The 57,671-nt window shown below is 32.3% G+C and carries 49 protein-coding genes, 1 tRNA gene, 3 pseudogenes and 1 other annotated feature (1 of these 54 running past the window's edge); of the genes and pseudogenes, 47 read left to right on the top strand and 6 right to left on the bottom strand.

The window, feature by feature from the left end; all coding sequences use genetic code 11:
• The 22 genes and pseudogenes from glsA to M915_RS07635 form a co-directional block, all read left to right on the top strand.
• On the top strand, positions 1–541 hold the 3' portion of the coding sequence (gene glsA, locus M915_RS05250; RefSeq protein ID WP_036730183.1) for a glutaminase A. It extends 383 nt beyond the left edge of the window; only the last 541 of its 924 coding nucleotides appear in the window; its start codon lies beyond the left edge, outside the window; its stop codon occupies positions 539–541.
• 15 nt (positions 542–556) lie between these two features.
• Positions 557–1,970 (top strand): annotated as a pseudogene (locus M915_RS05245) (alanine/glycine:cation symporter family protein).
• A gap of 189 nt (positions 1,971–2,159) precedes the next feature.
• Complete coding sequence (locus M915_RS05240; RefSeq protein WP_036730181.1) at positions 2,160–2,861, top strand: ABC transporter ATP-binding protein; 702 nt, start codon at positions 2,160–2,162, stop codon at positions 2,859–2,861.
• Positions 2,862–2,870: 9 nt separating this feature from the next.
• A complete protein-coding gene (locus tag M915_RS05235; protein WP_036730179.1) occupies positions 2,871–6,905 on the top strand; it encodes an FtsX-like permease family protein in 4,035 nt (1,344 codons plus the stop codon).
• A gap of 88 nt (positions 6,906–6,993) precedes the next feature.
• A complete protein-coding gene (locus M915_RS05230) occupies positions 6,994–8,373 on the top strand; it encodes an aminotransferase class I/II-fold pyridoxal phosphate-dependent enzyme (protein ID WP_036730177.1) in 1,380 nt (459 codons plus the stop codon).
• Positions 8,370–8,981 carry a dTMP kinase gene (gene tmk, locus M915_RS05225; protein WP_036730174.1) on the top strand — a complete coding sequence of 204 codons (612 nt, stop codon included), beginning with the start codon at positions 8,370–8,372 and terminating at the stop codon, positions 8,979–8,981. Before M915_RS05230 ends, tmk begins: the two co-directional genes overlap by 4 nt.
• Positions 8,982–8,984: 3 nt before the next feature.
• Entirely contained in the window at positions 8,985–9,311 is a 327-nt protein-coding gene (locus M915_RS05220) for a cyclic-di-AMP receptor (protein ID WP_036730172.1), read from the top strand.
• Positions 9,312–9,319: 8 nt separating this feature from the next.
• Positions 9,320–9,604 (top strand): cyclic-di-AMP receptor, encoded by a 285-nt coding sequence (locus M915_RS05215; RefSeq protein WP_009221415.1) that lies wholly within the window; start codon positions 9,320–9,322, stop codon positions 9,602–9,604.
• Positions 9,604–10,548, top strand: a complete 945-nt coding sequence (locus tag M915_RS05210; RefSeq protein WP_036730170.1) for a DNA polymerase III subunit — start codon at positions 9,604–9,606, stop codon at positions 10,546–10,548. Before M915_RS05215 ends, M915_RS05210 begins: the two co-directional genes overlap by 1 nt.
• Positions 10,548–11,441 (top strand): annotated as a pseudogene (locus tag M915_RS05205) (PSP1 domain-containing protein). The gene M915_RS05210 and the pseudogene M915_RS05205 overlap by 1 nt, the downstream one beginning before the upstream one ends.
• 37 nt (positions 11,442–11,478) lie before the next feature.
• Positions 11,479–13,584, top strand: coding sequence for an alpha/beta hydrolase (locus M915_RS05200; RefSeq protein ID WP_036730168.1), 2,106 nt, complete (start codon positions 11,479–11,481; stop codon positions 13,582–13,584).
• Between the two features lie 65 nt (positions 13,585–13,649).
• Complete coding sequence (locus M915_RS05195; RefSeq protein ID WP_235043767.1) at positions 13,650–13,919, top strand: hypothetical protein; 270 nt, start codon at positions 13,650–13,652, stop codon at positions 13,917–13,919.
• A 232-nt stretch (positions 13,920–14,151) separates the two neighbouring features.
• Positions 14,152–15,528: a bifunctional UDP-N-acetylglucosamine diphosphorylase/glucosamine-1-phosphate N-acetyltransferase GlmU gene (glmU, locus tag M915_RS05190; protein WP_036730166.1), complete on the top strand. Its 1,377-nt coding sequence runs from the start codon at positions 14,152–14,154 to the stop codon at positions 15,526–15,528.
• Positions 15,529–15,545: 17 nt separating this feature from the next.
• On the top strand, positions 15,546–16,502 hold the full coding sequence (locus M915_RS05185) for a ribose-phosphate diphosphokinase (protein WP_036730164.1): 957 nt from the start codon (positions 15,546–15,548) through the stop codon (positions 16,500–16,502).
• Between the two features lie 4 nt (positions 16,503–16,506).
• Positions 16,507–17,079 (top strand): aminoacyl-tRNA hydrolase, encoded by a 573-nt coding sequence (gene pth / locus M915_RS05180; RefSeq protein ID WP_036730692.1) that lies wholly within the window; start codon positions 16,507–16,509, stop codon positions 17,077–17,079.
• 51 nt (positions 17,080–17,130) lie between these two features.
• The gene (gene mfd, locus M915_RS05175) at positions 17,131–20,616 is read left to right on the top strand and encodes a transcription-repair coupling factor (protein WP_036730162.1); all 3,486 of its coding nucleotides are present in this window, start codon (positions 17,131–17,133) and stop codon (positions 20,614–20,616) included.
• 46 nt (positions 20,617–20,662) lie between these two features.
• A complete protein-coding gene (locus M915_RS05170; protein WP_162799490.1) occupies positions 20,663–21,769 on the top strand; it encodes a peptidylprolyl isomerase in 1,107 nt (368 codons plus the stop codon).
• A 138-nt stretch (positions 21,770–21,907) separates the two neighbouring features.
• Positions 21,908–22,706: pseudogene (locus tag M915_RS05165) on the top strand (DUF4368 domain-containing protein); the annotation flags it as partial.
• Between the two features lie 56 nt (positions 22,707–22,762).
• The gene (locus M915_RS05160) at positions 22,763–23,191 is read left to right on the top strand and encodes a VOC family protein (protein WP_009221404.1); all 429 of its coding nucleotides are present in this window, start codon (positions 22,763–22,765) and stop codon (positions 23,189–23,191) included.
• 21 nt (positions 23,192–23,212) lie between these two features.
• Complete coding sequence (locus tag M915_RS05155; protein WP_009221403.1) at positions 23,213–23,533, top strand: TfoX/Sxy family protein; 321 nt, start codon at positions 23,213–23,215, stop codon at positions 23,531–23,533.
• A gap of 217 nt (positions 23,534–23,750) precedes the next feature.
• Entirely contained in the window at positions 23,751–24,443 is a 693-nt protein-coding gene (locus tag M915_RS05150) for a flavodoxin family protein (RefSeq protein ID WP_036730160.1), read from the top strand.
• Positions 24,444–24,624: 181 nt separating this feature from the next.
• Positions 24,625–24,738 carry a transposon-encoded TnpW family protein gene (locus M915_RS07635; protein WP_081689748.1) on the top strand — a complete coding sequence of 38 codons (114 nt, stop codon included), beginning with the start codon at positions 24,625–24,627 and terminating at the stop codon, positions 24,736–24,738.
• A gap of 181 nt (positions 24,739–24,919) precedes the next feature.
• Here the strand turns inward: M915_RS07635 and M915_RS05140 are convergent, their stop codons facing one another.
• From M915_RS05140 to M915_RS05130, 3 genes are read right to left on the bottom strand one after another with little or no spacing between them, the layout of a single operon-like run.
• Complete coding sequence (locus M915_RS05140) at positions 24,920–26,275, bottom strand: ABC transporter permease (protein ID WP_036730158.1); 1,356 nt, start codon at positions 26,273–26,275, stop codon at positions 24,920–24,922.
• Positions 26,275–28,374, bottom strand: coding sequence for a COG1361 S-layer family protein (locus M915_RS05135; protein WP_036730156.1), 2,100 nt, complete (start codon positions 28,372–28,374; stop codon positions 26,275–26,277). The genes M915_RS05140 and M915_RS05135 overlap by 1 nt, the downstream gene beginning before the upstream one ends.
• A 17-nt stretch (positions 28,375–28,391) precedes the next feature.
• Positions 28,392–29,132, bottom strand: a complete 741-nt coding sequence (locus M915_RS05130) for an ABC transporter ATP-binding protein (RefSeq protein ID WP_009221400.1) — start codon at positions 29,130–29,132, stop codon at positions 28,392–28,394.
• Positions 29,133–29,631: 499 nt separating this feature from the next.
• Between M915_RS05130 and M915_RS05125 the strand changes: the two genes are divergently transcribed.
• The 8 genes from M915_RS05125 to M915_RS05090 all read left to right on the top strand — a co-directional run bounded on the left by M915_RS05125 (position 29,632) and on the right by M915_RS05090 (position 36,006).
• On the top strand, positions 29,632–30,492 hold the full coding sequence (locus M915_RS05125) for a CPBP family intramembrane glutamic endopeptidase (RefSeq protein ID WP_009221399.1): 861 nt from the start codon (positions 29,632–29,634) through the stop codon (positions 30,490–30,492).
• Positions 30,493–30,909: 417 nt separating this feature from the next.
• Positions 30,910–31,040: a sequence feature (ribosomal protein L10 leader region), on the top strand.
• An 11-nt stretch (positions 31,041–31,051) separates the two neighbouring features.
• Positions 31,052–31,591: a 50S ribosomal protein L10 gene (gene rplJ / locus M915_RS05120; RefSeq protein WP_009221398.1), complete on the top strand. Its 540-nt coding sequence runs from the start codon at positions 31,052–31,054 to the stop codon at positions 31,589–31,591.
• A 32-nt stretch (positions 31,592–31,623) separates the two neighbouring features.
• Positions 31,624–32,007, top strand: coding sequence for a 50S ribosomal protein L7/L12 (rplL, locus tag M915_RS05115; RefSeq protein WP_009221397.1), 384 nt, complete (start codon positions 31,624–31,626; stop codon positions 32,005–32,007).
• 104 nt (positions 32,008–32,111) lie between these two features.
• On the top strand, positions 32,112–33,368 hold the full coding sequence (gene murA, locus M915_RS05110) for a UDP-N-acetylglucosamine 1-carboxyvinyltransferase (protein WP_036730154.1): 1,257 nt from the start codon (positions 32,112–32,114) through the stop codon (positions 33,366–33,368).
• A 471-nt stretch (positions 33,369–33,839) separates the two neighbouring features.
• Positions 33,840–34,403 (top strand): TetR/AcrR family transcriptional regulator, encoded by a 564-nt coding sequence (locus M915_RS05105; RefSeq protein ID WP_009221395.1) that lies wholly within the window; start codon positions 33,840–33,842, stop codon positions 34,401–34,403.
• A gap of 77 nt (positions 34,404–34,480) precedes the next feature.
• On the top strand, positions 34,481–35,146 hold the full coding sequence (locus tag M915_RS05100) for a hypothetical protein (protein WP_036730152.1): 666 nt from the start codon (positions 34,481–34,483) through the stop codon (positions 35,144–35,146).
• Entirely contained in the window at positions 35,143–35,484 is a 342-nt protein-coding gene (locus M915_RS05095) for a DUF2871 domain-containing protein (protein WP_235043766.1), read from the top strand. The genes M915_RS05100 and M915_RS05095 overlap by 4 nt, the downstream gene beginning before the upstream one ends.
• A 75-nt stretch (positions 35,485–35,559) precedes the next feature.
• Positions 35,560–36,006, top strand: coding sequence for a hypothetical protein (locus M915_RS05090; protein WP_009221392.1), 447 nt, complete (start codon positions 35,560–35,562; stop codon positions 36,004–36,006).
• A gap of 72 nt (positions 36,007–36,078) precedes the next feature.
• On the opposite strand, the gene rd is transcribed toward M915_RS05090, so the two are convergent.
• Positions 36,079–36,243, bottom strand: coding sequence for a rubredoxin (gene rd / locus M915_RS05085; RefSeq protein WP_036730150.1), 165 nt, complete (start codon positions 36,241–36,243; stop codon positions 36,079–36,081).
• 176 nt (positions 36,244–36,419) lie between these two features.
• Between rd and M915_RS05080 the strand changes: the two genes are divergently transcribed.
• The 4 genes from M915_RS05080 to M915_RS05065 all read left to right on the top strand — a co-directional run bounded on the left by M915_RS05080 (position 36,420) and on the right by M915_RS05065 (position 40,867).
• Positions 36,420–36,818: an ATP-binding protein gene (locus M915_RS05080; RefSeq protein WP_009221390.1), complete on the top strand. Its 399-nt coding sequence runs from the start codon at positions 36,420–36,422 to the stop codon at positions 36,816–36,818.
• A gap of 150 nt (positions 36,819–36,968) precedes the next feature.
• Positions 36,969–38,798 (top strand): translational GTPase TypA, encoded by a 1,830-nt coding sequence (gene typA, locus M915_RS05075; protein ID WP_036730148.1) that lies wholly within the window; start codon positions 36,969–36,971, stop codon positions 38,796–38,798.
• Between the two features lie 10 nt (positions 38,799–38,808).
• Positions 38,809–40,284, top strand: coding sequence for a cardiolipin synthase (gene cls / locus M915_RS05070; RefSeq protein ID WP_051259802.1), 1,476 nt, complete (start codon positions 38,809–38,811; stop codon positions 40,282–40,284).
• A gap of 1 nt (position 40,285) precedes the next feature.
• The gene (locus M915_RS05065; protein WP_009221387.1) at positions 40,286–40,867 is read left to right on the top strand and encodes a M48 family metallopeptidase; all 582 of its coding nucleotides are present in this window, start codon (positions 40,286–40,288) and stop codon (positions 40,865–40,867) included.
• 318 nt (positions 40,868–41,185) lie between these two features.
• Here M915_RS05065 and M915_RS05060 read toward each other — a convergent pair.
• Together M915_RS05060 and M915_RS05055 are read right to left on the bottom strand one after the other, a co-directional pair.
• Positions 41,186–41,261, bottom strand: a tRNA-Lys gene (locus tag M915_RS05060).
• 70 nt (positions 41,262–41,331) lie between these two features.
• On the bottom strand, positions 41,332–42,000 hold the full coding sequence (locus M915_RS05055; protein ID WP_036730674.1) for a GntR family transcriptional regulator: 669 nt from the start codon (positions 41,998–42,000) through the stop codon (positions 41,332–41,334).
• A 148-nt stretch (positions 42,001–42,148) separates the two neighbouring features.
• On the opposite strand from M915_RS05055, the gene M915_RS05050 reads away from it, so the two are divergent.
• The 13 genes from M915_RS05050 to M915_RS07310 form a co-directional block, all read left to right on the top strand.
• On the top strand, positions 42,149–43,468 hold the full coding sequence (locus tag M915_RS05050; RefSeq protein WP_036730145.1) for an aspartate kinase: 1,320 nt from the start codon (positions 42,149–42,151) through the stop codon (positions 43,466–43,468).
• Between the two features lie 89 nt (positions 43,469–43,557).
• Positions 43,558–44,127 (top strand): glycerol-3-phosphate responsive antiterminator, encoded by a 570-nt coding sequence (locus M915_RS05045; RefSeq protein WP_036730143.1) that lies wholly within the window; start codon positions 43,558–43,560, stop codon positions 44,125–44,127.
• 135 nt (positions 44,128–44,262) lie between these two features.
• On the top strand, positions 44,263–44,919 hold the full coding sequence (locus M915_RS05040) for an MgtC/SapB family protein (protein ID WP_036730141.1): 657 nt from the start codon (positions 44,263–44,265) through the stop codon (positions 44,917–44,919).
• A gap of 8 nt (positions 44,920–44,927) precedes the next feature.
• Positions 44,928–45,638, top strand: a complete 711-nt coding sequence (locus M915_RS05035) for a glycerophosphodiester phosphodiesterase (protein ID WP_036730139.1) — start codon at positions 44,928–44,930, stop codon at positions 45,636–45,638.
• A 47-nt stretch (positions 45,639–45,685) separates the two neighbouring features.
• Positions 45,686–46,741 (top strand): C4-dicarboxylate TRAP transporter substrate-binding protein, encoded by a 1,056-nt coding sequence (locus tag M915_RS05030; protein WP_036730137.1) that lies wholly within the window; start codon positions 45,686–45,688, stop codon positions 46,739–46,741.
• Positions 46,742–46,795: 54 nt separating this feature from the next.
• Complete coding sequence (locus tag M915_RS05025) at positions 46,796–47,266, top strand: TRAP transporter small permease (protein WP_036730135.1); 471 nt, start codon at positions 46,796–46,798, stop codon at positions 47,264–47,266.
• Positions 47,263–48,561 (top strand): TRAP transporter large permease, encoded by a 1,299-nt coding sequence (locus M915_RS05020; RefSeq protein WP_009221379.1) that lies wholly within the window; start codon positions 47,263–47,265, stop codon positions 48,559–48,561. Before M915_RS05025 ends, M915_RS05020 begins: the two co-directional genes overlap by 4 nt.
• Positions 48,558–49,352 carry an HAD-IIA family hydrolase gene (locus M915_RS05015; RefSeq protein ID WP_036730134.1) on the top strand — a complete coding sequence of 265 codons (795 nt, stop codon included), beginning with the start codon at positions 48,558–48,560 and terminating at the stop codon, positions 49,350–49,352. The genes M915_RS05020 and M915_RS05015 overlap by 4 nt, the downstream gene beginning before the upstream one ends.
• A complete protein-coding gene (gene glpK, locus M915_RS05010; RefSeq protein ID WP_009221377.1) occupies positions 49,352–50,839 on the top strand; it encodes a glycerol kinase GlpK in 1,488 nt (495 codons plus the stop codon). The genes M915_RS05015 and glpK overlap by 1 nt, the downstream gene beginning before the upstream one ends.
• Positions 50,840–50,915: 76 nt before the next feature.
• The gene (locus M915_RS05005) at positions 50,916–52,343 is read left to right on the top strand and encodes an NAD(P)/FAD-dependent oxidoreductase (RefSeq protein ID WP_036730132.1); all 1,428 of its coding nucleotides are present in this window, start codon (positions 50,916–50,918) and stop codon (positions 52,341–52,343) included.
• A 9-nt stretch (positions 52,344–52,352) separates the two neighbouring features.
• Positions 52,353–53,615 (top strand): NAD(P)/FAD-dependent oxidoreductase, encoded by a 1,263-nt coding sequence (locus M915_RS05000; protein ID WP_036730130.1) that lies wholly within the window; start codon positions 52,353–52,355, stop codon positions 53,613–53,615.
• A complete protein-coding gene (locus M915_RS04995) occupies positions 53,612–53,980 on the top strand; it encodes a DUF1667 domain-containing protein (protein ID WP_009221374.1) in 369 nt (122 codons plus the stop codon). Before M915_RS05000 ends, M915_RS04995 begins: the two co-directional genes overlap by 4 nt.
• 695 nt (positions 53,981–54,675) lie before the next feature.
• The coding region (locus M915_RS07310) for an Ig-like domain-containing protein (protein WP_235043765.1) at positions 54,676–57,671 on the top strand (2,996 nt) is incomplete at its 3' end.

The raw sequence follows: 57,671 nt of genomic DNA, 5'->3' as shown, positions 1-57,671 counted from the left end.
TGTGGACGAGAGATTTAATAGAGTTGTTGAAAAAGTAAAGATTTTAAGTAATAGCGATGAAGTGACATTTTTAGAGACTGTATATAATTCTGAAATGCAGACTACGGATATAAATCGTTCGATAGCATATTATCTAAAGAGTAAAAATATCTTTTCAGAAGATACGGAAGATGTGCTTGATCTGTATATCAGAAATTGTTCTATAGGAATAAATATAGAAGGGCTTGCAACTATTGCTGCAGTTCTTGCTAATGGTGGAATGTCATTAGATGGAAAGACACAGCTTATATCAAAAAAGGTTGTTAAAATTACATTGGCACTTATGGCTGCTTGCGGGATGTATGAAGAAAGCGGAAAGTATCTTATGGAAGTAGGATTTCCGTCAAAGAGTGGAGTTAGCGGAGGAATAATAGGAATAGTTCCGGGGAAATGCGGAATTTGCACATATTCTCCAAGGCTTGACGGATCCGGCAACAGTGTAAGAGGTAAGAAAATATTGGAAGAATTATCAAATTCTTTGGATTTAAATATATTTATATGATTAATAGGAGGAAATATGGAATTTTTAAGTAACATCATAGGAAAATTAAATGGAGTGTTATATTATCCTATATTAATAATTTTGCTTTTAGTAATAGGTTTATATTTTACAGTTAAAACCGGACTTATCCAGTTTAAGTATTTAGGTGAAACATTTAAGGTAGTAATGGAAAAACCGAATAAAGAAGGTTCTGTATCATCATTCCAAGCTCTAATGGTATCAACAGCATCAAGAGTAGGTACAGGTAATATTGTCGGAGTTTCAACAGCATTATGTCTAGGTGGATATGGTGCAGTTTTCTGGATGTGGGTTATAGCTATAATAGGCGGAGCATCTGCATTCGTTGAATCTACTCTTGCCCAAATTTATAAGAGACAAGACAGTGAAGGAAATTACTATGGGGGACCTGCATATTATATTGAAACAGCATTAAAGAACAAAGCTCTTGCAATAATTTTCTCAGTTAGTTTAATTGCAACATATGCTCTTGGTTTTAATATGTTGGCGGCTTTCAATTTACAAACAAGCTTTAGCAGTTATTCATTCTATGATGCAAATATTACACCAAAAATTATAGGCGGAGTTTTAGCTCTTATAACAGCATATTGTATTTTTGGCGGCGGAAAGAGAATAATTAAATTTACATCTGTATTAGTTCCTGTGATGGGTGTTGTTTATATCGCAGCGTCAATTATAATGATAATTTTAAATATAGGAAATATGCCTATGGTATTCGGAAAAATCTTTAGCGATGCATTTGACTTTAAGGCTATATTTAGCGGTATAGCAGGTTCATCAATGATGTATGGTATTAAAAGAGGACTATATTCAAATGAAGCAGGTATAGGTTCTGCACCGAACGCTGCGGCATCAGCAGATGTATCTCACCCTGTAAAACAAGGTCTTGTACAAATGCTTTCAGTATTTTATAGATACAATATTAATTTGTTCTGCAACAGCATTTATGGGATTGAGTTCAGGAATTGAACCGAATGCGGAAATGAGCGGTGCTCCATATATTCAAAATGCATTAGCAACAAGATTTGGCGGTATGGGATTCTATTTCATAACATTTGCATTAATTCTATTTGCATTTACAACATTAATTGGTAATTTATACTATGTAGATAACAACTTAGCGTATATTAACGGAAAAGTTCCAAGCAAGACATTTATGACAATCTATAGAATAGTAGCAGTTCTAATTATATTTGTAGGAGCTACTCAAGAAGCCGGATTCCTATGGGATTTAGGGGACTTGTTAATGGGTATTATGGCATTAATCAACTTACCTTCAATTTTGATGTTGGGCGGAGTTACAATTAAGGCATTAAAAGACTATGCATCACAAAAATCACAAGGTAAAAATCCTGTGTTTGTAGCTAAAAATATTGGAGTAGATGAAAAAGAAGCTCCTTGCTGGAAATAATTAAAAATTAAATATAAAAACAAAAACTTGCGAGAAAAATAAACTCTCGCAAGTTTTTGTTTTTATATAAATTTAATTAAACATAAAATTTACAAATTGTAATAATTATGTATTTTAAATGATACATAATTAAACATAAGATAAAAAATGTGATATAATTATTAAATAAATAGAGTTTTGGAGGACGAAATGGCATTTATAGAAGTTAAGAATTTATATAAGAGATACACTATGGGTGAAACTGTAATTTTAGCAAATAATGACATCAGTTTTGAAATTGAAAAAGGTGAATTTGCATTAATTTTAGGTCCATCAGGAGCCGGAAAGTCCACTTTGTTAAATATTTTAGGCGGAATGGATACTCCGTCGGAGGGAAGTATTAAGGTTGATGATAAAGAAATTTCCAATATGAATAAGAGAGAGTTGACAACATATAGACGATATGACATGGGATTTGTTTTTCAATTTTATAATTTAATTCCAAATTTAACTGCTCTTGAAAATGTTGAACTTGCAAATCAAATTGTAAAAAACGCAAGAAATTCTAAAGAAGTTTTAGAATCAGTAGGACTCGGAGATAGAATAAATAATTTTCCATCACAGCTTTCAGGCGGAGAACAACAAAGAGTAGCTATTGCAAGAGCAATATCAAAAAATCCAAAGATTTTATTATGCGATGAACCTACCGGAGCGCTTGATTATAGAACCGGTAAACAAGTTTTGAGAATTTTACAAAATTTAAGTAGAGATATGGGAACAACTGTTGTTGTTATAACTCACAATAAAGCGATAGCTCCTATTGCAAATAGGGTTATAGAAATATCGGATGCAAAAGTGAGAAGCATAAGTTTAAACGACAGTCCGTGTAGTATTGATGAAATAGAGTGGTAGGTGGATGTTGTGAATCTTTTGAATAAAGACACTCTCAGAGAAATCGTGAGGACTTTTTCAAGGTATCTTTCTATAATAATTATAGTTGCACTTGGAGTGTTTGTATTTGTGGGTCTTATTGTAACAGGCTCCATAATGAGATACACAATAGATAAAGTGGTTGATAGGCAAAATATAGAAGATATTTTGATAAAATCTCCTCTTGGATTTGAAGATGAGGATATAAAAATTATTGAATCACAAGATGATATATCAGAACTTGAATATGGATATGATACAGATCTTTCGGTAAAGGGAAAAAATTTACTGATTAATGTTTCAAGTATGCCATATAAAATTGACATGCCCATAATTGTGAAAGGAAGAGTTGTAAATGGAAATAGAGAGATTATTTTAAATGAAAAATTGGAGGAAAAAGGTATTTCAATAGGAGATACCATCCATTTTCAGCGTGAAATTAATAAATTCAGTATGGAAGATGATAAAAAACCGTATTTGAAAGATTATGATTATGTTGTAACAGGTTTTTTTAAAAGCGCAAATTATGCTTCAAATCAAGATTCGAAAGGACAGTCAAACAGAGGTCTTGGAGATATAAAGGGACTTGCATATATCAATTCTGATGAATTTGATATTGATGTAACTACTGCAAAAATAAAATTTAAGGACACTGTAGGACTTTTAACAAGTTCAAATAAGTATAAAAAAGCAGTTGAAAGCCATAGAAATTCTTTGGAGATAGATTTTAAATACAGACCGGATAATAGGCTTGAAGATTTAAAGTCTGACATATCTGATGAAATTTTTAAGGGAGAAGATAAAATAGCCGATGCTAAAGAAAAATTATCTGATGCCAAGACTAAGCTTGAGGATGGAAGAAAAAAATTAGAAGAAGGAAAGAGCGAATATAAAAAAGGCAGAGCAGAATTTGATTCCGAGACATCTAAAGCTAAGGATAAACTTGATGATGCAAAGAATAAGCTTTATAAATCCGAGCAGGATATAAAAAAAGGTGAAACGGAACTTGCGGAAGGATATGACAAACTTGTAGAAGGAAAGAATGAACTTGATGACGCAAAACGTGAGATAGCTGACGGAGAAGAAAAATATATAAGCGGAAAAGCTGAATATGATGAGGGACTTGGTAAGCTTAAAGCAAGTGAAACTCAGCTGATTGAAGGAGAACAACAGCTCATTGAAGGAAGAAAAAAACTTGATGATGGTTGGAAAAAAATAGAAGAGTCAAAATTAAAGCTTGAAGAAGGAAAGAAAGAGTTATCTGAAAATGAAAAAAAATTAATTTATGCGGAAAAGGAACTTAATGACGGAATTAAAAAATTAGCAGATTCCGTTGGATTAAATACTACCGATTTATCACAAATCAGAGAAAAGATATATTCTTTAGATGCAGCTCTTGGACAGGCTAAACAGGTAGTAGACGGATATAATCAAGTCATTACTGGAATAAGTACTGCGCAGGAAAATATTACAACTTTGAATGCACAGAAGGTTCAGATAGAAGAGGGAATTGCGCAAATTGTTCTTGCATTAGAAGATCCTTCGTTGACAGAAGAACAAAAGGCGGAGTTAAATGCAAAAAAAGCCGTACTTGAGCAAAATTTAGCACAAGTTATTGCCGGTATAGAAACGGCGACTCAAATGTTGACATCATTAGAAGGTAAGAAGGTCGAGCTTGAAGCGGCTATAAGTAAAATAAATGCTCAATTACCTGCAGGAACAGATATATTAAAAGATTATGATACTCTTAAAGCTCAAATCGGACTTGCAAAAGCGGGAATTTTAAAGATAGAAGAAAGTAAGGGAAAACTTGAAACAGCTAAGATTAAGCTTGAGGCAGGTAAAGAGAAATTAGCTGAGGGAGAAAAACAACTTTTTTCAGGAATTGAACAGGCTAATAAAGGAGAACAGGAATACTTTGAAAATAAAAATAAGCTTGAAGACGGAAAGAGAAAATATATAGAAGGTAAGCAAAAACTTGATGATGCTAAGGTAAAACTTGATGATGCCAAAATAAAGCTTGAAGATGGCAAAAAAGAGTATGAAGACGGTAAGAAAAAATATGATGAAAATTACGCTAAGTATATAGAGGGGAAATCCGATCTTGAAAATGGAAGAGAAAGATTTAAAGACGGTAAGAAAGATTACGAAGAAGGATTAAAGAATTATAATGATGAGATAAAGAAGGGACAAGATAAATTAAATAATGCAAAATCTAAGTTATATAAATCTGAAGTGGATTTAAAAAAAGGTGAGCGTGAGTTTATAGATAAATCAAAAGAGGCAGATGAAAAAATATTTGACGGAGAGAAAAAAATATCAGATGCGAAGAGGATTTTGAAAATTTTAAAAAGACCGAGCTATTCTATAACTCCAAGAACTTCAAACTTTGATTTGAATATGTATCTTGATTTTTCACGAAGAGTAGATAAATTATCATATATATTTCCTGTATTTTTCTTTCTGATTTCAATGCTTGTATCATTTAATACGATGACGAGAATGGTAGAGGATAACAGAACCATAATCGGAACATATAAAGCACTTGGCTACACAGAAAGAGAGATATCTAAAAAATTTTTCAACTACGGAGCATCAGCTTCAATACTTGGCGGAAGTATAGGAGCAGTACTTGGCAGTTATATACTTCCTATGATTATTGGAGGCGCTTATTATGCAGGTAGTGTTTTTGAAAATGAGATAATTTATAAAATATATCCTTTCAGAATTTTGTTATCTATTATAACGGGACTTTTGTTTACAGCGGTTGCAGCGAAAATTTCTGTAAATGCAAGCCTTAGAGAAAATACGGCAAGTCTTTTAAGAGTTAAGCCGCCAAAAAACGGAAATAGAATTTTGTTTGAAAGATTAACTTTTATTTGGTCAAAACTTGATTTTCTACAAAAAGTAACGGCACGAAATTTATTCAGATATAAAAAGAGAATGGTAATGACCATAATTGGAATTATGGGTTGTACTGCACTTCTTGTACTTGGTTTTGGAATAAAAGGTTCTGTAAGAGGAATTGCAAATATTCAATTTGATGAGGTTTTAAAATATAATCTTTCAGTGATCTATGATAGAGATATAGATGAAAATTCGTATGATGAATATAGAAGATTTGTAGATAAAAATAACATAGAAAGCGGACAGTTTTATCAGGAGAATTTAAAAATTGAATATAAGGGAACAAATCAGGCAGTGTTACTTACAGTTCCAAGCTCCGATAAAGTGTATGATAAGTATTTTTCCATTAGAGATAGAGTGACTAAAGAGCCGATTGAATTATCTGATAACGGAGTAGTAGTAAGTGAAAAATTTGCAAAAATATTTAATCTTAAGGTAGGAGATATTTTAAAATTAAATGATGATGAAGATAGAGAATATAAAATGATGGTTTCGGGAATATGTGAGATGTATACCGGACATTATATCTTTATGAATATTGAATATTATGAAAAAATATTTGGAAGAGAATATGCGCCTAACTCAGATCTGATGAATTTAAAGATGAATAATGATGAGATTGATAAGTTAAGCTCTGAATTTTCAAGTTATAAATCTGTAATATCGGTTATGGATTTAAGTGTAGTTAAAAATTTGATGGACAGATTTATGTATTCAATATCTAAAGTTGAGGTTGTAATTACAGTTGCATCCAGTCTGCTTGCCATGGTGGTTTTATATAATCTTACAAATATTAACATAGAAGAGAGATTAAGAGAAATTTCAACAATAAAGGTACTTGGATTTTATGCAAGAGAAACTACTCAATATATATATAGAGAAACATGGATACTTACAGTTATCGGCATAGTAATAGGTCTTTTTGTAGGAAAAGCTCTTCACTATGGAGTATTGCAAGTAGTACCGCCGGATCAAGCTATGTTATCGCCCAAGTTATTAGTATCAAGCTATATAATAGCATCTATGATTACTGTAATAGTAAGTATATTGATTATGGTGATTTTCCATGAAAAATTGAAAAATATTGATATGATAGAATCTTTAAAATCTAATGAATAAGCTCTTTATATAGAGCTTATTTTATTATTATTGAGTATAAAACTATGTTATAATTATGCATAAACAAAAATATAAGGAGGTAGGATGTTTGGAAAGACATATCTTTAATGTTGTTCAAAGAATGAAAGACAAAGTTGTTTTTTCTATGCCGGGCCATAAATCAAAAGATATTTTTGACTTTGATTATAAAAATGATATAACAGAAACTGTTGGTACTGATAATTTACTTAATCCAAACGGATGTATATTAAAATCACAACAAGAAATTGCTGAAATTTACGGTGTCAAGAGAACTTATTATGTTGAGAACGGTTCTACGGGAGCTCTTCATATTGCTATTTCAGCTGTTACTAATCCTAATGACCATGTTCTCATACAGAGAAATTGTCATAAGTCCGTATATAATTCTCTTGTAATAAACGATTTAGTTCCAAGTTATGTATATGCAAATTATAATAATAAATATAATTTAATTACGGGGATTGATCCTGAAGATATTAGAAGGCAGTTAGAGAAAGACCCGATGATAAAAGCAGTTGTATTAGTTAGTCCGAATTATTTTGGAGTGTGTTTGAAATTAAAAGAGATTGCAGATATAGTACATAAGTTTAATGCTTATCTGATAGTTGATGAGGCTCACGGCTCTCATATGGCATTTTCGGAAAAATTAAGAGAGTATTCGGCAATAAATTGCGGAGCCGATATAATTGTTCATTCAACCCATAAAACAATTCCAAGTCTAACACAAACGGCACTGCTTCATGTAAATAATGATGAAATTTCCCACAGAAAAATAATTAATAGAATGAATTTGGTATCAAGTACGTCACCTTCATACTTACTGATGCAATCTTCTGAATTTGCGGTTAGTTATATGCAAGAACATGGAGCGAAAAGACTTGCTGAAAATAGTAAATTTATTAAAAAAATGAAAGAGAATTTAAAGGGACAGGTTAAATTTTTTGACGGAGATAAGAATGATGATACAATAGCTTGTGTTGATGACAGTAAGATACTAATGAGAATAGATGGATATACAGGTTTTGACGTTGTTAAAAAATTATTTATGAGTTATAATATTAGATTAGAGATGGGTGATTTATATTATGTTCTTGCACTGAGCAGCGTAGTCGATGAAAAAGATGATTTTAAGGTACTTGAGAGTGCGTTAAAAAATTTATACAAGAATATTGATGAAATTTGCGAAGTGAAAAGTATAAACATAATAAAGCCCGGATTGATTACAACTCCAAGAAAAGCATATTACAGTGCGAGTGAAGAAGTAGATATAAAAGATGCAATAGGAAGAGTCAGCGCATCTATTATAGCGGCATATCCGCCGGGAATTCCGGTAGTCTCTTATGGAGAGTTGATTACTGAAAAAATAGTTGAAGAAATACTAAACTATGAAAATGTCGGTATAGAAGTTGTTGGAATTGCTGACAATAAGGTTGAGGTTATATTATGAGAGGAATTTTTGTGACATTTGAAGGACCTGATGGTTGCGGAAAAAGTACAATAGCAAATTTAGTATATGAAAAATTAAAAGCTGAATATGATGTTGTAAAGACAAGAGAACCGGGTGGTACAAAAATATCTGAAAAAATAAGAAATATAATATTAGACAATGAAAATATTGAAATGACATCAAGGACAGAAGCACTTTTATATGCAGCTTCTCGTGCGCAGCATGTTGAAGAAAAAATACTTCCGGCGTTAAAAAATGGAAGCATAGTTTTATGTGAGAGGTTTGTACTTTCATCTATTGCATATCAAGGCTTTGGAAGAGGACTTGGTAGAGAAAGTATAGAAAATATAAATAAGTTTGCTACAGGAGAAGTTGAACCTGATGTGATATTCTTGTTTGATACCGGAAATATAAGTTCTGAGAATAGAAAGCTTGAGTTTGGAGGAGACAGAATTGAAATTTGTGGCAATGAATTCCACAGTAGAGTTAAAGAGGCTTATAGAGAACTTGCAAGAGAGAAAAAATATTGTGTTATTGATGCTACAAGAGGCATAGAGGAAGTTTTAAATGATTGTTTAGATATTCTATATAAAAAATTGGAGGGATGATTTATGAAACTTGTAATAGCGATAGTACAGGATGTAGATGCGGATCATCTTATAGAGGAACTTACTAAAAACAACTTTAGAGTTACTAAAATGAGTACAACAGGCGGATTTTTAAAAAGCGGTAACACCACACTTTTAATAGGCGTAGATGATAATGAAGTTGAAGCACTTTTAAAATTAATAACCAACAATTGTAAGACAAGAGAAGTTACAAAGACAATTCAAACAATAAATATACCGGGTCAAGCTATGATTCCTGTTCCTATACAAGTAAGAGTAGGCGGAGCGACAGCATTCGTATTAAATGTGGAAGAATTTAAGAGATATTAGGTGATACTATGAAAATGATTATTGCGATAGTTCAAGATAAATTTATAAATGATTTAATGGATAGATTTTTAGATGACGGAATTTATGTAACAAAAGTTTCTTCAACTGGAGGTTTTTTTAAAAGTGGAAATACTACTTTATTACTTGGAGCAGAAGAATCTGAAATTCCTCATATAGACAGTATATTTAGAGAAGTTACAAAAACCGAAGAACTTCATAATGAGTATGGAGATTTCAAAATAAGCGGAGCTACGATTTTTATAGTTAATGTAGAAGAAAGCTTGAGAATATAATGCTGATAGATTTTGTTGGAAATTCAAAGGTATTGCAGGAACTTGAGCAGAATATTATAAATAGAGATATTTCACATGCATATCTATTTCTCGGTAGTGAGGGTGTAGGTAAATACACTGCAGCCAAAGCTTTTGCAAAAAAAATATTATGTGGAGAGGACACGATAAGCTGTAAAAAAATATTCGATTTCAGTCATCCTGATTTGAGAATTATTAGAAGCGAGGATACTATAAATAAAGAGGATATTGAAAGGCTTATTTCAGATGCGGCAAAAATGCCGTATGAATCAGAAAACAAAGTATTTATAGTTGATGGATTTGATGAGTTTACAATAGGGGCACAAAATGCTCTATTAAAGACACTGGAAGAACCTCAATACTATTTAAAGATAATACTCATAGCAAAAAACATTAATAAGATATTACCAACTATAATATCGAGAACAAGGATTATTAAATTTAAAGATGTTTCAAATGAAGAGATAGAAAAATTTTTAATAAATAAAGAGGGGATAGACGAAAAAAATGCTCGTCTTTTCTCAAGAATATCCGTTGGCTCTGTAAAGAGGGCAATCAGGTATTCAAATGATCCAAAATTTTTGGCACTTAGAGATAAGAGTATAGAAACACTGGATAGAATTATAAATTTAAAAGCATTTCCATTTAGAGAATATAGTTTTTTCAAAGAAAATGAAAAAGAGATTAAAGAGATATTTAATATTTTTATAATCTTTTTAAGAGATATAGCACTTTTAAAACAAGGTATTGATGCCGGATATGTCATAAATATTGATAAACTTATATTTTTGAATAAACAGACAATATCATCTTCCGATGCAATCAGCATGGTTGATGAAATTATAAATACGTCAAGACTTTTAAGCAGCAATACGAATTTTGAATTGACTATTGAAAAGATGCTTATAAAAATAGGAGGAATTTGATGATAGATGTTGTAGGGGTCAGGTTTAAAAAAACCGGAAAAATTTATTACTTTGATCCCAATTCAACCGGAGCCGAAATATCAGACTATGTAATAGTTGAAACTATTAGAGGTTTGGAATATGGCAAAGTAGTTGTATCTAAACAAATTGATGAGAGTGAGATATTTTCTGAACTTAAACCTGTAATTAGAATTGCAACTATTGAAGATGAAAGTAAGAATATTGACAATAGAAATAAAGCCAAAGAGGCACTTATAATCTGTGAGCAGCAATGTCAAAAACATAATCTCGATATGCACCTTACAGGATGTGAATACACATTTGACAATTCAAAGTTGTTATTTTATTTTACAGCCGATGGAAGAATTGATTTCAGAGATTTGGTTAAGGACTTAGCTTCTGTATTTAGAACGAGAATAGAACTTAGACAAATTGGAGTAAGAGATGAAGCAAAAACTGTTGGAGGACTTGGATGTTGCGGAAGAGCATGTTGTTGTTCCGCATTTTTATCAGAATTTACACCGGTGTCTATAAAAATGGCAAAAGATTAAAATCTTTCGTTAAATCCTACGAAAATATCGGGAGTATGCGGAAGACTTATGTGCTGTCTTAAATATGAACAAGACGGATATGAGTGTATTTTAAGGAAAATTCCAAGAGTGGGAGAAATTGTTGAAACTGATAGAGGAAAAGGCACAGTTGTTTCGTCCTATACTATTCAGGAATTAGTGAAGGTAATATTTACTGATGGAGACAGCTCTGAATATGCTCTTTACGGAATGGATGATGTTAAAAGAACAAGAAAATTCAATAAAGATTTTGAGACTTATTCGTCAAATCTATATGAAGAAGAGGCTAAACCTGAAGAATTAAAAGAACTTGAAAGGGAGTGATGGTGAAAGGTGGGATATCTCACTTTTCACTTTTTTTATGAAAATAGATAATATAGTAATAAAAATTTATTCTAAGTTTAAGAATCTTTTACTGAATAAATTTGGTAATACCGAAAAAGCAAATATATTTATAAAATTTATGATAGCGGGAATTTTAAGTTCACAGTTTTATTATTATATAGCAGATCACGGTTTTTCTAATATACTGACATTTTGTTTACTGACTGTAGGATTTTATATAGTTATATCCGTTTTGGTTCCTATTATAAAAATTGCAGTTACTATATTTAAGAGAATGGGAACGAAAAACATAATACTATTTAGCTTATTATATGCAGTTTTATATTTTGTTATAGATGAATTAAGTTATGATGCATTTTTAGATGATTGGCATATATATATGTTTCCGTTAATAATTGCGGCAGTAATTTTTATTTTATTTAAATCATTTATAGCAGTGGTTTTAAATAAAAAAAAGCTTCCAATTTTACTGCTTGTACCGTCAATTGTACTTATAGGATTTTCGGTATTTACATTGTTGTTTTTTAATAAATCTTCGACTGATTCGGCTATGAAAATAGCAGAAACGGGGACAAAAAAACTTGATGGGAATATAAATTATTCCGCAGCATCATATGAATATGGTCAGGACCTTAAAGATACAGTATCACTTATGAAATATGTAAATTATAGCGGAACAACTAAAAAGATAAGGGACAAATATTTTGGTAGAAGTCTTGGAGCAGTTCCTATTAAGGGAAAGGTTTGGTATCCGGAAAATAAGGAAAATTCTCCGGTGCTTTTTATAACTCATGGGAATCATAGATTTACAGAGCAAAATTATTTAGGTTATGATTATCTCGGAAAGTATCTTGCAAGAAGAGGTATTATAGTAGTATCAGTTGATATGAATATGCTAAACGGATTTTTAAAATATGGAGTTGGCAAAGAAAATGATGCAAGAGCAATATTATTGCTTGAAAATATTAAATATATATTAAAGGAAAATAAAGATTCAAAATCAGAGCATTATAATTTGATTGATGAAAGTCAAGTTGCAATAGCAGGACATTCGCGTGGTGGAGAAGCGGTTGTGGCGGCACAAAATTTTAATGTTCTTGAGTATAATCCGGATAACGGAGATAAACTTGACTATAATTTTAATATAAAGGCTGTTGCGTCAATAGCACCGACTGAAGGACAGTACAATCCGTCAAATAAGGATCTTGCAATGAAAGATGTAAATTTTTTTACAATTCATGGAAGTCACGACAAAGATGTGGAAGGCTTTGACGGTATGGTGTTATACAATAATGTAAAATTTTCAGAAGGTTCAAATAATTTTAAATCTGCGGTATATGTAGGATATGCAAATCATGGGCAATTTAATGAAAAATGGGGAAGCGCCGATGCAGATCCTCCATATAGTTTATTTGTAAATACGCCTGCATTGATTTCGGAAGAAAGCCAGCAGGAAATAATCTGTGAATATATGTATTCATTTTTAGCAAATAGTTTTGGTTTTATAAACGATAGAGGTCTATTTAAGAATCCGTATAAATATGCGATGCCTAAAACATTTTACTATTCAAGGTATTCAGACGATACTTTTGAAAGCATATGTGATTTTGAAGAAGATTATGACCTTACAACTTTTAAATACGGAACTTCAAAATTTAACGGTTTCAACTCACTGTATGAATCTGATAAGAAAATAGGAAACAGCAGTTCCGATACATGTTTAAATTTGAGGTATAGCGGTTCAGGGGACTATGAACTCTTATTTGACAAAGCACCAAAAGTTAAAAAGTATCTTCAAGTTGATATTGCAAACGAAGAAAAACTTGAACTTTATAATAAGGTGAATTTTAAAATTAGATTAACGGATAAATACGGTAATGAGTCTGAAGTAAATATTTCAGACTATATCACGTTATATCCTAAGGTGAAGGTTGAAAAGTCAAAGCTTCAGTTTATTTCAAATGAATACGATTATAACGGATCTTATCAGACATTAAGAATTCCAATTTCTGATTTTAAGACGAAATCCAAAATAAATTTAAATGAGATTAGATATTTGAATTTTATATTTAAAGGAGAAAGCGGAAAAATAAGCATAGATAATATCGGCTTTTCTGATTAAAAAGTTTATCATAGTTTAAAGTGATGTTCTTAGGGTATGAATAAATCAGATAGGAGAAGATGGTTATGAGAACATTACTTATAAATCAATTTGACTTTCAAACAGACGATACGGAGCATAAAGTATTTTTTATGATAGGAAATATGGATACTGTTAGAGAATTATTGCTTGATAATTTTAACAGTTTGGAGTCAAAATATTACGGAAAGGGAATGCTGAAATATAATGGGCTTAGGCTATATATAACGATAAAAGAAATTCCTGAAGTTATAAAGATGTTAGTCGGCTTAGGTGTGAATATATATGGCATATATGAGTTGTATGAGCCAAAGTAGGGGTTAAGGCATAAATAGATAAGTATATGTAAATAAATGTGGTGTAAATTTTAATAATAAATAAAAAACAAGATTTTTGTATTTTGAAATCTTGTTTTTTTATTTTTAATTGTAAAATTAATTTAAAAATAATATTGTTTGAAAAGTAATAACTTTAATATTTGTATTGAGATAAATTTGTATGATGGTTATAATATAAAGTAAGAAGATAAGAAGAGGTGTGGTTAAATTAATGAAAGTTTCTGTTATCCTTGCAGCAGGTGAGGGGACAAGAATGAAGTCTAAATTGCCCAAGGTACTACACAAAATTTTGGGGGTTCCAATGCTTGGATATGTAATAAACAGTGCAAAAGAATCAAATGTAGAAAAAATAAGTGTAATAGTTGGGCATGGGAAAGAGAAAATAAGAGAGTGTTTTGATGAAAGAGATATAGTATTTAGAACTCAGCCGGTGGGAGATGAATTTCCGTATGGAACGGGATATGCAGTGATGCAGGCTCTTGATGATTTTGATGATGAAGATACTGTATTGATTTTAAACGGAGATACTCCTTTAATAAAGTCTGAAACCTTGGATGGATTGTTACAATATCATGAGCAAGGTAATTTTTCGTGTACAATTTTAACGGCAGAACTTGAAAATCCGTTTGGATATGGACGAATTGTAAGAGATGATGCTGCTAAAATTTATAAAATTGTAGAGCAAAAAGATGCGAGTGAAAAAGAAAAACTGATTCGTGAAATAAATTCGGGAATATTTGCATTTAATGGTGGAGATTTAAAAGAGGCAATAAAAACTTTAGACACAAATAATTCTCAAGGAGAGTTATATCTTACAGATGTAGTATCTGCAATATTTAATTCTCACAAGAGAATAGGCGGATATAAGTTAAAAGATAATTGTGAAATACTTGGAGTAAATTCAAGAGACGGACTTGCCGTATGTACAGATATAATGAAGAAGAGAATAAATAAACAGTATATGCTTGATGGTGTTACAATGATAGATTCAAATTCAGTAATAATAGAACCTACTGTCAATATCGGAAGAGATACTGTAATTTATCCGGGAGCTGTACTTCAAGGAAATACCACTATAGGAGAAAATTGTACCATATATGGAAATACAAGAATAGTTGATTCGGTAATATCTGACAATGTAGTTATAGATAATGCTTTAATAGAAAGTTCGAGTGTAGGAGAGAATACTACAGTTGGACCGTTTGCACATTTAAGACCTAATGCAAATATTGGTTCAAATGCAAGAATCGGAAATTTTGTAGAGGTTAAAAATTCAAAATTCGGCAATGGCTCAAAGGCAGGACATCTTGCATATATAGGAGATGCGGATGTGGGTGAAAAGGTAAATATAGGCTGTGGAGTAGTATTTGTAAACTATGACGGAAAGAATAAACATAGAACTATAGTAGGAGACAATGGATTTATAGGTTCAAATGCAAATTTAGTCGCACCTGTAATTGTTGAAGATTATGGATATGTTGCAGCAGGTTCGACTATAACAAAAAAAGTATGTGAAGGTCAGCTTGCAGTTGAACGTGCAAAGCAGACTAACATAGATGGTTGGGTAGATAAAAAAGGATTAAAGTAAAAATCAGGAGGAACAAAATGAATTCATGCGGTGGAGAGATTATAGTATTTACAGGTAATTCTAATCATAGTCTTGTAGATAGAATATGTGATGAATTAGGTATTAAAAAAGGTAAGTGTGAAGTAAAAACTTTTTCTGATGGGGAAATTGCTATCGATATAGCTGAAACAGTAAGAGGTAAGGATGTGTATGTAATACAGTCAACTTCCAATCCTGTAAATAATAACCTGATGGAAATATTAATTTTAATCGATGCACTTAAGAGAGCATCAGCGGGTAGAATTAATGCGGTTATTCCATATTATGGATATGCAAGACAAGACAGAAAGACAAAAGCAAGAGAACCTATTACATCAAAACTTGTTGCCGATTTGGTTACTGTTGCAGGTGCTGACAGAGTAGTTGCAATGGATCTTCACGCAGGTCAAATTCAAGGATACTTTAATATTCCGGTTGACCATTTAACAGCAATTCCATATCTTGCAAGATACTTTAAAGATATTGTAAAGAAAGAAGATTTTGTTGTAGTATCTCCTGATCTTGGTGGAGTTACAAGAACAAGAAAATTTGCAAATGAATTAAATTTGCCGATAGCAATTATTGAGAAGAGAAGACCGAAACCGAATGTATCTGAGGTAATGAATATAATAGGAGATATAAAAGGAAAGAATTGTATCTTAGTTGATGATATTGTGGATACTGCAGGAACTATATGTCAAGCTGCGGAAGCATTAAAAAAGAAGGGAGCTAAGAAAGTATATGGTTGTGCCACTCATGGCGTACTTTCAGGCCCGGCTATTGAAAGATTAAGCGGCAGCGTGATGGAAAAGTTCATAATAACAGATACTATTGAGCTTAAAGAAGAACAAAAAGTGGAAAAACTTGAAGTGGTAAGTGTTGCTCCTTTATTTGCAAGTGCAATTAAAAGAATTAACTCAAACACTTCAATAAGTGAAATGTTTGATAACAGGTGATAAATTGTATATAGTAGCAGGTCTTGGAAATCCCGGTAGACAATATGAAAACACAAGACATAATATGGGATTTTTAGCAATAGATGAGCTTGCAAGGAAGCTGAATGTCAATGTAAACAGAATTAAGTTTAAGGGACTTGTAGGAGAGACAAATATAGCAGGCGAAAAAGTATATTTAGTAAAACCGCAGACATACATGAATAACAGCGGTCAGTGTATTTACGAAATATGTAATTTTTACAAGGTAAATCCTAAAAATTTAATAGTAATTGTAGATGATATAGACATAGAATTTTCAAGCTTGAAGATAAAGAAAAAAGGTTCTGCAGGGACACATAACGGACTTAAGTCAATAATATATATGCTCCAAAGTGATGAATTTCCGAGAATTAAAATCGGAGTTGGGAAACAAGGTCAAAATGAGGATTTAGCAGATTTTGTTTTGAGCGGTTTTTCCAAATCAGAACAAGCGGAGATGAATAACACAATAGAAAATGCTGCACAAAGTGTTATTGAAATTATTGAAAATGGCATTGAATCTGCCATGAATAAATATAATAAAAAGATGTCAAAATAAAAAATCGGGGAGAATATCTTCCCGATTTTAAAATTAAAGCGAGGTGATAGAGTGAACTTTTTGATAGACAGTGTAAAGAATATGAGCGGATTTAAGGATATACTGTCATCTATAAAAAACGATATAACTCCAATCGGAGTTTATGGAATAACGGATGGACAAATAGGACATATGGCATTTTCAATACTGAGTGAAATAAAAAAGCCGATTCTTATAATAGCTCCTGATAATTTAAAAGCAAGAAAAATATACGAAGATTTATTAAATCTTGGAATAAAAGACTGTGATTTATATCCTAAAAGAGAAATATTTTTATATGATAGAGATTCAAAGAGCCTTGATAACATAAAAATTAGAATAAGGGCAATGCAAAATCTTACCATGAATAGAAATAGAGTCTTAGTAGCAACAACAGAAGCGCTTAGAGATAAAATTGCAGATAGAGAAGTATTTAAGAAATATATTCTAAAGATAACACGTTCAGATGAGCTTGATATAAAACTGCTTGAAAAAAATTTAATCACCATGGGATATGAAAGACGTTCACAAGTTGAAGGAGTAGGACAATTTGCAATAAGAGGCGCAATAATAGATATATATACTCCGATCAGTCCATATAGAATAGAACTGTTTGATGTTGAAGTTGATTCAATACGTTCTTTTGATATAGCAACTCAAAGATCAATAGAAAATTTGACTGATGTAGAAATTGGACCTGTAAGTGATTTTTTACTACTTGATGAATATAGACAAACTATATTAAAAAATCTCAATGCAGAATTAAAAAAATCAAAACTTTCCGGAAATTATAGGGAAAGACTTAATGAAAAATTTTCTAAATATATAAATAGTTTGACGGAAAATTTGACAATAGCAAACATGGATTTGATAATGCCATTTGTTGAAGAAGAAAAATTAAATTCAATAATTGATTACTATAATGAACAACCGATAATTTTAATCGATGAACCGAACAGGTGTATAGATAGAGCAAGAGTACTTGAAGTAGAGCAAAAAGATAATTTGAGTGAACAGATTAACTTTGGAGAAGCGCTGAAGGCTCATGAAAAAGTTCAATTTGATTTGAATAAGATAATTTTAAAAATTAAGGAATTAAGCATAATAACATTAAATACACTAACAGTTGAATCAAAGGAATTCAGTCCAAGAGTAATTGTAAATTTTAGAATGAAGTCCATAACAAATTACAGAGGTAAAATGAAACTGTTTGTAGACGATTTAAAAGATTATACTTATAGAGGATATAAAGTTGTAATATTGGCAAGAAATGACAATAAGGCAAAAAGACTTTGCAATACTTTAATTGACTTCGGACTTACTGTAAGATACGAAGAACATTTTGATGCACAGATAAAAAGTTCGGAAATAGTAGTAACAACAGGTACGCTTCATGACGGGTTTGAAATATCGGATATAAAATTTGTAATTATAAACTACTCTGAAATTTATGGATTAAAAGAAGTAAAAAGAAAGCCTAAGAAAAAAAATAAAGTTATAAATTTTAAAGATTTAAATATTGGAGATTATGTAGTACATGAGGCGCATGGAATAGGAAAATACATTGGAACAAAAAGACTTGAGGTTCAAAATGTAAAGAAAGACTATATAGTAATTGAATATAAGGGTGAAGATAAGTTATTTTTACCGATTGAAAGTCTAAACCTGATTTATAAATATGTCGGTTCGGAAGGTAAAGCACCTAAGGTAAATAAATTAAACAGTTTGGAATGGAGTAAGACAAAATCTAAAGCAAAGAAAAGCGTTGAGGATATGGCGGAAGATTTAATAAAGCTATATGCAAAGCGACAAGAAGTAAAGGGATTTGCCTTTAGTGAGGATACTCAGTGGCAAAGAGAATTTGAAGATGCTTTTGAATATGAAGAAACACAAGGACAACTTGAATCTTCCGAAGAGATAAAAAATGATATGCAAAGTGACAAGCCTATGGACAGACTTTTATGTGCGGATGTAGGGTATGGAAAGACGGAAGTCGCGATAAGAGCTGCTTTTAAAGCTATAATGGACGGCAAGCAGGTGGCATTTTTAGTTCCGACTACAATTCTTGCACAACAACATTACAACACAATGATAGAAAGATTTAAAGACTTCCCTGTAAAAATTGCATTGCTTTGTAGATTTAGAAGTAAGATGCAACAGAAGAAAGATCTGGAAGATTTAAAAAAAGGGTTTGTAGATATAATAATAGGGACACATAGAATACTCTCAAAGGATGTTGTATTTAAAGATTTAGGACTTCTTGTGATAGATGAAGAACAGCGTTTTGGAGTAAGGCATAAAGAAAAGCTTAAGATATTAAAAGAAAATGTTGACACTCTTACACTAACAGCAACGCCTATTCCGCGAACGCTACAGATGTCTATGGTGGGAATAAGGGATATGTCAGTTATAGAGGAACCGCCGGAAGAGAGATTTCCGGTTCAAACCTATGTGCTTGAATACAATGACATGATGATCAGAGAGGCAATTTTAAAAGAAATCGAAAGAGGAGGACAGGTTTATTTTGTATATAATAAGGTTGCCAATATAGAAAATAAATTAATTGAACTTAGAAATCTTGTACCGGAGGCGAAATTCAATATTGCACATGGTCAAATGAGCGAGCAGTTGCTTGAAGATACAATGATTTCCTTTATAAATCACGAATTTGACGTGTTGTTGTGTTCGACTATAATTGAAACCGGAATGGATATTCAAAATGCAAATACTATAATAGTTTCAGATGCAAATAGATTGGGTCTTTCACAGCTTTATCAGTTAAGAGGAAGGATAGGACGCTCAAATAAGATAGCATATGCATATTTCACATATGGCAGAGATATTTCACTCTCGGAAATTGCACAAAAAAGACTTAAATCAATAAAAGAATTTACAGAATTCGGTTCAGGCTATAAAATAGCACTTAGAGATTTGGAGATAAGAGGTTCGGGAAGTATACTCGGTTCAAGACAGCACGGACATATAGATTCAATAGGATATGACCTTTATATAAAGTATCTTAGAGATACTCTTTCAAAGATGAAAGGGGAAGAAGTAAAAGAAGAAGATGATACAACAATAGATGTAAAGGTTGATTCATACATTCCTGCAAGTTATATAGAAGATGAAAATAACAGAATAGAAATTTATAAAAAAATTGCTACTATTGAATCGGATGATGATTATTCAGATTTAGTGGATGAGCTAATAGACAGATTTTCCGATATACCATATCAGGTTTCAAATTTAATGGATATTTCACTTATAAGATATATGGCAAGAGAAGTCGGAGTAAAATCCATAACACAAAAGAAGGATGAATATGAATTTAAACTCTCATATCTTCCAAATTTAGAACTTATAAACGAATTGTCGGACAGTTTTAAAAAGATTAGCTTTAATCTCGGATCAGAGCCGGGCTTTACAGTGAACAACTTGAAATATCCGCTTGATGAGCTAAAAAGGGCCATAGAAATTATAAAATTACACAAAAAACTCACACCAAATACAGAAAATTAGTGTATAATAGAAAAAGATTATTAAAAATTAAGAAAGGATGAATATTTTGATATTGAAATTTTTAAAAAACAAACAACTAAATAAAAAAATAGTTGCAGTATCTTTAGGAGCATTAATGTTTGTTACAGCATGCGGTAAAAAAGGACCTGAAGGAGTAGTGGCAACAGTAAATGGAACAGATTTAACTGAAAAAGATTATGTAATGCAATATGCTGCACAAAGAAATCAATATGTTCTTACAGCAGGTTCAGAAGACGTATTATCACAACCGTCAGCAGATAATCCTAAAAAGACAGTTGACCAAGCTATAAAAGAAAACACTTTAAAAAATATGATTCAAATGGAATTAGTTAAGCAAGATGCAGCTAAATCCAACATAGCAGTTGATCAATCAAAGGTAGATGAAGAAATTAAAGCTATAATCACTCAAATGGGCGGAGAAGAAATTTATAAACAAAAGCTTGAAGCTTTAGGTTCAACTCCTGAATTTTACAAATCATATTTAACAGAACTTCAACTTATGAAGAGTTACTATGAAACAAAAATAAAAGAATTTGAACCGACAGATGAAGAAATTCAAAAATACTACGATAAGAATAAAGATAATTTCTTTAAGGCAAAAGCATCTCATATTTTAGTTGAGACAGTGGAAGAAGCAAATAAGTTGAAAAAAGAACTTAATAAGGGAGCGGATTTTGCTGAGATGGCAAAAGAAAATTCTAAAGATCCGGGTTCAGCGGCAAATGGAGGCTCACTTGGAGAATTTAAGAATGGAGATATGGTAGCTGAATTTAATGATGTAGTTAAAATTTTAAAAGTAGGAGAAATTTCAGATCCGGTTAAGAGCAAATTCGGATATCATATCGTAAAAGTTGACGAAAAATCAGCGAGAACATTAGATGAAGTAAAAGAAGAATTAAAACAACAACTTACTCAAGCTAAGTTTACAGATTATATTGAAAAAATGCAAAAAGATGCAAAAATATCTGAATATTTAGATGCGACTAAGGAAATACAAATTCCTGAGGAATATCAATTAAAGAATGTTCCGGGAAAAGATGCGGAACAAAAAACAGAAGGCAATGCAGCTAAAGAAGGAAATAAGAAAGACGAAGCTGCAGATGCTGAAAAGAAAAATGAAAGTAAGAACTAAAAATTAAAGTAAAAGGTGAGCTGTAGCTCACCTTTTTGTGTAGCAACGGTTCCAAAAGGATTAACCTCATAGGGACAGAGAAAATAAAAGAAACTTGGAAAGGAGGTAATTCTCATGTCAAATACGAAAAGAACAGGACAAGCCATCATTGATGAAGAAACATGGAATAACGCCCAAAGGCTAAGAAAAACAGTAAGAAGAAGTCCAAAGTACGGAACAACCTCACACCCCTTTACAGGACTTTTAATTTGTTCCGATTGAGGAGGAAAGCTAAGTTATCGAGAGCCGGCAGAACATAAAGAAAAGAAATACGATAGTGATTACTCTTTTGTATGTCAATATTACAGACACAGAAAAGGCACTTGCAGTATGCACTATATCAAAGTAAAAAACAGTCAATGAAATTCTCCTAAAATCCATCAAAGAAATAACAGACTTTGCCAAAGAAGATAAACAAGAATTTCTAAACATGATGAACAAGTTATCCGACGAAAAAAGAGAAGAAAAGTATCAAGGAGATAAAGAAAAGTTAGAAAAACTGTCATCAAGAAATGAAGAACTAACAACCCTTATTACAAAGCTATATGAAGACCATGCACTTGGGAAAATTCCCGTAAAACACTTTGATAGATTATTCAATACCTATGATACGGAGCAACAAGATTTAGAAAAACAAATACAGTATTTTGAACAGGAAATTGAAAGCTATCATCAGAGAAAAGTTGATACCGACAAATTCCTAAAAATGATAAAGAAATATACCGATATTGGGGAACTGACAGTACCAATGATGAATGAGTATATAGAAAAAGTTGTAGTCCGTGAAGCAAAAGGAGGAAGACAAGGCAAAGACCGAAAACAACAGGTTGATGTATATTTTAATTTTATAGGCAACTGTCAAGTGCCGCAAAAAGCCGATATAGAAAAAATGGCTTAAAAATGGTATAATAATACCAATTATTAAGAGAAAAATGACGAATTAAAGAGGTAGAAATGAACAAAATTACTTGTATTTGTTTAGGTGTTAAAGATATGGAAAGGTCAATCAAATTTTATAGAGATGGCTTAGGCTATAAGACTGATTGCAAAGAAAATAATCCATCGGTATGCTTTTTTGATACTCCGGGAACAAAGTTCGAACTATTTCCTTTGAAACAATTAGCGAAAGATATTGATGAAAATAATCCACCAAAAGGAAATGGATTTTCCGGAATTACATTAGCGTACAATGTTGAACATAAAGAAGATGTTGATAGTGTAATTGAATTAGTACGAAGTGCTGGCGGAAGAATTGTAAAAGAACCACAAAACACCTTTTGGGGTGGATATCACGCATATTTTTCTGATTTAGATGGATATTATTGGGAAGTTGCATGGGGTCCAAATTTTAAGTTTGACGAAAATGGACTATTGAAATTTTAGTAATTAAGGGAGATTGAAAAAATGGCTTCAAGTAAAGAATATTTAGATTTCATTTTAGAACAACTATCCGAGTTGGAAGAAATAACATATAGATCAATGATGGGCGAATATATTGTTTATTATCGCGGAAAAATTGTTGGTGGAATTTATGATGATAGGTTTTTAGTGAAGCCTGTTAAATCTGCAATAGCATATATGCCAAATGCAAAGTATGAGTTACCATATGATGGAGCAAAGGAAATGCTATTGGTAGATGATGTTGACAACAAAGAATTTTTAACCGGATTATTCAATTCAATGTATGATGAGTTACCTGCACCAAAACCAAAGAAAAAGAAATAATAAACTCCCAGTTTGTCGAAGTAAAACAATTAAATATTAGAAATACGAGAAGAGGTAGAAAAAGCAGAAAAAAGCAAGACTTGTATAGAGCAGTTACATGCACAAGAAAAGCGACTATCACAGGTAAAGAGAAACGAGTTAGACCTATAAAACCAAGCGAAAAAATGGTATAATATTGTAAATGTTGAGTAAAACAAATTAGAAGTTGAGGTGGAAAATGAAAATTACAATAATTCATGGTCAAAACCATAAGGGTTCGACATTCCATATAGCTCACTTGCTTGCTACTAAATTGGATGGTGAATTAACTGAGATTTTCCTTCCGAAAGATTTCAACGAATTTTGTTGTGGATGTACAAGTTGCTTTATAAATGGAGAGGATAAATGTCCCCATTTTAAAAAGCTCTTCCCTATAACAGAGGCAATTGACAATGCTGATGTGATAATACTTGCAAGTCCGGTTTATGTTTTCCACGCAACAGGTGCCATGAAGAGCTTCTTAGACCATTATGGTTACCGCTGGATGTCTCATAGACCAAAGGACTCAATGTTTAGAAAGCAGGGAGTCTGTATTTCTACCGCTGCCGCTGCAGGGGTTAAGTCAACTAATAAGGAAATGGCGGATAGTCTCCTCTTCTGGGGCGTTGGAAAGATATACCAGTTTGGAACAGGCGTTGCAGCTACAAGTTGGGAACAGGTAAGCGATAAGAAACGGAGATACATTGAAAAGAATATTTCCTTGATAGCAAGGAAAATACTAAACAAACGAGATAAGGTTCGCCCCGGAATAAAGGTCAGAATACTATTCTCTGTGATGAGACTTTTCCAGAAAAAAGGACTTAATCCAATTGATACTAAGTACTGGAAAGAGCAGGGGTGGCTGGACGGAAAGAAACCATGGGAAAACTGAATTCATTAAATAAAATCCCAGTTTGTCAAGATGAAATAATTAAATAAAAACAATAACATAGCAACTTACGAAACAGTAAATCACAAAGGTTTACTGTTTTTTCTTTGTCTAAAAGTGGAAAGGAGGACATATGGAAGAAGAAAAAAGAGAAATAAAAGAACCGGCACATAAATAGTTAATTATGGATATTGGAAAGACAAAATATACTGTAAACTTACATTTTAAACAAGATACAGGAGAAACATACAAGGATAAAATACTAAAGTTAATCAAGAGAGAAACAGAGAAGATATAAATTTGTCAAAGAAATTTTATTTATGTCCTTGACAAATCTTCCCAAAAGGAATAATAGTAACAAATAAATCCCCACATCAAACAGCAGGGATTTATTTGTCTTTATAATACATTTTATATATTTTTTATAGATGTACATAATATTTTTACGATGGAATTTTCTAATTTTATATTTATTTTAATTAGTCACTTCTTATCGCTTCAAGCGCCGATAATTTCATAGCACGTCTTGCCGGAAGATATCCCGAAATAACTCCTATGGCAGTTGAAAATAATAGAGCAATCAGTATAAGCCAAAATGGGATATATGAAATTTTAGGGTCTACATTTGCAGAGCCTATTTCAGACATTATAAAACCTTCGGCTAATTTGTTAAACAGAGCGGATAGTAGAAGTGAAGATATTACTCCTAAAAATCCTCCGAATAATCCTATAAAACCTGCCTCTACTAAGAACAGCTTTTCAATATCTTTAATAGATGCGCCTATTACTTTCATTACTCCGATTTCTTTTGTTCGTTCATAGATCGACATTATCATTGTATTTGTAATACCTATTGCCGCAACTAAAAATGAAATTGCACCTATTGCACCGAAAACAGCTTGTATTATTACAATTTGTTGGTTGCCCTGTTTTAAAAATTCGGCATACATATTTGTCGCATTGTATCCCAAGTCTTTAATTTGTTTTTGAACCGCATCGACATTTTCCATATCGTCAACTTTTACTTTTATATTGGAATATGCTTTGAGGGCGGAAGTTTTTCCATTTACAGTTTCAGATGCTTTTTTTAGTTTTTTAAAATATTCGATTGTCATGTATGTTGTATTGTAATTAGACCAGTCATTCGGATTTTCTTCAAGCACACCTACAACTTTAAGTTTTTCAACATATGATTTTCTTTCGAATCCATCTTCATCAAAATAGCTGCCGCCGGAATATTCGTTATTCGAATTTTGAACTTGGAATTGTTTAATTTCTATTCTTGATTTTAAAGCTTGTATTTTTCCTGTAGAATTGATGTACGGTCTTTTGTCATCTCTAAAATTTTCATTTGCACACCCGAAAGTCATTACAACTCCGCCTGAATTGTCCTGTGAATTTAATAGTCTTCCTTCTCCTATTTTAAAGCCGAATTTCTCCATTGCATCGGCAGGAATTGCGACTATATCAACGCCGTTGTTTGAAAATCTTCCGCTTGTAAATACTGCACTTGCTTTGTACATAGGCATAATTGCAATTACGTGCGGGATTCTTTTTATTTCATTTATCGCCTGATCATTTAATGTTTTTTTCTTTTTTGAGGCTTCTTTTTCCTGTTCATCGGACCAGAACATATCAGTATGCAAATCAAGAGTCGTTAAGTCACCCATTGATTTATACATATCTGTATTTATTTTTTGAAATCCAAAACCGATAGAGAGCATTACAATTATAGATGTAGCTCCTATGACAACTCCGAGAACAGTTAGAGCAGTTCTTAATTTTCTGCTGTTTAAATTTTTAAGAGCCATCATTATCAAATCTTTTAATTTCATTATAATGTTAAATCCTCATCTTCTTGTTTTTTCTTATCTCTTCTTTTTTTAATCAGTACACCTGTACCGATAACAGCAGCAAGTAAAATTATTCCTCCTGCTATTTTAGTTATTTTATTTTTACTTCCAACATTATTATTGATATCGTCCGGCATATTTTCATCAATCATCATTTTTTCTACAGTAAAGTCAAAATCTCTTGTTATAGTTTGAGTTGTACCTGTAGAATCTTCAAATGTGAAAGTAAGAGTAAGTTTTTTCTTTCCGTCAGTTTCCGGATTTACGTTGACAGAAAATTGATCAGATGAACCGGGTTGGAAATTTCCCTTGTAATACGTCGGAGTATCAAATTTTACTCCATCTCCTGTAATTTTAATTAATACATTGTATAAAGTTGCCTTTCCCGTATTATAAAAATCAACTGAAAGAGGAGTCTCCATTCCTATGCTAAAGTCACCTTGTGCAATTATTTCTCCAACATCAAGTTTGGCTTGTTGCACCACAGGTACACCGATTTGTTCTGTTGCCGTATATTTATTTGCCTTTGAATCCTCATATTCAAAATTTGCAACTACAGTATAGGTTTTTGCGGCAGTATCGGGAACAGTTGTAAGAGTAATTTCTTTGTCAACCCGTTTTCCCGGATTTATATTGTCAATGTAGAAAGTATTTGAGCTTCCTACCGGGGTAAAAACAGATGCGGTTGAATTGGAAGAACCCTTAGAGTCTGATGAATTTCCGGTTGCCGATTCTTGAGTATCGGATGTTAAAAATATTTTTATATTTCTTACAGCTTTATTTGCATTTGTATTATAGAGCTTAAGATACATTTTAAACGGTTTGCCCGCTTCAATTATTTGCGGATCAAAAGAATATTCTTCTATTATTAACTTTGGAACTGGAGATTCATCTTTTGCATTAGGATCTTTTTCCTTAGGTGCCTTTACAAATACACCGACTATTTGTGAAGCTTCTTGTGAACTATCTGTTGATTCGTCTGAAAAAACAGCCTTAATTTCTACCGGATAATTTTTAGTTTCCGCTGACGGAGTAGAAATGAAGTCGAAGACAAAGTGAGCAGATTCGTTAGGTTTAAGTGACTTATGGTTTATTTGTGAAACCGACTTTGATGCAAGACCTGTTTGGTCTTGAGAATTTGCAGTCACTTTTATATTTTCTGCGACAAATTTTCCCGTATTAACTAAGTCAAATGAAATTTTGGCATCTTGATTTCTGCCTATTGCTCCTGTCGGGAAACTTACATTTTTAAACTCGAGTGATGAAGGAGTTATTTTTGATTTTAAAAGATCAATTGAGAATTTATATTTTCCCTCTATCGGAGCGGAAGTTTCCTTTTCTCCTGTAAATTTATAGTCTAAACCAAGCATATATGAACCTGCAGGAGTAGAGCGGGATGATTTTAAGTTAAAATATATAAATTGAGATTGTCCGGGATTTAATCTTGTTATATCCGCAGTTGAAAGTCCGTTTGCAAGAGTTATTTTTCCGCTTTCAAGTCCTTCAAGAGAAACCTTTATATTCTTTGCGACAGAATCTCCTGTATTTTTAACCTCAAACGGAACTTGGAACTCACGTCCCGCATCAACTGAGTTAAGCCACAAGGAGTCCACTTTAGAGATTTCAATTGCAGGATTTACAGCTTTTTCCGGAGCGACAACACGAACATAGATAGTTTCTTTTTGTTCCACATATTCATTAGTTTTTTCAATATAATATCTTAATTCAATTTTTATGGGTACTGTTTTAGTTGTAAAATCAGCATCTGTTCTTATTCTGAAATTACCTATGTTATCAGATGAGTTATTAAAATTATATCCGGCGCTCAATATATATCCATCGCCATCAATATAAGCTTTGTCCGGATTTTCTATAAATGCTTGGGCTGTAACTCTTTTTACAGGTATATTTGAATTGTTTTTTATATTAACTCCGACAACAACATATCCTCCCTCACCAACTTCTTTCGTCTGGTCGGCTATTACGGTTAATTTATTAGATACGCTTGTAGCATAAGTTTTTTCCGATACCGTGCCGATTAAAATTAATAATGCCATAAAGATGCTTAATATTCTTTTCATTTATTTTATTCCTCCATTTATGCTTTTGGTATTTTAGGTTGATTTTCTTTTATACTTACAATTTTTCCGTCACGCATATCGACAATTCTATCTGCATAGACAGATGTTTCAATATCATGCGTTACTATTATAAGTGTCTGATGATAATCTCTTGCCATTTGGCACATCAGATTCATTATTTCAAAAGAAGTTTTTGTGTCGAGGTTTCCTGTCGGCTCGTCGGCAAACATTATAGGCGGTTTATCTACAAATGCTCTTGCGATAGAAACACGCTGCTGCTGACCGCCGCTCATTTCACTCGGTTTATGATATAATCTGTCTCCAAGTCCCACTTTAGTCAGGATATCTTCCGATAGAGCATTTCTCTGTTTTATCGGAACGCCTTTGAAAATCATGCCGAGACTTACATTTTCAAGAGCATTGAGTGTAGAGATCAGATTATAAGATTGAAATACAAAGCCTACATTTAACTGTCTGAATTTTGTGATTTGGGTTTCGTTTAATTTTTCAAGATGAACACCGCCGACTATAATTTCTCCGCTTGTGGGTTTATCAAGACCTGCCATCATATTTAGCAGAGTCGATTTTCCGGAGCCGGAGGTACCTAATAGACAAAGTATTTCTTCTTTATATATGTCAAGGTCAATGCCATTTAATGCAAAAACTTTTTCATTTCCCATTTTATAAATGCGTTTTAAATTTTTTATACTTATTAGAGTTTCTATGATATCACACCCTCTATTGTAAATTAATTTCATTTACGATTATATCACAACCTTTTTAAGAAGTGTTATTTTTAATAAAAACTTAAAACTATCTTAAAATAAATTTTATTTTTATGGAAGATAGCACAAATATGTTGAAGAATTATATTATTTCGGATTAAAATATGTCGATATAATTAGAAAGTATATTCTAAAAAATGTAATACAGATGTGAAAAAAATAAAAATTAAGGGTTTATAAAACTTCAATTAAAAAACAAACTTTAAGATAAAGCAAAGATTTCATATTAGTGTAGTTAAGTGGTAGACAGATTATTTTTGATATGCTATATTGTTACAGAAATTTATTTATAGTTTGATTTTAATTGTGCGTCTTGATAATTAACATTTTTACAAGAATTGCGTCTTTTATTGATAATTAAAATCAAACTATATAAGCTGAATATGCAATAAATTTGAATTATTTATAGTGTGTACGAATAATAGGAATAGGTTGACATATTCAGTATATTTAAAAAGTAAGGAGATAGAGTATGTATAAATTACAAAAAAGTAAATTTCGTAAGACTTCAAATATTAGAACTTTAGTTGTTTCAACTTTTGTTGCGGCTTTTATAATGTTATTTATGGCAGGCGTTTTTGAGGTGGTAAGTCTATCGATATTTAAATCCGGAAATGGATATATTACGATAGGCAGTACAGTGGCAATGATTTTAAATGTTATTGTAAGCGCTTTTGTCATGTGTAAAATATCAAAAATAAAGTTTCAGGATTTAGGTTGGCATAGAGAAGGAGCAATAAAAGAAATTTTTCAAGGCGTAGTAATCGGATTAGCAGCTATAAGTTCGGTTGCACTTTTGATATTTATGCTTGGAGGTATCAAGTTTGAATATATATTTACTACAAAGTCGATTTCTCCTATGATTCTCGGTTTTATATTTTTTATGTTTCAGGGAACTTTTGAAGAGTTGGTAATGCGTTCTTATTTGATGCCGAATTTTGCAAATGTTATGGGAGATAAATGGTCAATTATTATAACCAGTATTTTATTCTCCGTTTTGCATTTTGCAAATCCCGGAATTACTGTTATTCCAATTATCAATCTTGTGTTATTTGGAATAGTATTTGCAGCTTTATATTATAAAACCGGAAGTCTTTGGGTTTGCGGAATAAGTCATGGAGTATGGAATTATACTATGGCTTATGTTTATGGAGCAGAGGTATCGGGAGCATTAATGGGCAGTGCTGTATTGCATTCAATTCCGCAGGCGGGTAAAGATTTTATATCCGGAGGAAAATTCGGATATGAGGGTGGGATAGTAACTACGATTGTAGGTATTATACTTATTATTCTCATATTTAAATTTTATAACGAAAAAGAAGTGTCGGCATAAGTATTGTAAGTTTATAGAATGTATTATTTTATAAAAAATAACATATAAGAGCTTAATTATGAATTATAAAAAAATAAATATTATATTGGATAATTTTATATATTGTTGTAATGGATATATAAAACATCATTGCAAATAAATATTTTGAAGTTCTATGTAGGGCGGTACGTCGAAGTGATGTTACCGCTTATTTCAATTTTGGAAAGATGAAATCGGCAATTAAAAAACAGTTGGGATTTTTCGGGATAGGATATTTGTATTTATTGTTGATTTAAATTATTTAGTGAAAGTTTAAATAGGAGTTAGGTACAAATATATTAAATTTTAATCAGTTTATTCTTAGAATAAATAGAGTTTATAAATAAATTATTTAAATTATTTGAAATGTATTGACAATTAGTCTTACATCTGATATTATATCAACGTTAAAATTAACCGCAGACAGTAGGGAGTTATACTTTAAAAATCCTACCGAGGTAAGTATCGATTTTTTTAATATCGAATTTCTTAATCTCATCAGGTCTGCGATGAGATTTTTTTATATTCAGGGGGTGAAAGAGTGAAAGAAGAAAAGCTTCAAATGAAAACCCAAACAGTTGATGAAATTAAAGAAAAAATTGAGGCTGCAAAGAGTATAGTACTTGTAAACTATAGAGGTCTTAATGTTGAAGAGGTTACTGAACTAAGAACAAAGTACAGAGCTGCAAATGTAGATTATAAAGTTTATAAGAATACTATGATGAGACGTGCCTTTGAGGAACTTGGCTTTGACGGAGTTTTAGAGTTTTTAAAGGGACCGAGCGCTGTTGCATTTTCAATGGAAGATCCTGTTTCAGCAGCAAAAATTTCATCTGAGTTCGCTAAGGATCATGAAGAACTTGAAATCAAATCAGGTATAGTTGACGGCAAAGTAATTACAGTAAAAGAAATTGACGACCTTGCAAAGCTACCGCCAAAAGAAGTTTTAATAGCTCAAGTATTAGGTGGATTGAATGCTCCAATTCAAGGTTTAGTAAATGTTTTAAACGGAAATATCAGAGGTCTTGCAGTAGTGCTTCAAGCAATTGCAGACAAAAAATCAAACGAAGCTACAGCTTAGTAGCATAAAAGAAATTATCGGAGGTATATAAAATGTCAGAAAAAGTACAATCACTTATTGAAGAAATTAAAGGTTTAACAGTTTTAGAATTATCAGAAGTAGTTAAGGCTCTTGAAGAAGAATTTGGTGTATCAGCAGCAGCTCCAATGGCAGTTGCAGCAGCTCCGGCAGCAGGAGCAGCAGCTCCAGCAGCAGCTGAAGAAAAAACTGAATTTAACGTAGTTCTTAAAGATGCAGGAGCTGAAAAAGTTAAAGTTATCAAAGTAGTTAAGGATGCAACAGGACTTGGATTAAAAGAAGCTAAGGCTCTTGTAGATGGAGCTCCAAAAGCTGTTAAAGAAGGCGTAGCTAAAGAAGCAGCTGAAGAATTAAAGGCTCAATTAGAAGCAGCTGGCGCAGTTGTTGAAATTGCTTAATTAAATTTTGATTAAAACAGTCACTAAGGTGGCTGTTTTTTTATGCTTTACTTTCTAAATAATATGGTATAATATTTTTGTATATTATTTACGGAGGAATTCGATTGGAGAAAATAGTTGTAAAAAAAAGTCCCAAGTTAAGTGGGGTTGTTAGAGTAAGCGGTGCAAAAAATGCTGCACTTCCTATTTTGGCGGCTTCAATTCTTGGAACAGAAGATATTATTTTAGAAGACGTACCACAGCTTAAAGATGTTGAAATAATGATTGAAGTACTTAAATCATTAGGTTGTGTTGTAAATAAAGCAGGTAAAAATAAATTAGTTATAAATTCAAAAAATTTAAGTTCATATGTTACAAGTTATGAACTTATGAGTAAAATGAGAGCATCATTTTTAGTTATGGGACCTCTTCTTGGCAGAATGGGCAAAACTGTAAATTCACTTCCGGGTGGTTGCAATATAGGATCAAGACCTATTGATTTACATCTTAAAGGATTTGAGGCACTTGGAGCTGAAATTGAAAATAATGTCGGAGATATTACAGCTTCTGCTGAAAAGCTTATAGGATGTAGAGTTTATCTTGACTTTCCATCTGTCGGAGCAACAGAAAATATTATAACTGCCGCTGTTTTGGCTGAGGGAGAAACTGTAATTGAAAATGCTGCAATGGAACCTGAAATTGTAGATCTTGCAAACTTTTTAAGAAAGATGGGAGCTGCTGTTATGGGGGCAGGAACTTCTACGATAAGAATAAAAGGAGTAAAAGAGTTAAAGGGATGCTCACATCAAATTATTCCCGATAGAATTGAAGCTGGAACCTTTATGGTTGCGGCTGCAATTACAGGAGGAGATGTTATTGTAGATAATGTTATTTCATCTCATATGAAGCCTGTTATAGCTAAGCTGGAAGAATGCGGGGCAAAAATAATCGAAGAAGACGATAGGATAAGAGTTATAGGAGAGGATGCAATTATCCCGATTAACATAAAGACTCTTCCATATCCGGGATTCCCGACTGATATGCAAGCACAGTTTTTAGCTCTTATGACAAAATTAAAAGGTAATAACATTGCAATTGAAACTGTTTTTGAAAATAGATTTATGCACGCTGATGAACTTGTTAAAATGGGAGCGGATATTTCCGTAAACAACAGAGAGGCAATAGTTGTGGGCGGAAAGACTCTTTTTGGAGCAAAGGTTCGGGCAACTGATTTGCGTGCGGGCGCTGCACTTATTTTGGCAGGACTTGTTGCAGAGGGAGAAACTGAAATTTCTGATATATACCATATTGACAGAGGTTATGAAGATATTGAAGAAAAATTTAGAAATCTTGGTGCAATAATTGAAAGAATAGATGACTGAATTTAGACGACAGAGTTTATTGTAAGATATTTAGGATGAATATATTATTTATTTTGAGAGAAAGTGTTATGTAATTAGGAAGAAACTTTTATAAGGAATTTTCTAAATATATAATAACTTAATTGAGTAGTACTAAAAAGAGTGTGATGTGTACACTCTTTTTTAATTTAACGTTTAATTTGATTTTAAAAATTTAGTTGTGTACGGTAAATGAAAAGCTCGTAGAGAGTAATAATGATAAAAATCTGAGGAGATAAATGATTTTATCAATCTACTATGAGAAGATATTTTTCGGTGTACTTAAACTTATGTTATGCTGAATAAAATGAAAACAAGATAAATTTATTAAAAAGTTCAATTTATTATGACCTTTGAAATGGTATTAATTTTGTATTTGTATATTGACAATATTAAAATAATTAATTAAAATATAATTGAACATTGTTCAAGTTGGAGTAAGGAGGATTTATTATGAATACTTCTGTAACATCTAAGGAAGCTATTTTAGAAAATTGTAGAAAGTTAGTATCGGAAAAAGGTCTTTCTTCTTTGAATATGCGTACAGTAGCAAAAAATTGTGAAGTTGCACTTGGTTCACTATATTATTATTTTCCGTCAAAAAATGATTTATTAATTGCGACTATTGAAAGTGTATGGGAAGATATATTTCAATTAAGTGATAGCGGAATAAATAATTTGTCTTTTCCTGAATACATAGATCAATGTTTTAAACAGATTCAATTGGGAATAAAAAAATATCCGAATTTCTTTACAATTCATTCAATCAGTTTTTCAACTAAGGGTCAAAATAGAGCTCGTGATTGTATGGAGCATTATATCGCCCAGATAAAAGAAAAAATGTTATGCTCATTACATAGTGACAAGTATGTCGGTAAGAGTATTTTTTCGAATGAATTCACCGAATCCGATTTTATTGATTTTATACTGTCAAGTGTAATTTGTCTGTTGGTACAAAAGAAGAAGAGTTGTGATACACTTTTGGAAGTTATTAAACGCACAATATATTCACATTAAAATCTCGCCGTTATTTTGTGGCGAGATTTTATGGGGCTTATATTGAACAAAGTTCAAAATATAAGGAGATGTTTACAATGCAAGCTGTTTTTGAAACGATTTTTGATTTTATTTATTTATGTACGGTTATTTTCTTGGGTGTAAAAATTATAAGAGAAAGTAACGGAAAAAGGCAGTATCTTTTGTATGGAATAATGGCTGTAGTTTTAGGATTTGGAGATGCATTTCATTTAGTTCCACGAGCAGTTGCTTTATGTACAGCAGGACTTGAGGAATATACTTTTGCTCTTGGAGTAGGAAAGCTGATTACCTCTGTTACTATGACACTTTTTTATGTGCTGTTGTACTATGTATGGCGTGAACGTTATCAGATTACAGGAAGGAGAGAATTAACTATAACCGTATGGATATGTGCGATTTCTCGTATTATTCTTTGTCTTATGCCGCAAAATAAATGGCTGAGTATAACACCTCCTCTGTCTTGGGGAATTTACAGGAATATTCCGTTTACAATTTTAGGGGTTTTAATTGTAGTTATTTTTTATCAAAGTGCAAAACAGAGAAATGATTATAAATTTCGATTTTTATGGATAACTATTGTTTTGAGTTTTGGTTTTTATATTCCGGTAGTTTTACTTTCAGATTCCATACCTGTTGTGGGAATACTTATGATTCCTAAAACATGTGCTTATGTATGGACTGTACTTATTGGATATAATTCTATGAAAGGGGAATTAAGATGAAAAAATATTTAAATTTTTCTTTAATATATGCTATTATAGCTATGATAGGTGGAATATTTTATAGAGAGGTTACTAAATGGAATGAATTTTCCGGAGTTACCGTACTTGGAAAAGTGCATACACATTTATTTTTACTTGGAATGATGTTGTTTTTGATTGTTGCATTATTTGCCGAAAATAATAATCTTCATGAACAAAAGTCATTTAATATTTTTATCTATGTCTATAATATCGGTGTTGCCATAACAATTGTTATGATGGTAGTTCGCGGTGTTTTGCAGGTTTTAAATATTTTACTTTCATCGAAAGTTGATGCTGCTCCGGAATTGCAGGAATAGGACATATATTAGTCGGTGTCGGCATAATTCTTTTGTTGGTAGCACTCAAAAATAGTAAGAGGTTGAAAAATTTTTATGAAAAGATGTCTTAAATTCGGAGTAAAAAAGCGAAATCTTTTAGCGATAGCCGGAGTTGTTTGGATAATTGCGGGCGTAAATGTTGCAAGACTTGGAATAAATGCTCATAAACTGATTGAGAAAGTTTCTTTAATTAATTTACTTTTATCACTGATAGTATTTTCGGCGTTCAGTGTTATGTTTTATAAGATGAGTTTAAAACATTCAAGGCGTATACATTCATATGAGGAGGACATAAAACCGTTTTGGTATTTTTTTGACTTGAGATCGTATGGTATTATGGTTTTTATGATGGGAGGCGGCATTTGGTTACGCTCATCGGGATTAGTCTCGTCAAAATTTATCGCTGTATTTTATACGGGAATAGGACTTGCGCTGATTTTTGCGGGAATATCATTTTTGCGAATATATTTTAATTATTTAGACGGCAATAAACAGCTTTAAATGTGTAAAAATTAAAATTGTAGTTAATAATTAAAAAAGGAGTGTGTTATAACACACTCCTTATAATTTTTATTAATCTTCATATGGTTCAAAATCTTCTTTTCCTGCTCCGCATAGAGGACATTCCCAATCTTCAGGAAGATCTTCAAAAGCTGTACCTGCTTCGATTTCCCCTTCTTCATCGCCAAGTTCAGGATCATAAATATAACCACATAGAGTACATTCGTATTTTTGCATTTTAAATTCTCCTTTCACATTTTCAAATTATCAGTTATATTATACCCTTTTTTCCAAAAATAACATATATTTTTTATAAATATAAAATTATTAAAACATAAATTTTAAGACAAATAGTACTTTGTTTAGTTTAATTAAAAGATGAAAGGGTAAAAATAAATCAAAGGAGGTGGAATATGAGTGCGTTGTACAGATTTAACGGCTCTATCTGTAGTGATTTAGATGAGCTGAGAATATTTTTGGAAGATATTTTATATAGCTTAAAGAAATACATATGCGATGAAGAAACCATATATGATATAAGATTAATACTTGATGAGCTTATGGTAAATGGTGTTTTACACGGAAATAAAAAAGATAAATGCAAATGTGTATGCCTTGAAATTGTGTTGCATTCAGATTCCATAACTATAAGAGTTTCTGACGAAGGGTGCGGAGTTAAATTCGACTTTGATTCTTATGACTATAACAGTCTGAAATGTTCCGGCAGAGGTCTTATATTGGTAAGAGCACTTACCGATGATTTGGTTTTTAATAAAAATGAAATAATCGTTACAAAAAGAGTTAGTTTATAATTTATATTGCAATTTTATTCTAAAATAGTACTTTTGATATCAAAGGTACTATTTTTTTGAAAAAAAATTACTTATTATTTACAAATCATTACAATATACTATAAGTCTATGTTATAATTTAGTGTTGAAATAGATTGGATGTGAATAAAAATGAATAAATTTAGAGAAGATGTTCGTAATATTGCTATAATAGCCCATGTTGATCATGGCAAGACCACTCTTGTAGATGCACTTTTAAAACAATCGGGTGTATTTAGAGAAAATCAGGTTGTTGAAGATCGTGTTATGGATTCAAACGATATTGAAAGAGAAAGAGGTATAACCATTCTTTCTAAAAATACATCCGTAAAATACGGTGATGTAAAAATAAATATCATTGATACTCCCGGACATGCAGATTTCGGCGGAGAAGTTGAACGTGTTTTAAAGATGGTAAACGGTGTAGTTTTATTGGTTGATGCCTTTGAAGGCCCCATGCCTCAAACCAAGTTTGTACTTAAAAAGGCGTTTGAATTAAAGCTTCCCGTAATTGTGTGTGTAAATAAAATTGACAGACCCGGAGCAAGGCCTGAGGAAGTTGTAGATGAGGTACTTGATTTATTTATAGATCTCGGCGCTGATGAAGATACACTTGAGTGTCCTTTTGTATATACATCTGCAAAACAAGGTATAGCTATGAAAAATTTAGGGGATAGCACTGAAAATATGAATGTTCTTTTTGATACTGTCATAGATTATATACCTGCACCTGCAGGTGATGAAGATTCTCCGTTTCAGCTTTTAATTTCTACCATTGATTACAATGAATATGTAGGAAGAATTGGTGTAGGAAAAGTTGAAAGAGGAGTATTTAAAGAGGGAGACAGTGTTGTTCTTACAAATGCACAGGCGGCACTTGAACCTAAAAAAGTAAAAATATCTCAGATTTATGAATATGAAGGACTTGAAAGAGTTCCGGTTTCTATTGCAAGAGCCGGTTCGATTGTAGCAGTCTCAGGAATAGAGGATATAAATATAGGAGATACGATTTGTTCTATAAATGATCCTACTCCACTTGAATTCGTAAAAATTTCGGAACCGACAATTTCCATGAACTTTTCTGTAAATGATTCTCCGTTTGCGGGGAAAGATGGAAAATTTTTGACATCAAGACAAATCAGATCAAGACTTTTCAGAGAACTTCAAACTGATGTAAGTCTTAGAGTTGAAGAGACATCTACCACTGACAGTTTTAAAGTATCGGGAAGAGGAGAACTTCATTTAAGTGTGTTAATAGAAAATATGCGTCGTGAGGGATATGAATTTCAGGTATCAAAGCCGCAGGTTTTATTTAAAGAAGAAAACGGAAAAAAACTTGAACCTATGGAATATGTTACAATAGATGTATCAAGTGAGTTTGCAGGTTCAGTTATAGAAAAGCTTGGACGCAGAAAAGCTGAGCTTGTTGCTATGCAAGAACCTACCGGCGGATATGCAAGGCTTGAATTTAGAATGCCTGCCAGAGGTCTTATAGGATACAGAAACGAATTTTTAACAGATACTAAAGGAAACGGCATATTAAATTCTATTTTTGACGGATATGAATTGTATAAAGGAGATATACCGCGAAGAGTTGATGCATCAATAGTTTCATTTGATACAGGCGTTGCATCTGCATACGGACTTAACAATGCACAGGATAGAGGTCTTTTATTTGTAGAACCCGGTGAAAATGTATATGAAGGTCAGGTTGTAGGACAATCTCCTAAAGGAGTTGAAATTGAAGTTTCAGTAACCAAGACAAAGAAACAGTCAAACGTAAGGGCATCCGGTTCGGATGAGGCATTAAAGCTTTCACCTAAAAAGAGTATGAGCTTGGAGGAAGCTCTTGAATTTATTGAAGATGATGAACTTATTGAGGTTACTCCTTCCACATTCAGAATCAGAAAACAAATTTTGAATTCACAGACAAGGTACAAGTCTAAAAAGTATTTAAAATAACGGTGATTTTATGTTTTTAAAGGATTATATAGAAACAATAATAAGATTTGTGGAGCTATATGGGTTTATTTTTATAATAAATATAGTGTTTTCTCTTGTAATTGTTTTTATAGAGAAGCGTAAACCTATATCTACCTTATTGTGGGTAATGACTATAAACTTTCTTCCGATATTGGGATTTCTTTTATATTTGATTTTAGGACAGGATTTATCTCGGAAAAGAATGTTCGATAAAAAGGGAAAAGCCTTTAAAAAAATGAATCAAATAGCAAAAGTGCAGCTTAGTATGATAAAATCCGGAAAAATATCTCTAAAGGAAAAGACTAAAAGATATGTTGAAATAATTGAGATGTTTAATCACGGAGAGGATGAAATCCTATATAGAAATAATGAGATTGTAAAATTTAACAATGGAAAAGATATGTTTGAAAGTCTTTTTAAAGATATGAGAGCTGCAAAGAATTCAATATATCTTGAGTCATATATTTTCAAGTCGGATAATCTGGGCAAAAAAGTTATGGATCTGTTGGTTCAAAAGGCAAAAGAGGGACTTGAAGTAATTTTGCTTGTAGATGGAATGGGGGCAAGAGGTTTTAAACCCGGAGACAGAAAAAAATTAATTGCAAACGGAGTTAAGGTTGAAATATTTTTCCCGGGGATTTTTAAAACAATAAACACAAGAATAAATTTTAGAAATCACAGAAAAATTGTCGTCATAGATCATAAGATAGGATATGTTGGAGGACTTAATATAGGAGATGAATATGTATCCGAAAATAAAAAGTTCGGTTTTTGGAGAGATACACACCTCAGAATTGCAGGAGATGCGGTAAGAGGACTCCAATTCAGATTTTTCCTTGATTATAGATATGCATCCGACAGATATGACGGCGGATTTATTTCATTACTTCCCGAGTATTTATACAGGGAAGGTGCTGATAAAGAGATATGTATTGTTACAAGCGGTCCCGATACAAAAGTAAATTCAATTAGAAATGGATACGAGAAAATTATAACAAGAGCTAAAAAGAACATATACATTCAGACTCCTTATTTTGTTCCGGACGAAGGACTTTTAAATGCACTGAAAGTTGCATCATTATCCGGATGTCAGGTAAATATAATGATACCGAGAAAAAGAGACCATTTTTTTGTACATTGGGCATCACTTTCATTTATAGGAGAGTTGTTGCAATGGGGAGCAAAGGCGTATTTTTATGAAGAAGGTTTTTTACACACAAAAGTAATATGCTGTGATGATTATATATCGAGTGTGGGAACTGCGAACTTTGATATTCGTTCATTTGAGTTGAATTTTGAAGTTAATGCATTTGTCTTTGATGCGGAATTAAATAGACAGCTTGTAGAAGATTTTAATAGAGATGTAAAAAAATCAACTGAATTAACTCTTTCAGATTATGAAAATAGAAATATAATCATAAAGGTAAAAGAGGGAATAAGCAGACTTCTCTCTCCGGTGCTTTAATATGGAATATGAAATTATAATAAATAAAAAAAACATAAAGACATTGAGGGTTTCAGCAACTGCTGAGGCTCTTTTGGTATCTGCACCTGAGAATATGAATAGAGAAATTATAATGAATTTTATCGAAAAAAATAAGATACAGCTTGAAGAAATGATAAGTTTGAAGAGAAATATGAAATATCAAAATGATATTGGAAATAAGATTATCTATTTATTCGGGAAAAGATTAGATGAGATGCTTGTTGAAAATATAGATACCGAAGAAAAGTTGGAGTTATTATACAAGAAGGAGCTTTTGAAAATTTTACCGATGATTTTTGAAAAGTATAATAAGCTTACAGGGTTAATGCAGAGAGAATTTAAAATAAGAAAAATGAATGCACGTTGGGGGACTTGTTATCCAGATAGAAAGCTTATAAATTTAAACTTGTATCTTGCAAAAAGACCTATAGATGAAATTGAATCAGTTGTATTACATGAACTGGTACATCTCAAGATAGCAAATCATTCAAAAAAATTCTATACGGAAATAAAAAAATATATGCCGGATTATGATGAAATCCATAAAAAACTGAACAGTTAGATTAAGACTTGGAATGAAATCTAAGTCTTTTTTATGTTGTTAGTTGAAAATAAATATTTGTTCAGGTGTACTGTTAATTTTTCAAAGTAGTCAAAACTTCTGAAATCAATACTTTGTTAAATATAATGAATTACATATTCTTTGTTTCTTATATCATAATTTTCGTATCTTTCATTTTTCCGAATACTTTGATTTTGGTATCTTATTTAATTTTTTAACGAAAGCGGAACAGCTTTCCGAGTTTGTAGCTATTTAATATTTATGTTAATATGCTATAAAATAAAAAACCTTGAAACTATTAAATTTCAAGGTTTTATATGGTGCACCTTCACGGACTCGAACCGTGGGCCCACTGATTAAGAGTCAGTTGCTCTACCAACTGAGCTAAAGGTGCAGGAGTAACAACGAAATATATTTTACTATCAATTGTATATTTCGTCAATACTTTTTGCGAAAAAAAGTTACTAAAATCTAAACATTTTATAGTCACTTTGAGTTTCAAGCATAGGATAAATTCCTGAAACATATTTATAACTTATATTGTATGCACCTTCGCCGTCAAGATTTTTGATTGCTGAAAAAATTGCATTAATTTCTGTGTAGACATCTTTAACATTTTTTTCATCTCTAAAGATAAAATTGGCAAATCTATACAGTTTTTCATTCACGATATTAAGTGTGTCTTTAAGAATAGGATTTTGAGTTAAGTTTATAAGAGAGATATTCCATTCAATAATTTGTTCTTTTACAGTTTCAAGATCTCCGTTTTCATAAGCTCTTGTCATTTTTGAAATTATGTTTTCAAGTATGACGGTTCTGTTTGTGATACCTTCTTCTGCAATTTCCCTAACTGCCATAGGTTCAAGGGCAGTCCTTACCGAGTACAGATCTCTTGCATCTTTCATAGAAATTTTTGAAACTATGTATGACTTTCGCGGAAAGTTTTCAGCAAGTCCATCTTTTGACAGTTTTGCAAGAGCTTCTCTTACAGGAGTTCTCGAAACTTCAAGTTCTTTTGCAATTTCCATTTCAATTAATTTATCTCCAGGTAACAGTTCATTATTAAGTATTTTTGTTTTTAAATAATCATATACACCGTTTGATAGTGATTTTTTTTCTTTTTGTGTTGCCATAATTTCTCCATTCATAAATTTAGTTTTTAAATTAACAACATTATATAATATATTGAAGTGAAATTGTATTATTTTCTTAAAAAAACTAAAATTTATTTTATTGACTAAAGTATTAAATGCATATACAATTTTTTTATGGAGGTGTGTTATGAAAATTATAGTATCAAAATTTGGAGGTACATCACTTGCCAATAGTGAACAATTTTTAAGAGTAAAGGAAATCATCAATGCGGATAGTGATAGAAAATATATAGTTGCTTCCGCACCCGGTAAATCAAATAGCGAGGATACGAAAGTTACAGATCTTTTGTATTTATGTTACGATCTTGCAAAACATAAGATAAATTTCAATGATATACTTGAAAGAGTATTTAATAAATATAGAGAAATTATTGACGGATGTGGAATAGAACTTGATTTAAGTGAATATTTTGAAGAGATAAATAATAATCTTATAAATTTAAATGGCAAGGATTATATTGCGAGCAGGGGAGAGTTTTTAAACGCACTTATTTTATCGAAACTTATAGGCTATGATTTTGTAGATGCTAAAGAACTGATTTTTTTTGATGAAAATGGAAATTTTGACGAGCAAAAATCATACGATGCAATTTACAAAATGAGAGACAGTCATAAATGTGCGGTAATTCCGGGATTTTATGGTAAGATGCCTAATGGAGATATAAGAACTTTTTCACGTGGCGGCGGAGACTTGACCGGTTCTATTATATCCAGGGGAGTTAAGACAAATTTATATGAGAACTGGACAGATGTAACCGGATTTTTAAGTGCGGATCCAAGAATAGTTAAAGATCCGAAGGAGATAAAAGTTATAACATATAAAGAGCTGCGAGAGTTATCTTATGCCGGAGCATCGGTGCTTCATGAGGAGGCGATACTTCCTGTAACTGCTGCCGGAATTCCGATAGAGATAAAAAATACTTTCAATCCTGATGCAAAAGGGACATTAATATTACCTGATGGCGATGTTTCCGAAAATACATTTGGTGAAATTACAGGAGTTACAGGCAGAAAACACTTTTCTGTTATAAATATAGAAAAGATAAAACTTAATTCCGATAAGAGTTTTCATAGAAATCTTATGAGTGTGCTTGAGGTAAATGGAATTGTATTAGAGCATATGCCGACATCAATAGATTCAATTTCGCTGATAGTGGCTGATAAATTTTTAATCGGGAAACAAGATACATTGCTTAGTGAAATTAAAACATTTTGTAATCCTGATAAAATAAGCATCAAATCCGGTATAGCGTTGGTTACGGTTGTGGGCAGAGGAATGAAAAATAGTATAGGAGTTTCTGCAAAGCTGTTTAAATCTTTAGCAGATGGAAATATAAATGTACAAATGATTATTCAAGGCTCAAGTGAGCTAAATATCATAGTCGGAATTGATGTTAAAGATTATGAAGCTGCAATAGAAAGCATATATAAAGCATTTATGAACTGATATTTTTAAAGCTGTTGCTTGATTTTGATTTTATGAAAAAATATATAAAAAGTGACAGCTTTAATGTTATAATTTTGTAGGGGTATATTATGTCAGGGAAAAAGATAATTCAATGTATTGAGGAAAATCCAATAATACTTGCTGTAAAAAATGAAGATGAACTGAGACTTGCACTTAAAGAAGATGCAAAGATAGTTTTTTTACTTTTCGGAGATTTATTGAATATAGCAGATGAGGTTTGCAAGGTCAAAGAGTGCGGGAAGTATGCAATAGTACATATTGATTTAATAGATGGTCTTTCATCAAAAGAAGTAGCTGTTGATTTTATAAAGAAATATACAAAAGCCGACGGGATAATTTCTACAAGACCTAAAAATATAAAAAGAGCAAAAGAACTTTCACTTTTTACTGTGCTTAGATTGTTTATTCTTGATTCGATAGCACTTCAAAATTTGGAAAAAAATATAGAAACTTCAAAGCCCGATATGGTAGAAATACTTCCCGGAGTAATACCTAAAATTATTAAGAAGGTAACATCCGAAAATGATACTCCTGTAATTGCGGGAGGACTTATTTCCGATAAGGAAGATGCTATGAATGCACTAAAATCAGGTGCGGTTGCAATCTCGTCGAGTAACCCTAAAGTATGGAGACTTTAATTGACACTTAAAAACTTTTAATATATAATTTTCATTGTAGATAACATTCAAAAAACCATGAGAGAGTGAGCGGAGGTTTTTGATTAATTTTATTGATCAGGGACTTTTGCTATTTTTTTATATGTAGGTGATAGTATGACTTTTGAACTTTATTTTAATATAGATTTATTTTTAAGAGTGATAGTTTCATGCCTATGCGGATTAGTAATAGGATATGAGAGAGAAAATAGAAATAAATTTGCAGGAGTTAGAACTCATATTATAGTTGCGCTCGGTTCCTGTTTGGGAATGATAATTTCTAAATATGGATTTTCGGATGTATCAGGTTTTGATCCGTCAAGAATTGCATCACAAGTTGTATCCGGGATAGGATTTTTAGGAGCCGGAGTAATTTTTGTGAAGAATAATTCCATAAGCGGTCTTACAACTGCTGCCGGGATTTGGACGACATCAATTATAGGAATGACTTTTGGCAGCGGATTGTACATAATGGGACTCTTGGGGACATTTTTAATAGTAATAATTCAATTTCTTTTATACAGAAATGAATATTTTAAGTTTAAAAGAAAAATATACACTGTTGTTGTGGATTGTAACAGTGCAGAAGTTATAAAAAATTTGAGAATGTATTTAAGCGTTAATTCAATAGATTATAAAGCGCTGAATATTGGATATGCAGATGATTTTTTCAAGATAACACTTAAATATCTTTCGAGAAATGAAAATGAATCTGATGAATTTATGAAATTTTTAGGTTCTGAATCCGAAATTGTAAAATTTAAATTTTTATAGGAGGTATTATGTTAAATATAGCACACAGAGGTTTTAAATCAAGATACCCTGAAAACACAATGCTTGCATTTAAAAAAGCGGTTGAAACGGGAGCAGACGGAATAGAATTTGATGTACATTTATCAAAAGATGGAGAAATAGTCATAATTCATGATGAAAGGCTTGACAGGACAACCGATAAGAGCGGAAGAATTATGGATTTTTCGTTAGATGAGCTGAAAAGTGCAAATGCTGCAAACCTATATAAAGATATTGAATTTGAAGCAATTCCGACATTAAGAGAGTACTTTGAATATATTTCGGATAAAAAATTAATTACAAACATAGAATTAAAAACAGGAATATATTGGTATGATGGAATAGAAGAAAAAGTTTACAGAATGATAAAAGAATTTGATATACAAGATAAAATAATAATTTCGTCTTTTAATCATAACAGTGTATTGAAAATGAAAGAGATTGATAAAAATATAAAGTGCGGACTTTTAGTAGCATGTTGGTTAAATAAGCCGTGGGAATATGTAAAAAAACTTGGAGTTGAATACTATCATCCGGCAGCTTATGCAGTAGATAAGGAAATGGTTAAGGGACTTCATGACAACGGAATAGGCATTAATGTTTGGTATGGAATGGAGCCTTATGATTTTAAAACTACCTTTGATTTGGGGGTGGATGCTTTAATTACAGATTATCCTGATGTAATTAAAACTTTTAAGTAGGATTTTATTATTTATAATAAAATTAAAATTAGAAAGGGGAAAAATCAATGAAGAAAGCAAAAGTATTAGGACTTTTACTTGCACTTATGCTGCTTGCAGTAGGATGCGGTAAAAAGAACAACACAGCAGAACAGGCATCTGCAAATGAGCCTGCAAAAGAAGAACAGTCAGCAGAAATTAAGGACTTTAAAATAGTTCTTAAACTAAGCCATGTATTTGCTCCTGAAGAACAACTTACAAAGTCAACAGATGCAGCAGCAAAGGCAATTTATGAGAGAACTAACGGGGCAGTAGAAATTCAGACTTATCCTCAAGGACAACTTCCGACATATAAAGATGGTTTGGAACAAGTTTACAACGGAGCGGATTTTATATCTGTTGAAGACCCTTCTTATTTAGGAGACTATGTACCGGACTTTAAAGCATTAGTAGGACCATTCATTTATTCTGATATTGATCAATATACAAATATGATTAAGACAGATCTTGTTCAAGATATGATCAAGAAAGCTGAAGATGAACATGGAATCAAAGTTCTTGCACTTGACTATGTATTTGGATTCAGAAATATGATGACAAATAAGGAAATTAAAGAACCTGCAGATTTAAAGGGAATGAAAATCAGAGTTCCGGGAAGTCAAATTTTTATTGATACTATTAATGCAATGGGAGCAACAGCTACACCAATGGCATTCTCAGAAACTATAAGTGCTGTGCAACAAGGCGTTGTAGACGGACTTGAAGGAACAGTAGATGCCATGACTGCAAACGGCAGTGCTGAAGTAGTTAAAAATGTAGGACTTACAAAGCACTTCTTGGGAACTTGCGGAATTTATATTAATAAAGATGTATTTAACAAAATTCCTAAAGAGTATCAAGAAATAATTCAAGAAGAATTTACAAAGAACGCTCAAGAAATGACATCAAATGTTAAGACAAATTATGATGCACAAGTAAAATATCTTGAAGAAAAGGGAATTGCATTTAACGAAGTAAATCTTCCGGCATTCCAAGAAGCAACTAAGGTAGTATTTGAAAAAATGGAAGGAATTTCACCTGACATCTATCAAAAATTATTAGATGAAATTGCAAAAATGAAATAATGTAATAGGGGGAGAGTCTCTCCCCCATTATTTATAAAGAAAGGGCTTACTACTTTGAAAAAATTATTTAAAAATCTTGAAGAGATTACATCATCAATTTTTATGATGGTTACTCTTATATTAGTTCTTTTGAATATTTTTACAAGATATTTTTTAAAAACAGGGATACCGTGGTCTGAGGAAGTTGCAACAGGCTGTTTTGTGTGGACGGTTTATATAGGAGCTGCGGCAGCATATAAAAGAGGACAGCACATAGGTATAGATCTGATAGTAAAATATTTAAACGGAAAGAACAGAGACATAGTTCAAATAATTGTGGATTTGATATTACTTGTAGTAATGATATTTTTGACAATACTTAGCATAAAATATGTTCAGACAACATATAAAAAACCTACACCGGTTCTTGCTATATCATCAGCATATATATCTTCTGCAATAGTTATAGGATTTGTACTTATGACACTTAGGACAATTCAAATTTTATTTAAAGATACTAAAAAATTAAAGGGAGGATCTATATGAATACTACTTTTATATCTTTACTTCCGATACTTATAGTATTAATACTATACTTTTCAAGCGTTCCTATTGTATTTGCCTTATTCGGCTCAACGCTATTTTATTTTTTATTTATAGATTCAGGAACAAGTGCAGTATTAGTATTTCAAAAATTTGTAAGCAGTACTCAAAATTTCTCTCTGCTTGCCATACCGTTTTTTATAATGGCAGGTTCAATAATGAATTATTCAGGAATTAGTGAAAAGTTGATGGAATTTGCAGATGTACTCACAGGACACTTAAAAGGCGGACTTGGACATGTAAATATAGTTTTAAGTTTGCTCATGGGCGGGGTTTCAGGTTCTGCAAATGCGGATGCGGCTATGGAAGCTAAAATGCTTGTGCCTGAAATGGAGAGAAAAGGATATTCAAAAGAATTTTCTTCAGCCATCACTGCCGCATCATCAGCAGTTACACCTGTGATACCTCCGGGAATAAATCTTATAATTTATGGAATAATAGCCAGTGTTTCTGTAAGTAAAATGTTTATTGCAGGTTATGTTCCGGGAGTTTTGATGAGTGTTGCACTAATGATAACAGTTGCATTAATAGCTCATAAGAGAGATTATAGTCCTACAAGAGAAAAGAAAGCTACAGCGGGAGAAATTTTTACCCAGGCGGGTAAATCAATCTGGGCATTGTTATTTCCGTTTGGGATAATAGCGAGTATAAGAATAGGAATGATAACTCCGTCTGAAGCCGGAGCAATTGCAATTTTATATACTGTTATTGTAGGTAAATTTATATATAAAAAGCTTAAGTGGAGCGATTTTATTGAAATATTTAAAGAAACGGTATACGGTACAGGTTCTGTTGTGCTTATAATAGTTGCGGCAAATGTATTCGGATACTATTTGAGCTGGGAAGGAATACCTCAAAAACTTACTCAAACCATGCTCGGAATAACAACAAATAAATATTTAATGCTTGCATTCTGCAATGTTATACTTTTGATACTTGGAATGTTTATAGAGGGTGGAGCTGCAATGGTTATAACAGCACCGCTTTTAGTACCGTTAATGGTACAACTTGGAGTTGATCCGTTACATTTCGGTATGATAATTATAGTAAATATAATGCTTGGGGGAATAACACCTCCTTTCGGTTCAATGATGTTTACAGTGTGCGGAATAACCAACTGTACGATAGGCGGATTTGTAAAAGAAGTGTGGCCGTTTATTTTGGCACTGTTAGTCGTATTATTGATAGTGACATATTGTCCGATATTAATTACATTTTTACCGGAGTTGATCGGATGATTAAGGATTTTGAAGTTTTTTTACTGGATATGGATGGAACTGTGTATCTTGGAGATAAGCTTATAGACGGAGCGGATTATTTTTTTGAAAGCTTAATTAGAAATAAAAAGAAATATATATTTGTGACAAACAATTCTTCAAAAAACGCTGATGATTATGTAAAAAAACTTACAAGGTTAAAAATACCTGTCATTAAAGAACAGATTTTTTCATCAGCAGATGCAACTATAATTTATATAAAGAAAAATTATAAAGATGCCAAAAATATATTTTTACTTGGAACGGAGAGCTTGGAAAATTATTTTTCAGAAGCCGGATTTAATGTAATAAATAATTCAAGGGATAATATTGATTTAGTAGTTCTCGGATTTGACACGACACTTACGTATGAAAAACTGTGGATGGCATGCGATTTAATTAGAGATAGGGGATTTTATATAGCAACACATCCGGATTTTAATTGTCCGCTTGAAGAAGGAAAGTTTATGCCGGATGCAGGCGCAATGATTGCGTTTATAGAAGCGTCAACAAATATAAAGCCGCTTGTCATAGGAAAGCCGAATGAAATGATAATAAGTGCCTTATGCGAAAAATATGGATATGATAAAAGTAAACTCATTATAGTGGGAGATAGATTATATACTGATATTAAGACAGCCGAAACTTCGAATATAAAATCTGCATTAGTATATTCGGGAGAAACTACAAGACAAATGTATAATAATTCAGAGATAAGAGCAGACTATGAATTTAATTCTGTATATGATATAGCAAGGGAGCTTGATAAATAATGAAAAAATATGTCATGGCATTTGATGCCGGAACTACAAGCAGCAGGACTATATTATTTGATAAAGAGGGAAATATTGTATCAACAGCCCAAAAGGAATTTATGCAATATTTTCCGTTGCCGGGGTTTGTAGAACATGATGCAAATGAAATTTGGTCTACACAGATAGGTACTGCTGTTGAAGCGATGTCAAAAGTTGGAGCGGATGCATCTGATATTGCTGCAATAGGAATAACAAATCAAAGAGAAACTACAATAGTATGGGATAAAAATACAGGAGAACCTGTTTATAATGCAATAGTTTGGCAATGTAGAAGGACTTCAAAATATTGTGATGAGCTTAAAGAAAAGGGACTTACAAATTTTTTTAGAGAGAAGACGGGTCTTGTAATTGATGCATACTTTTCTGCAACAAAAATAAAGTGGATTTTAGACAATGTAAAAGGGGCAAGAGAAAAGGCTGAGAACGGCGAATTATTATTTGGTACGGTAGATACATGGTTAATATGGAAATTAAGCGGCAAGAAGGTTCATGTAACAGATTATTCAAACGCATCAAGGACGCTGTTATTCAATATAAATACATTAACCTGGGATGATGAAATTTTAAATCTGCTTGATATTCCAAAAACAATGCTGCCTGAAGTTAAAGCGTCAAGTGAAATTTACGGATATAGTGAATCGAAATTTTTAGGGGATGAAATTGCAATAGCATCTGCAATAGGAGATCAACAATCAGCTCTATTCGGTCAGGGATGTTTTGAAAGTGCAGAGGCAAAAAATACTTACGGTACGGGTGCATTTTTGCTGATGAATACAGGAAATAAGCCTATTTTTAGTAAGAACGGATTAGTAACTACAATTGCGTGGGGTTTAGACGGAAAAATAAATTATGCGCTTGAAGGTTCCATATTTGTTGCAGGTTCCGCAATACAATGGCTGAGAGATGAATTGAGAGTGATAGATTCGTCAGATGATTCCGAATATATGGCAAGAAAAGTTAAAGATACAAATGATTGCTATGTAGTTCCCGCTTTTACGGGATTGGGTGCTCCATATTGGGATCAATATGCAAGAGGTGCAATAGTTGGACTGACAAGAGGAGTAAATAAATATCATATAATAAGAGCAACTCTTGAGTCACTTGCGTATTTATCTTATGATGTCTTAAACGCTATGGAACAAGATTGCGGTTTTAATTTAAAAAGCTTGAAAGTGGATGGCGGAGCAAGTAAAAATAATTTTTTAATGCAATTTCAATCAGATATAATAGATTGTGATGTAATAAGACCGTCATGTGTAGAAACAACGGCGCTTGGAGCTGCATATTTGTCAGGGCTTGCAACAGGATTTTGGAAAAATTTGACAGATTTAAAAGAAAATTGTAAAATAGATAAGGTTTTTAAACCTGATATGACTGATAAAAATAGAATAGATAAGCTCAATCGTTGGCATAAGGCGGTAGAATGTGCGAAGAATTGGGCGTAAGCCGTGAGATTACGAGATTGGCAAGATAGAACTTTAGGTAGTTTTGTCTTGCCGTTTTTTATGGAAGGAGAGAACTATGATAGATGTAATCATAATAGGTGCAGGGGTAAGCGGAAGTGCAACTGCAAGAGAGCTTTCAAGATATAAGGGAAAATTTTTGGTACTTGAAAAAGAAGAAGATGTCTGTAGCGGAACATCAAAGGCAAATTCAGGAATTGTGCATGGGGGATATGATGCAAAAGAAGGCTCGCTAATGGCTAAACTGAATGTAGAGGGAAATAAAATTATGGGAGATTTATCGGAAGAGCTTGATTTTCCGTTTGAAAGAATAGGTTCTCTTGTAGTTTGTTTTGAGGAAGATGGAATAGCCAAACTTCACGAGCTTAAAAAACGCGGGGAAATGAATGGAGTTGATGGACTTGAGGTTATAGACAGAAAAAGACTCCTTGAACTTGAGCCGAATATAGGAAATGAAGCAATAGCAGCGCTTCATTGTAAAGTTGCCGGAATAGTTTGTCCATTCAGTTTAAACATAGCACTTGCGGAAAACGCACATACAAACGGAGTGAAATTTAAATTTAATAAAGAGGTAGTAGAACTAAAAAAGAGAAACTACGGTTGGGATGTAATCACAAAAGATGAAATATTTCAGACTCGTGCAGTAGTAAATGCTGCCGGAGTATATGCAGATGTGTTTCACAACATGGTTTCAGATGAAAAAATCCATATAACAGCAAGAAGGGGTAATTATTTGCTGCTTGATAAGGAAGCAAAAGGACACATTAATCACACCGTATTTCCACTACCCACATCAAAAGGAAAGGGAATACTTGCCAGTCCTACAGTAGATGGTAATTTATTGATAGGTCCTACAGCGGTAGATATTGAAGATAAAGAAAATACATCGACAATCAAGGAAGATTTTGACACTTTAATTAAAGAAGTACAAAAATCTGTAAAGAATATACCGTTTAATTTAGTCATAACATCATTTTGCGGACTTAGAGCTCATGAAGACAAACATGATTTTATAATAGGCGAAGTAAAAGATGCAGAAAACTTTTTTGACATTGCGGGAATTGAATCACCGGGACTCACAGCATCTCCTGCAATCGGGAAAATGATGGCAAAAATACTTTCAGAAAAATATAAGTTTGAGATAAATGATAATTTTATCGCCAAAAGAAAGGGAATTGAATTTACAAGAAATATGACAATGAAACAGCATTCTGAAAAAATAATTGAAAATCCTAAATATGGCTCAATAGTTTGCAGATGTGAAAAGGTAACGGAAGCTGAAATTATAGATGCAATAAGAAGACCGCTCGGTGCAAAAACATTAGATGGAGTTAAGAGAAGAACAAGAGCAATGGCGGGAAGATGCCAGGCGGGATTTTGTACACCGAAAATAATACAAATACTTGCAAGAGAATTGGGAATTGATGAAGCTGAAGTTGTGAAAAATTCACCTTTATCAAAAGTAGCAATCGGTCATACTAAGTGAGGGATAGCCATGAGAGAATATGATATAGTAATAGTAGGAGGAGGCCCTGCCGGATTAAGTGCTGCAATTAAAGCAAGAGAAGACGGAATAGAAAGTATATTGCTTTTAGAAAGAGACAGAGTGCTTGGAGGAATTTTAAATCAATGTATACACAACGGTTTTGGACTTCACACATTTAAGGAAGAATTAACAGGACCTGAATATGCAGATAGATTTGTAAAACAGCTTGTAGAAAAAAATATAGAATATTTACCGAGTACAATAGTTTTAAATATAACAAATGATAAAATACTTACAATAATGAATGAAAACTCTATTGAAAACATAAAAGCAAAAGCTGTAATACTTGCAATGGGGTGTAGAGAAAGGCCACGAGGTTCGCTTAATATACCGGGATATAGACCGGCAGGAATTTATACGGCAGGTACGGCACAAAGGCTTATAAATATGGAAGGCATAATGCCCGGAAAAGAAGTGGTAATACTCGGTTCAGGTGATATAGGACTTATAATGGCAAGAAGGATGTCTCTTGAAGGGGCAAAAGTAAAAGTTGTAGCGGAACTTATGCCCTATTCAAGCGGACTTAAGAGAAATATAGTTCAGTGTTTAGATGATTATGATATTCCTTTAAAACTTAGCTATACAATAGTTGAAATAAAGGGAAAAAATAGAGTAGAAGGAGTAGTAATAGCGGAGGTTGACGAAAAATTAAGGACAATTGAGGGAACAGAAGAATACTACAGCTGTGATACAATTTTATTGTCATGCGGATTAATACCCGAAAATGAACTTTCAAATATGATGGGAGTAGAAATAGATCCTGTGACAAGAGGGCCTGTAGTATCGGATAATCTTATGACAAACATAGACGGGGTATTTGCATGCGGGAACGTATTGCATGTTCATGATCTTGTAGATTATGTTTCAGAGGAAGCTGCCATGGCTGGATTTTTTGCAGCAAAATATGTAAAATCCGGAATGAAACAAGGAAGAGAAAAAATCGTGACAATTCCGAGAGATGGAGTTAGATATATAGTTCCGAAATATATAGATAAGCAAAATGAAAATGAAAAAATTACATTGAGATTTAGAGTTTTGAACGTATATAAAAATAAAAATATCTGTGTATATTTTAATGATGAAAAAATAATGACAAAAAAGAAAAAAATACTTGCTCCTGCAGAAATGGAACAGATAATTATAAAGAGAGATGAACTCAAAAAATATGGAGAACTTAAAGAAATAAGAATATCTGTGGAGGATGCGGAATGAAAGAATTAAATATGACTTGTATAAGCTGTCCGATGGGTTGTATGATGAAGCTTAAAGTGGATAATGAAAAAAATCTTTTATCAATTGAAGGAAACAATTGTAAAAGAGGAGAATTGTATGCAAAAGATGAAGTTAAGAATCCAAAGAGAATGGTATGTTCAACCGTAAGAGTAATTGGTGGAATAATGCCGATAGTCAGTGTTAAAACTGAAATGCCGATACCCAAAGATAAAATATTTAATATAATGGAAGAAATAAATAGAGTACAAATAAAAGCGCCCGTTGAAATAGGCTATATAGTTTTAAAAAATGTATGTAATACAAATGTGAATATTATTGCAACATCAAATGTTATCATAAAATAAAATTAAAATAAAAAAGGTTGAGTTTGGGAGGACTCAACCTTAATTTTTTTATTTTCCGTCCATACGAATATGAAAGGAGAGGATGGAAAATAAGACTGGTATAAAATTTTATTTTTAATCTTAAGGGGGGTATCCTTTAGATTAATTAGTATAGCTATGTTATGCAACATTAGCCATAAATGGGTGTAATATAGTTAATTGATAGTTAATATCACTAACTGTACTTAGTATAATATAAATAAATTAGTTTGTAAAGAGGTAAATTGAAAAAAGTTGTTAAATATATGGTCGTAATTTAAGAAAAATAATTTAAATCAGATTATAAAATAATGATTAAATTGAAATTAAAGAAAAGATGTAGATTGATGAATAAGTGTGAAATAAAAGAAAAATAAAGAGTTGGAAAGAGCAAAAATAGATCTAATTAAAAAGCAAAAAAGTGGGATTATAAGAACGAAATATTAAACTAATAAATTGAATATTAAATGAGAAATTAAACATTAAGAAAATTAAAACAATTCTTGATTTTAAAATTTTTAATTGGTTGTCAAAGTATTTTTTAAGTTTGATATATCTCTACAGTTAAACTAAACGGTTTTTTATAAGTGTATGATAATTAGATTGAAAATATACTTATTTGATGATATTATAAAAGTTAACTAATAATTAATATTAAATATGTAGGAGGATTTTATATGAATAGTAAGAAAATACTATCTTTTATGCTTTCATTCATTATGATGTGCAGTGTGTTGTTCCAGGCAGGATCTGCATATGCAAATATGGATAATTTCAATTTAAATGGAATGGAAGCTAATGAGATGCAAAGATTCATGCCGCCGATGCATGGAGAGGTATTTCCGGGAGAAATACCACCTGATTTTCCGCCACATGGCGAAATGATGCAAAATCCACCGGGATGGGGTATGCAGCCACATGGCGAAATGATGCCTATAGAGCAGATTCCAAATTTTATACCTCCAAACGGAGAGCCGATACCTATGGAGGAGCCGGACTTCATATATCCGGATGAGAATGAAGTTCAAAATAACGAATTGGAAGCTGCAATACCGGAATTAAAAAATGAAGATTCTGATAAAGAAGCCTTACCGGAAATAGGAAAAGCTGATATGAATGACGAAATAACAGAATCTGAAAATAAGAGTGAAGTGCAGCCAAATTCAAATAATGTAAATATTGACGTAAGAGTGTCGCCTGAAGATGCAATTCCACAATTTTTAAAAAATATTAAAAGTATGGAAGAGGGAAATATTTTAAAGAACGAACTTGGACTTGAAGTAAAAACTGAAATTACAGTGGGTGAACCTGACATCAATCAACAAGTGCAATTGACAATTAAATGGGATGCAAGTATGTATGGTGCCGACTTAAAAGAAGGGGATTTCTTTAATGTACTTTTACCGAAAGAATATATTTTTACTTATGGGGAATTTGATATACCAACTCCCGACTATGCAGATGTTATTGCAAAGGCTGTAATTACACCTGAACCAACTGGAGGCGGTAACATAAAAGTAACCTTTACGAAGTATGTAGAGGAAAAAGATAATATAAAAGGAGAAGTATTTTTAGAAGCGACTGTTGCACCTCAAAATATTCCTGAAGTATCTGAAGATATAAGAGAGGAATTGAAAGATGTAAAGACAGAAATTACAGTGTCTGAAATAGTTGCACCGAAAGAAAATACACCGGAGGATGAATCCAATATCAATCAACAAGTGAAGTTGAAAATGAAGTGGGATGCAAGCATGTATGCCGGCTTAAAAGAAGGAGACTTCTTTAATGTACTTTTACCGAAAGAATATGTTTTCGCTTATGGTGAATTTGATATACCAACTCCCGACTATGCAGATGTTATTGCAAAGGCTGTAATTACACCTGAACCGACCGGAGGCGGTAACATAAAAGTAACTTTTACTAATACTGTAGAGGGGAAAGAGGATGTAAAAGGAGAAGTATTTTTAGAAGCGACTGTTACACCTCAAAATATTCCTGAAGTACCTGAAGATACAAAAGAAGCATTGAAAGATATAACGACGAAAATCATAGGACCTGAGGAGCATAATATATTTGAGAACATACCTGACATCAATAAACCTGTGCAGTTGACAATTGAATGGGATGCAAGTATGTATGGTGCCGGCTTAAAAGAAGGAGACTTCTTTAATGTAACTTTGCCGAAAACATATATTTTCACTGACAGGGAATTTGATATACCAACTCCTGACGGAACAGATGTTATTGCAAAGGCTGTCGTTACACCGGAATCAACCGGAGGCGGTAACATAAAAGTAACTTTTACGAAGGCTGTAGAGGGGAAAGAAGATGTAAAAGGAGAATTCGTTTTAGAAGCGACTGTTGCACTTCAAAATCTCCTTGGAGAAGCGAAAGATACCGGACCATTAAACTGTGTAGACGTAAAAATTACCAAGTTTGAAATTAAGGATAAAGATGGCAATACTATCCCTCCGGGAACACAGCTTGGCTATTGGAGTACGTTCCGTTTGGAAATGGATTGGGATGCAAGTTCTTATGGAAAAACATTAAAAGAGGGAGATTATTTTATTGTCACCCTGCCCAATCAGTTTAAATTTCCGACACAACCGGCAGCGGTAGTAGATTTTCCACTTTATGCACCGGATGGTACTACTGTAATTGCTAATGCACATGTTGACTCTAATGGTGAAGCAGGCGGAGGAACAGTAAAGGTTACTTTTACAGATTATGTAGTGAATAGAGAAAACATACATGGAGACATGTATTTAGGAGCAACCTTTGCGCACCATAATATTAATGCGGGGCAGACGAATACTATTACTGTATCAATCGGGGGAAATTCCATCAGCATAGATGTTCCCATAGGGCCAAAGCCCACTCTCAATAATGAAGTGTTCAACAAATGGGGCGAGAAGGTAAACGGAAATGAAAATCAGGCACAATGGGTTCTCCGTATCAACCACAAAAAAGGAAATTTCAACAATGTGGTAATAAAGGATGAGCTTTTTGTGGATTCGGGAAGTCTTCCTCCGGGAATTCATTACCTACCTGACACCTTTGAGTTGAAAGAGGTGGAAATGGATGAATTTGGTGCCGCAACAAAGATTATAAAGACCTATAATTATAATCAACTGAAAAATCATATAACATTTTCAAACAACAACACTAAGTTTGAGTTTAAATTTAGCCAAATGCTTGGAAATACCAGTGGTAAGCAATTTATGATGGTATATAAATCCACATATATTCCTCAGCTTAAATTGAAAAATAAAGGAAGTTTTACAAGTAATGAAGAGAATGGTTCATCTAGCGGCTACTTTTTAAGTGCACAAGCCGGCGGTGGCGGCCAGGGTGACTTAAATCAAAAAATCAAAATAATTAAAATTGATGCAGATGATAATCAAACCAAATTAGCTAATGCGAAATTTAAAATTACAAAAGTTGCTGACGGTTCAAGTTTTGAATTGACTACAGATGCTAACGGTGAAGCTGTTTCTCCAAAACTTGATCCCGGAAAGTATAAGATTAAAGAAATAGAGGCTCCTTTGGGTTATATACTTGACGGAACGGAACATGAGTTAACTATAGTTGGAGGCGAGGCCATATTCTATGTGGTTAAAAACGAAAAGAAAACAATTGATGTCGAAGGCGAAAAGACCTGGAACGATAACAA

This window comes from Peptoniphilus mikwangii, assembly GCF_000468535.1.
Lineage (GTDB): Bacteria > Bacillota > Clostridia > Tissierellales > Peptoniphilaceae > Anaerosphaera > Anaerosphaera mikwangii.
The sequence above is the reverse complement of the archived record's forward strand: the minus strand, read 5'-3'. Positions and strand labels throughout refer to the sequence as shown.

Bases quoted from the DNA above. Each gene is read 5' to 3' on its own strand.
- M915_RS05240 (WP_036730181.1), top strand. From the start codon at position 2,160: ATGGCATTTATAGAAGTTAAGAATTTATATAAGAGATACACTATGGGT.
- tmk (WP_036730174.1), top strand. From the start codon at position 8,370: ATGAGAGGAATTTTTGTGACATTTGAAGGACCTGATGGTTGCGGAAAA.
- M915_RS05220 (WP_036730172.1), top strand. From the start codon at position 8,985: ATGAAACTTGTAATAGCGATAGTACAGGATGTAGATGCGGATCATCTT.
- M915_RS05215 (WP_009221415.1), top strand. From the start codon at position 9,320: ATGAAAATGATTATTGCGATAGTTCAAGATAAATTTATAAATGATTTA.
- M915_RS05210 (WP_036730170.1), top strand. From the start codon at position 9,604: ATGCTGATAGATTTTGTTGGAAATTCAAAGGTATTGCAGGAACTTGAG.
- M915_RS05200 (WP_036730168.1), top strand. From the start codon at position 11,479: ATGAAAATAGATAATATAGTAATAAAAATTTATTCTAAGTTTAAGAAT.
- M915_RS05195 (WP_235043767.1), top strand. From the start codon at position 13,650: ATGAGAACATTACTTATAAATCAATTTGACTTTCAAACAGACGATACG.
- glmU (WP_036730166.1), top strand. From the start codon at position 14,152: ATGAAAGTTTCTGTTATCCTTGCAGCAGGTGAGGGGACAAGAATGAAG.
- M915_RS05185 (WP_036730164.1), top strand. From the start codon at position 15,546: ATGAATTCATGCGGTGGAGAGATTATAGTATTTACAGGTAATTCTAAT.
- M915_RS05160 (WP_009221404.1), top strand. From the start codon at position 22,763: ATGAACAAAATTACTTGTATTTGTTTAGGTGTTAAAGATATGGAAAGG.
- M915_RS05155 (WP_009221403.1), top strand. From the start codon at position 23,213: ATGGCTTCAAGTAAAGAATATTTAGATTTCATTTTAGAACAACTATCC.
- M915_RS05150 (WP_036730160.1), top strand. From the start codon at position 23,751: ATGAAAATTACAATAATTCATGGTCAAAACCATAAGGGTTCGACATTC.
- M915_RS07635 (WP_081689748.1), top strand. From the start codon at position 24,625: ATGGATATTGGAAAGACAAAATATACTGTAAACTTACATTTTAAACAA.
- M915_RS05140 (WP_036730158.1), bottom strand. From the start codon at position 26,275: ATGAAATTAAAAGATTTGATAATGATGGCTCTTAAAAATTTAAACAGC.
- M915_RS05135 (WP_036730156.1), bottom strand. From the start codon at position 28,374: ATGAAAAGAATATTAAGCATCTTTATGGCATTATTAATTTTAATCGGC.
- M915_RS05130 (WP_009221400.1), bottom strand. From the start codon at position 29,132: ATGAAATTAATTTACAATAGAGGGTGTGATATCATAGAAACTCTAATA.
- M915_RS05125 (WP_009221399.1), top strand. From the start codon at position 29,632: ATGTATAAATTACAAAAAAGTAAATTTCGTAAGACTTCAAATATTAGA.
- rplL (WP_009221397.1), top strand. From the start codon at position 31,624: ATGTCAGAAAAAGTACAATCACTTATTGAAGAAATTAAAGGTTTAACA.
- M915_RS05105 (WP_009221395.1), top strand. From the start codon at position 33,840: ATGAATACTTCTGTAACATCTAAGGAAGCTATTTTAGAAAATTGTAGA.
- M915_RS05100 (WP_036730152.1), top strand. From the start codon at position 34,481: ATGCAAGCTGTTTTTGAAACGATTTTTGATTTTATTTATTTATGTACG.
- M915_RS05095 (WP_235043766.1), top strand. From the start codon at position 35,143: ATGAAAAAATATTTAAATTTTTCTTTAATATATGCTATTATAGCTATG.
- M915_RS05090 (WP_009221392.1), top strand. From the start codon at position 35,560: ATGAAAAGATGTCTTAAATTCGGAGTAAAAAAGCGAAATCTTTTAGCG.
- rd (WP_036730150.1), bottom strand. From the start codon at position 36,243: ATGCAAAAATACGAATGTACTCTATGTGGTTATATTTATGATCCTGAA.
- M915_RS05080 (WP_009221390.1), top strand. From the start codon at position 36,420: ATGAGTGCGTTGTACAGATTTAACGGCTCTATCTGTAGTGATTTAGAT.
- typA (WP_036730148.1), top strand. From the start codon at position 36,969: ATGAATAAATTTAGAGAAGATGTTCGTAATATTGCTATAATAGCCCAT.
- cls (WP_051259802.1), top strand. From the start codon at position 38,809: ATGTTTTTAAAGGATTATATAGAAACAATAATAAGATTTGTGGAGCTA.
- M915_RS05065 (WP_009221387.1), top strand. From the start codon at position 40,286: ATGGAATATGAAATTATAATAAATAAAAAAAACATAAAGACATTGAGG.
- M915_RS05055 (WP_036730674.1), bottom strand. From the start codon at position 42,000: ATGGCAACACAAAAAGAAAAAAAATCACTATCAAACGGTGTATATGAT.
- M915_RS05050 (WP_036730145.1), top strand. From the start codon at position 42,149: ATGAAAATTATAGTATCAAAATTTGGAGGTACATCACTTGCCAATAGT.
- M915_RS05045 (WP_036730143.1), top strand. From the start codon at position 43,558: ATGTCAGGGAAAAAGATAATTCAATGTATTGAGGAAAATCCAATAATA.
- M915_RS05040 (WP_036730141.1), top strand. From the start codon at position 44,263: ATGACTTTTGAACTTTATTTTAATATAGATTTATTTTTAAGAGTGATA.
- M915_RS05035 (WP_036730139.1), top strand. From the start codon at position 44,928: ATGTTAAATATAGCACACAGAGGTTTTAAATCAAGATACCCTGAAAAC.
- M915_RS05030 (WP_036730137.1), top strand. From the start codon at position 45,686: ATGAAGAAAGCAAAAGTATTAGGACTTTTACTTGCACTTATGCTGCTT.
- M915_RS05020 (WP_009221379.1), top strand. From the start codon at position 47,263: ATGAATACTACTTTTATATCTTTACTTCCGATACTTATAGTATTAATA.
- M915_RS05015 (WP_036730134.1), top strand. From the start codon at position 48,558: ATGATTAAGGATTTTGAAGTTTTTTTACTGGATATGGATGGAACTGTG.
- glpK (WP_009221377.1), top strand. From the start codon at position 49,352: ATGAAAAAATATGTCATGGCATTTGATGCCGGAACTACAAGCAGCAGG.
- M915_RS05005 (WP_036730132.1), top strand. From the start codon at position 50,916: ATGATAGATGTAATCATAATAGGTGCAGGGGTAAGCGGAAGTGCAACT.
- M915_RS05000 (WP_036730130.1), top strand. From the start codon at position 52,353: ATGAGAGAATATGATATAGTAATAGTAGGAGGAGGCCCTGCCGGATTA.
- M915_RS04995 (WP_009221374.1), top strand. From the start codon at position 53,612: ATGAAAGAATTAAATATGACTTGTATAAGCTGTCCGATGGGTTGTATG.